The 42,087-nt window shown below is 58.5% G+C and carries 41 protein-coding genes; 30 read left to right on the forward strand and 11 right to left on the reverse strand.

Annotated features, from left to right (window positions below; all coding sequences use genetic code 11):
- Positions 1-278, forward strand: a 278-nt coding sequence (gene cynS / locus BMY73_RS24095; RefSeq protein ID WP_139214274.1) for a cyanase, incomplete at its 5' end; no start/stop codon positions are given.
- A gap of 101 nt (positions 279-379) precedes the next feature.
- On the opposite strand, the gene BMY73_RS24100 is transcribed toward cynS, so the two are convergent.
- On the reverse strand, positions 380-1,282 hold the full coding sequence (locus BMY73_RS24100; RefSeq protein ID WP_092410250.1) for a LysR family transcriptional regulator: 903 nt from the start codon (positions 1,280-1,282) through the stop codon (positions 380-382).
- A 103-nt stretch (positions 1,283-1,385) separates the two neighbouring features.
- On the opposite strand from BMY73_RS24100, the gene BMY73_RS24105 reads away from it, so the two are divergent.
- The 3 genes from BMY73_RS24105 to BMY73_RS24115 all read left to right on the forward strand — a co-directional run bounded on the left by BMY73_RS24105 (position 1,386) and on the right by BMY73_RS24115 (position 4,315).
- Positions 1,386-2,807 (forward strand): aldehyde dehydrogenase family protein, encoded by a 1,422-nt coding sequence (locus tag BMY73_RS24105; RefSeq protein WP_092410252.1) that lies wholly within the window; start codon positions 1,386-1,388, stop codon positions 2,805-2,807.
- A gap of 29 nt (positions 2,808-2,836) precedes the next feature.
- Complete coding sequence (locus tag BMY73_RS24110; RefSeq protein ID WP_139214275.1) at positions 2,837-3,316, forward strand: nuclear transport factor 2 family protein; 480 nt, start codon at positions 2,837-2,839, stop codon at positions 3,314-3,316.
- Positions 3,317-3,406: 90 nt separating this feature from the next.
- Positions 3,407-4,315 carry a LysR family transcriptional regulator gene (locus BMY73_RS24115; RefSeq protein WP_092410256.1) on the forward strand — a complete coding sequence of 303 codons (909 nt, stop codon included), beginning with the start codon at positions 3,407-3,409 and terminating at the stop codon, positions 4,313-4,315.
- On the opposite strand, the gene BMY73_RS24120 is transcribed toward BMY73_RS24115, so the two are convergent.
- Positions 4,316-5,254 (reverse strand): LysR family transcriptional regulator, encoded by a 939-nt coding sequence (locus tag BMY73_RS24120; RefSeq protein ID WP_092410258.1) that lies wholly within the window; start codon positions 5,252-5,254, stop codon positions 4,316-4,318.
- 277 nt (positions 5,255-5,531) lie between these two features.
- Between BMY73_RS24120 and BMY73_RS24125 the strand changes: the two genes are divergently transcribed.
- The 7 genes from BMY73_RS24125 to BMY73_RS24155 all read left to right on the forward strand — a co-directional run bounded on the left by BMY73_RS24125 (position 5,532) and on the right by BMY73_RS24155 (position 14,788).
- Complete coding sequence (locus BMY73_RS24125) at positions 5,532-6,296, forward strand: SDR family NAD(P)-dependent oxidoreductase (protein ID WP_092410260.1); 765 nt, start codon at positions 5,532-5,534, stop codon at positions 6,294-6,296.
- Between the two features lie 93 nt (positions 6,297-6,389).
- Complete coding sequence (locus tag BMY73_RS24130) at positions 6,390-6,845, forward strand: SRPBCC family protein (RefSeq protein ID WP_092410323.1); 456 nt, start codon at positions 6,390-6,392, stop codon at positions 6,843-6,845.
- 180 nt (positions 6,846-7,025) lie between these two features.
- Positions 7,026-7,790, forward strand: coding sequence for an SDR family NAD(P)-dependent oxidoreductase (locus BMY73_RS24135; RefSeq protein WP_092410262.1), 765 nt, complete (start codon positions 7,026-7,028; stop codon positions 7,788-7,790).
- 131 nt (positions 7,791-7,921) lie between these two features.
- A complete protein-coding gene (locus tag BMY73_RS24140) occupies positions 7,922-9,589 on the forward strand; it encodes a DUF1302 domain-containing protein (RefSeq protein ID WP_092410264.1) in 1,668 nt (555 codons plus the stop codon).
- Between the two features lie 32 nt (positions 9,590-9,621).
- On the forward strand, positions 9,622-10,995 hold the full coding sequence (locus tag BMY73_RS24145) for a DUF1329 domain-containing protein (RefSeq protein ID WP_092410266.1): 1,374 nt from the start codon (positions 9,622-9,624) through the stop codon (positions 10,993-10,995).
- Positions 10,996-11,201: 206 nt separating this feature from the next.
- Positions 11,202-12,299, forward strand: a complete 1,098-nt coding sequence (locus BMY73_RS24150) for a WD40/YVTN/BNR-like repeat-containing protein (protein ID WP_218190171.1) — start codon at positions 11,202-11,204, stop codon at positions 12,297-12,299.
- Positions 12,296-14,788, forward strand: coding sequence for an efflux RND transporter permease subunit (locus BMY73_RS24155; RefSeq protein ID WP_092410268.1), 2,493 nt, complete (start codon positions 12,296-12,298; stop codon positions 14,786-14,788). The genes BMY73_RS24150 and BMY73_RS24155 overlap by 4 nt, the downstream gene beginning before the upstream one ends.
- Before the next feature lie 214 nt (positions 14,789-15,002).
- On the opposite strand, the gene BMY73_RS24160 is transcribed toward BMY73_RS24155, so the two are convergent.
- Entirely contained in the window at positions 15,003-15,812 is an 810-nt protein-coding gene (locus tag BMY73_RS24160; protein ID WP_092410270.1) for an HpcH/HpaI aldolase/citrate lyase family protein, read from the reverse strand.
- Positions 15,813-15,823: 11 nt separating this feature from the next.
- A complete protein-coding gene (locus BMY73_RS24165; protein ID WP_092410272.1) occupies positions 15,824-16,984 on the reverse strand; it encodes an acyl-CoA dehydrogenase family protein in 1,161 nt (386 codons plus the stop codon).
- A 415-nt stretch (positions 16,985-17,399) separates the two neighbouring features.
- On the opposite strand from BMY73_RS24165, the gene BMY73_RS24170 reads away from it, so the two are divergent.
- The 10 genes from BMY73_RS24170 (at position 17,400) to BMY73_RS24215 (ending at position 26,661) form a co-directional block, all read left to right on the forward strand.
- On the forward strand, positions 17,400-18,596 hold the full coding sequence (locus BMY73_RS24170; protein ID WP_092410274.1) for an acetyl-CoA C-acetyltransferase: 1,197 nt from the start codon (positions 17,400-17,402) through the stop codon (positions 18,594-18,596).
- A 143-nt stretch (positions 18,597-18,739) separates the two neighbouring features.
- Positions 18,740-19,633 carry an MBL fold metallo-hydrolase gene (locus tag BMY73_RS24175; protein ID WP_092410276.1) on the forward strand — a complete coding sequence of 298 codons (894 nt, stop codon included), beginning with the start codon at positions 18,740-18,742 and terminating at the stop codon, positions 19,631-19,633.
- A gap of 136 nt (positions 19,634-19,769) precedes the next feature.
- Positions 19,770-20,675, forward strand: coding sequence for a LysR family transcriptional regulator (locus BMY73_RS24180; protein WP_256571367.1), 906 nt, complete (start codon positions 19,770-19,772; stop codon positions 20,673-20,675).
- Between the two features lie 215 nt (positions 20,676-20,890).
- Positions 20,891-21,580, forward strand: coding sequence for a 3-oxoacid CoA-transferase subunit A (locus BMY73_RS24185; protein WP_092410278.1), 690 nt, complete (start codon positions 20,891-20,893; stop codon positions 21,578-21,580).
- Between the two features lie 3 nt (positions 21,581-21,583).
- Entirely contained in the window at positions 21,584-22,249 is a 666-nt protein-coding gene (locus BMY73_RS24190) for a 3-oxoacid CoA-transferase subunit B (RefSeq protein WP_092410280.1), read from the forward strand.
- Positions 22,250-22,262: 13 nt separating this feature from the next.
- Positions 22,263-23,147 carry an acyl-CoA thioesterase gene (locus tag BMY73_RS24195; RefSeq protein WP_256571368.1) on the forward strand — a complete coding sequence of 295 codons (885 nt, stop codon included), beginning with the start codon at positions 22,263-22,265 and terminating at the stop codon, positions 23,145-23,147.
- A gap of 167 nt (positions 23,148-23,314) precedes the next feature.
- Positions 23,315-24,604: an MFS transporter gene (locus BMY73_RS24200; RefSeq protein ID WP_092410282.1), complete on the forward strand. Its 1,290-nt coding sequence runs from the start codon at positions 23,315-23,317 to the stop codon at positions 24,602-24,604.
- A 33-nt stretch (positions 24,605-24,637) separates the two neighbouring features.
- Positions 24,638-24,961 (forward strand): 4-carboxymethyl-4-methylbutenolide mutase MmlI, encoded by a 324-nt coding sequence (locus BMY73_RS24205; protein ID WP_092410284.1) that lies wholly within the window; start codon positions 24,638-24,640, stop codon positions 24,959-24,961.
- Positions 24,962-25,015: 54 nt separating this feature from the next.
- Entirely contained in the window at positions 25,016-25,294 is a 279-nt protein-coding gene (gene catC, locus BMY73_RS24210; protein WP_092410286.1) for a muconolactone Delta-isomerase, read from the forward strand.
- A gap of 98 nt (positions 25,295-25,392) precedes the next feature.
- A complete protein-coding gene (locus BMY73_RS24215) occupies positions 25,393-26,661 on the forward strand; it encodes an acetyl-CoA hydrolase/transferase family protein (RefSeq protein ID WP_092410288.1) in 1,269 nt (422 codons plus the stop codon).
- 104 nt (positions 26,662-26,765) lie between these two features.
- Here BMY73_RS24215 and catA read toward each other — a convergent pair whose 3' ends face one another.
- The 3 genes from catA to salA form a co-directional block, all read right to left on the reverse strand.
- Positions 26,766-27,701, reverse strand: a complete 936-nt coding sequence (catA, locus tag BMY73_RS24220) for a catechol 1,2-dioxygenase (RefSeq protein WP_092410290.1) — start codon at positions 27,699-27,701, stop codon at positions 26,766-26,768.
- Positions 27,702-27,739: 38 nt separating this feature from the next.
- A complete protein-coding gene (locus tag BMY73_RS24225; RefSeq protein ID WP_092410292.1) occupies positions 27,740-28,861 on the reverse strand; it encodes a muconate cycloisomerase family protein in 1,122 nt (373 codons plus the stop codon).
- Positions 28,862-29,172: 311 nt separating this feature from the next.
- Positions 29,173-30,474 carry a salicylate 1-monooxygenase gene (gene salA / locus BMY73_RS24230; RefSeq protein ID WP_092410294.1) on the reverse strand — a complete coding sequence of 434 codons (1,302 nt, stop codon included), beginning with the start codon at positions 30,472-30,474 and terminating at the stop codon, positions 29,173-29,175.
- 148 nt (positions 30,475-30,622) lie between these two features.
- Here salA and BMY73_RS24235 point away from each other — a divergent pair, with 148 nt between their 5' ends.
- The 7 genes from BMY73_RS24235 to BMY73_RS24265 all read left to right on the forward strand — a co-directional run bounded on the left by BMY73_RS24235 (position 30,623) and on the right by BMY73_RS24265 (position 36,499).
- On the forward strand, positions 30,623-31,528 hold the full coding sequence (locus BMY73_RS24235) for a LysR family transcriptional regulator (RefSeq protein WP_092410296.1): 906 nt from the start codon (positions 30,623-30,625) through the stop codon (positions 31,526-31,528).
- A 317-nt stretch (positions 31,529-31,845) separates the two neighbouring features.
- Entirely contained in the window at positions 31,846-32,721 is an 876-nt protein-coding gene (locus BMY73_RS24240) for an NAD(P)-dependent oxidoreductase (protein WP_092410298.1), read from the forward strand.
- Positions 32,722-32,769: 48 nt separating this feature from the next.
- Positions 32,770-33,084 carry an NIPSNAP family protein gene (locus BMY73_RS24245; RefSeq protein ID WP_092410300.1) on the forward strand — a complete coding sequence of 105 codons (315 nt, stop codon included), beginning with the start codon at positions 32,770-32,772 and terminating at the stop codon, positions 33,082-33,084.
- 12 nt (positions 33,085-33,096) lie between these two features.
- The gene (locus tag BMY73_RS24250; protein WP_092410302.1) at positions 33,097-34,068 is read left to right on the forward strand and encodes a VOC family protein; all 972 of its coding nucleotides are present in this window, start codon (positions 33,097-33,099) and stop codon (positions 34,066-34,068) included.
- Positions 34,061-34,438, forward strand: a complete 378-nt coding sequence (locus BMY73_RS24255) for a YciI family protein (RefSeq protein ID WP_092410304.1) — start codon at positions 34,061-34,063, stop codon at positions 34,436-34,438. The genes BMY73_RS24250 and BMY73_RS24255 overlap by 8 nt, the downstream gene beginning before the upstream one ends.
- A gap of 9 nt (positions 34,439-34,447) precedes the next feature.
- Positions 34,448-35,401 (forward strand): fumarylacetoacetate hydrolase family protein, encoded by a 954-nt coding sequence (locus tag BMY73_RS24260; RefSeq protein WP_092410306.1) that lies wholly within the window; start codon positions 34,448-34,450, stop codon positions 35,399-35,401.
- 189 nt (positions 35,402-35,590) lie between these two features.
- Positions 35,591-36,499, forward strand: coding sequence for a SphA family protein (locus BMY73_RS24265; RefSeq protein WP_256571369.1), 909 nt, complete (start codon positions 35,591-35,593; stop codon positions 36,497-36,499).
- A 65-nt stretch (positions 36,500-36,564) separates the two neighbouring features.
- Here the strand turns inward: BMY73_RS24265 and rclC are convergent, their stop codons facing one another.
- Positions 36,565-37,176 carry a reactive chlorine resistance membrane protein RclC gene (gene rclC, locus BMY73_RS24270; protein WP_092410310.1) on the reverse strand — a complete coding sequence of 204 codons (612 nt, stop codon included), beginning with the start codon at positions 37,174-37,176 and terminating at the stop codon, positions 36,565-36,567.
- Between the two features lie 121 nt (positions 37,177-37,297).
- Between rclC and BMY73_RS24275 the strand changes: the two genes are divergently transcribed.
- Positions 37,298-38,290: an NADPH:quinone reductase gene (locus tag BMY73_RS24275; RefSeq protein WP_092410312.1), complete on the forward strand. Its 993-nt coding sequence runs from the start codon at positions 37,298-37,300 to the stop codon at positions 38,288-38,290.
- A 70-nt stretch (positions 38,291-38,360) separates the two neighbouring features.
- Here BMY73_RS24275 and BMY73_RS24280 read toward each other — a convergent pair whose 3' ends face one another.
- Both BMY73_RS24280 and BMY73_RS24285 read right to left on the reverse strand, forming a co-directional pair.
- Positions 38,361-38,978 (reverse strand): isochorismatase family protein, encoded by a 618-nt coding sequence (locus BMY73_RS24280; protein ID WP_092410315.1) that lies wholly within the window; start codon positions 38,976-38,978, stop codon positions 38,361-38,363.
- 94 nt (positions 38,979-39,072) lie between these two features.
- Entirely contained in the window at positions 39,073-39,957 is an 885-nt protein-coding gene (locus tag BMY73_RS24285) for a pirin family protein (RefSeq protein WP_139214276.1), read from the reverse strand.
- 75 nt (positions 39,958-40,032) lie between these two features.
- Here BMY73_RS24285 and BMY73_RS24290 point away from each other — a divergent pair, with 75 nt between their 5' ends.
- Positions 40,033-40,959 carry a LysR family transcriptional regulator gene (locus BMY73_RS24290; RefSeq protein WP_092410319.1) on the forward strand — a complete coding sequence of 309 codons (927 nt, stop codon included), beginning with the start codon at positions 40,033-40,035 and terminating at the stop codon, positions 40,957-40,959.
- Positions 40,960-40,978: 19 nt separating this feature from the next.
- On the opposite strand, the gene cynR is transcribed toward BMY73_RS24290, so the two are convergent.
- Positions 40,979-41,863 carry a transcriptional regulator CynR gene (cynR, locus tag BMY73_RS24295; RefSeq protein WP_092410321.1) on the reverse strand — a complete coding sequence of 295 codons (885 nt, stop codon included), beginning with the start codon at positions 41,861-41,863 and terminating at the stop codon, positions 40,979-40,981.
- Positions 41,864-42,087: the final 224 nt, after the last annotated feature.

Raw genomic sequence — 42,087 nt, forward strand, 5'->3', positions numbered from 1 at the left:
TTGAACTCGGCGCTGATGAGGTGCGTCAACTGCAAGCGATTCCTCTGCGTGGCAGCCTGCCAAGCGGCGTGCCGACTGACCCGACCGTCTACCGTTTCTACGAAATGATTCAGGTCTACGGCACCACGTTGAAGGCGTTGGTCCACGAGCAGTTCGGCGACGGCATCATCAGCGCCATCAACTTCAAGATGGACATCAAGAAAGTCGAAGACCCGGAAGGCGGCTCCCGCGCGGTGATCACGCTGGACGGTAAATTCCTGCCTTACCGCCCATTCTAATGCCCTCCGGCCCCAATGCCTGGCGTTTGCCAGGCATTGCCCTGATCTGCGAATTCGTTTTTGTGGCCCCTCTCCCAAACGCCCGCTGTCAATGCCGCTTTTCATAAACTGACGCGCCGCTGTTCCTGGATAAGATCGATCAATGCCCGCAGGCCAACCGGGATATGTCGATGGCCTGCGTAATAAAGCGACAACCCCGGCAGTGGTTTGGCCCATGATTGCAACACTTCGATCAGGCGACCCTCCCGGATATCGCCCTCCACATACCACCGCGGTACTTGCGCCAGCCCAAGCCCACTCCTCGCTGCTTCGAGCATCATCAGCGGCGCGTCCAGAATGAGCGGGCCTTGCACATCGATCATGACTGCCTTGTCATCTGCCCAGAACTCCCATGGCGAGGCGATCCCGCTGGGATACCGCGCGCGAATGCAGGGCAACGCTTTGAGATCCTCAAGCCGATGGGGTTTGGGGTAGGTAGAGAAGTACTCAGGGGACGCCACCACCGCGATCGCAATGCTGTCAGTGATCGGGACGCGAATCATATCTCCCGGAACTCGAGAGCTCAGACGCACCCCTGCGTCGAAGCCGTCTGCGACGATGTCCACCAGTTTTTCCTGCGTTGATATCTCAAGCGTCATGCCAGGATAGCGCGCCAGAAACTGGCGCATGAGGGGGTGGAACACCATCAGCGCGGCGCCGAGAGAGCTGTTTATTCGCAAGGTCCCGGTCGGTACCGGCTTGCGTTCCTGAAGCATCATCATGGCCGCATTGATGTTCGCCACGGCTGGCCGTATCTGTTCTACAAATCGCCGCCCAGCCTCAGTCAACGAAACGCTGCGCGTGGTGCGGTGAAAAAGACGTTCGCCGAGTCGTGCTTCCAGACCACGAAGGGCATTGCTCACCCCCGTGGTAGACATGTTCAGTTCGACGGCCGCGGCCCGAAAGTTCTGCTTGTCGGCCACTGCGAGTACGACTTCGAGTTCGACTAGACCCTGCTTATACATTGTCCCGGTTTTCCTGATAATTCATCCGTATTTGAACCCGTTATTTCGATTCTCTTCAACTGTTAGATTCGGCTACTCAAGCTCCTCACAAGAGACAAGTGCCATGTGGAATGTGAATCAGGCCTATATCGATGGGACATTCGTCGACGTTCAGGGCACCGAAACACTGCCCGTGATCAACCCAACTTCTGAGCAGGAGATAGGACAGCTCACCCTGGCCAACCGTGCAGACGCCGTCCTGGCCATTGAGGCGGCAAAGCGTGCTCAGCGATGGCTGGCCGTATCAAGCAAAGCTGAACGTATCGATATGTTGATGGCATTACAACAAGCCGTTCTTTCACATTCAGATCGCCTTCGTGAGTCGGCCATCGAAGAGTACGGCGGTGTGTTCGCCCGTACTCAATGGGTCAGTCAGTACGCGGCTCAGTGCTTCAAGAACATGGCGCAGGTGCTCGAGGGTTATGACCTGGTCAGAGAAATCGGTGGTGCGTCGGTCATCATGGAGCCTGTGGGCGTGGCGGCGTTAATCGCCCCTTGGAACAGTGTGGTCGGGACGGTCTGCAGCAAGCTGAGTTCCGCCATCGCCGCGGGCTGCGCGTCGGTCATCAAACCGAGTGAACTTAGCCCGATTCAGACTTACGTGCTCGCCACCGCCCTTCACGGCGCCGGGCTGCCGGAAGGGGTATTCAATATTCTGCTGGGGAGGGGGCACGACGTGGGCGACGAGCTAACGCGCAATCCCGATGTTGCCAAGATCTCGTTCACCGGCTCGACCCAGACGGGTAAACAGATAGCGCGCGCGGGTATTGAAACGATGAAACGGGTCAGTCTGGCACTGAGCGGGAAGTCCGCGACGCTGTTTCTGGATGACGTCGATCTGGCAACTGCCGTTCCGCTGGCAATCAACGCTGCGTTCATGAATAACGGACAGGCTTGTGTCGCAGGTTCGCGGCTACTTGTACCGCGAGCGCGTCTCGATGAGGTCATCCGGGCGGTGCAGGCGCACGTCGAAACACTGCGCGTCGGTGATCCGTACGACCCGCAAACCGTCATCGGGCCAGCCGTGAATCAAAGGCAGTACGAAAGGGTGCAGACCTACATTCGTCGGGGGCTGGAGGAGGGGGCGACACTCGTTTCAGGTGGCACGGGTCGACCGCAAACGTTGGAAAAGGGGTACTTCGTCAAACCCACTGTTTTCGCCAACGTTAGCGAGGACATGACAATCGCCAACGAAGAGATCTTCGGCCCGGTGCTTTCCATCATGGCGTACGATTCGCTCGAACAGGCCATCGCCATGGCCAATCGAAGCGATTACGGCCTTCAGGCTTATATCTTTTCCAGTGACACCGATTTGGCCCGGCGCGTTGCTTCACGGCTGGCAGTAGGAACAGTGCTGATCAACCGTTGCGCGACCGAACTGATGGCACCCTTTGGCGGCAGAAAGCAATCCGGGCTCGGTCGTGAGTTCGGGGTGTTCGGTCTTGAAGCCTTTTTGGAAACCAAGACGGTGGTCGCGGACGACTAATGCGCCGCCTTCAAAGGATTGTTGCGTGAGTGCAACATGCTTTGGTGATTTTGCCGTATTGCCAGATCACGGGGCTGAAAATAGAGTCAAGTCCAGAAAACAACAACAATGAGAACGCCCTCATGAGCTATTCAATGAAACAGATGTTCGACTGCATCGATGGTCAGGACCTCGACGGCTTTTTGAATTTTTTGGCGGATGATGCGGTTTTTCGTTTCGGCAACTCCCCCAGTATGAAGGGCAAGGACATCATCCGTGCCGGGGTAATGGGGTTTTATTCTCAGATTCATTCGCTCCGCCATGAAGTGACGGGCGAGTGGATCAACGGGAACGTCACCATCATCGAATTCGACAGCTTCTATAAGCGCCACGACGGGGTCGTGGTGGGTGTACCGTGCTGCGTTGTGCTGCGCTTCAACGATCAACGTCTCATTGAAGATTATCGAATCAACATCAATCTCGGCCCCGTTTTCGCTGATGCGCCAGAGCCCCACCTCATCGCGGCATGATTGTTTTGGTGTCACGTGCCTTTGTGTCCGGGGCGGTGGCGCTGGCCCCTCAGACGCCTTTTGGTCTAATACGCTAATCAAGGCGTTGTGATGAAAGACCTGAATTTGCTTTACACTTTCGAGGCCCTGTGGCGCGACCATTCGACGTCAATTGCGGCGCAGAATCTAGGGGTCACTCAATCGGCGGTCAGCGGCAGTCTTAAACGCCTGCGCCAGAGCTATGGGGATCGTCTCTTCACCTTGGTGGGTCGGCGGATGGAGCCGACCCCCTTCTGCGTGCAGATCGCAGGGCCTTTGCTCGAGTCCCTCAATCTTATCCGTGCGGCGGAACGTCAAAGGGTCGATTTCGACCCTGCACGGTGCCGCGAAACCTTTACCTTCCGAATGCTCGACGTGGGCGAGGTGGTGTGTCTGCCGCCCATCCTCAGGCAGTTGGCCCTTCATGCCCCGTTGGCAAGGCTCAATACCGTCGGCGGTGCAATGGACGAAACCCTGACAGGTCTGGCGACAGGCAGAGTGGACCTGGCGTTGGGGTACTTGCCTTCCCTGCAGACCGATATCCATCGCCTGCCAGTGTTCTCTCAACATTACGTCTGCGCCATACGCCGCGAACACCGCCTGGCGGATCAGGAGCTGACCCTCTCGCGATACCTTGCCTGCGATCACGTGGTGGTGGAAACGGTGGGGATCAGTAATCAGGCAGTCGAGCGTGCGCTGGTCGACGCCGGGGGCAGGGGATGTATCCGGATGCGGGTGCCCCATCACCTGTCCAGTGCTCATCTCGTGCTACAGAGTGACATGGTGTGGACCTTGCCCGTCGCGTTGGGGAGAACCTTGGCGCAGTTTTATCCGCTAGTGATCAAGCCCGTGCCGCTGCACATTCCGTCTTTCGACATTGACCTGTACTGGCACGACCGATTTCATCGCGATCCGTTGAACAAATGGTTGCGAGAGATGGTGAGCGGTGTACTCAAGCGTCAGCAAGCAGAGTGGCAGTGATTACGCGGCCGTGTCCTTCATCAAGGTCCCAGCCTTGATGACTTCCGGCAGATGCAGGCCGAGGTAATCAATCACACTGCGGACCGAAGGCAGCATGCCTTTGGGTTTGGGGTAAACCAGATGAATGAGGTGTGACGGCCCGGCCCAGGCAGGCATCACGGCTTCCAGCGTGCCGGATCGAACAGCCTCAACGACAATCGGCTCAGGCAGCATGGCAATGCCCAGTCCGTTCACGGCAGCGTCCAGCTGCATGCTCAGATCATCCGAGATGAGGCAGGGTGTATGCGCCAGCAGAATTTCATGGTGCTCTGGGTCATGAAGCAACCAGCGCCCCGATCCGTCATGCATGTCAGCAGGCAGACACAGGGTCGGCAGGCTGGACAGCGCTTTTATCGACGCAGGTCGTCCCGTTCGATCCAGCAACGCAGGGCTCCCCACGAGAATTCGCCTGGCGGTGCCAAGCGTCTTCGCCACCAGCCCCCCGGTGTCTTCGATATGCGTCAACGCCCGCAATGCGATATCGATGCGTTCTTCGTACAGATCAACCTCTCGATCTACCGCCGTGACCTCCAGCCGCACTTTGGGATACGCCAGCATGTAACTGGGCAGCAACGGCGACAGGTAGGCGCGGGCCATCAATTGGGGGCAGCTCAAACGCACTAGCCCGACCGGTTCACGACGCAGGTGTTCAACGCTTTCGAAAGCCGTTTGCGCACCGTCCACGACCGCTTGGCTCAGGTTGTAAAAGTGCTGGCCGGCTTCGGTTAAAGAGACCTGTCGAGTCGTACGGTGTAACAGGCGCGCACCGATGTGTTTTTCCAGCAGTGCGATGTGACGGCTGAGCAGGGTCTTTTCGATACCGCTTGCCCGTGACGCCGGCGAAAACCCCCCGTGCTTGACCACCAGTACGAAGTAATAGAGATCGTTCAAATCATTCATTGAAAGCCCTTTTTATTATAGGCGCCCGTAGTCTGCCCAGGATCGGCCATGCAAATCATACACAGATTATTGGTGCATAGGCGCAACAGTCTTTAGCGAATTCTTTGGCTAGTCATCAAACTGACCGCTGCTTAAAGTTCAGATGTCACTTGGCTTACTACCGCGAAGTGAACGTGAAAAATGGCAGTCATGGTTGTGAATCAGCAAACTAATGCAGTGCATTAGCCTTGGTTCATAACGAGATGAATAACAAAAATGTGGCCAGTGGAAACATGTCATGAGCGAATTGACGCAGCGTAATATAATTGTCACCGGTGCCTCCGGCGGCATTGGCCGAGCCTCGGTCAGTGCATTCGCAACCGCCGGCGCAAGAGTCATCGTTATGGATCGCGACATTGCAGGCCTCGAAGACTTGGTCGAGAACGTGTTGGCCAGTGGCGGCGCAATCCACGCCATTCCCTGCGACGTAACCGATGAGGCCGCTGTTGCCTCCGCCGTCGCCGAAGTGGTCAGCGCATTCGGCGCACTGCATGGCGCCTTCAACAACGCCGGCATCGAGCAAAGTCATTTACCCCTCCACGAAATCTCCGCTGAAGCCTGGGACCGAATCATTAAAGTCGATCTCACTGGCGTATTTTTCTGCATGAAGCATCAGATCCGCGCGATGCTGGAGACGGGCGGTGGCTCCATCGTCAATACGGCATCCGCGTTGGGTGCCGTAGCCATTGCGGCTGCCTCCGACTATATCGCTGCCAAGCATGGCGTGCTCGGCCTCACTAAAGCGGCCGCAGTCGACTACGGCCCGCACAATATCCGCGTCAACGCCATCTTGCCGGGCATTATCGAGACGCCGATGATTCTTCGTCTAAGCCAGGAAGACAACTTCGCCAATCAATTTCAGGCACTGCGTGAACGTCACCCCATCGGTCGATTTGGCAAACCGGAAGAAGTGGCGGCCGCCGCACGCTGGTTGCTCTCAGATGCTTCCAGTTTTGTGACCGGAACGTCCCTGTCGGTAGACGGCGGTTATCTCGCTATTTGAATACCACTGTCCGATCCCCATCGGCCCGGTAAAGCAGCAGGCAGTCACGCTCCTCCAGTGATTGCGAACTTCGATAACAAAAAGGTGAGCAACATGATTAATGTCAGTAAACGACTGGAAGTGAATCCAGCGGGTGAAGTCAAATTGACACGCGCGCAGGTCTGGGATGGCTTGGTACAAAAAGCGAGGAACCCGATCGGTTACGTTAAACCGATGGAAAGCTGTACGTTGGTGGAGGAAGCGGAGGGGGGCAGTCCTTTCATTCGTGAAGTTCGTCTGCACGGCGAAACGCTGCAAGAGCTGATTACGTTATTTCCCCAGGAACGTGTCGAGTTTGTCCGTCTGTCTGGCGGGGCACGGGGCATCATTAAAAACATTATTGAAGAAGAAAACGGCACGCTGTATTTGCGCTTCATCTTTACTTTCTCTCTGGAAGGCGTCAAAGCAGGAAGTGCTGAAGAGAAAGTATTCGCCGATGGCATGGAAAACTCGTATTGCGAAGCGGTCAACACCACACTGGGTAAAATTCGCGCACAAAGTGTCGCTTAATACCGCCGTTTAAATGCGCGCTTGTAAAGCGTAAACCGCGCCCCGCGTTTAGATCCACTTGCACACTTTAAGTGGGTGAGTCGGACGCCCTTTGTTTCCGTTCAGCCTGCGGTGGTTGTGTGATTGAGAACAGCCGCAGGCCACGGAACAACGATTGACTGTCCAGTAAAGGAGTAAGTCATGAGTGATCGTCTTGAAGGCAAAGTCTGCATCATCACCGGCACGGGTGGGTCGATGGGCCGCGCCGCCGCATTAATGTTCGCCCGTCAGGGCGCCAAGGTCGTGGGCTGTGACATCCATCCCGAATCAGCTGAATCCACAGTAGCAGAAGTCAAGGCCGCCGGAGGTGAGATGGTCTCTTTGAGTCATTGCGACCTGACGAATACTGCGCAGTGCAAGGCGCTAGTCGATCTGGCGGTGTCGAGCTTCGGCCAGGTGGATGTGTTGTTCAACAACGCCGCGATGGCTTACTTCGGTTGGGTCGACCAGATTTCCGATGACGACTGGCACAAGACCATCGATCAGGAGTTGAACCTGGTCTTTCATCTGGTGCGCGCTGCCTGGCCGGAACTGATCAAACGGCCGGGTGCTTCGATCATCAATACGGCGTCTGTTTCCGCTTGGTCGACCTACAAGATGCTACCCGGTATCGCCCATTCCGCTGCCAAGGGCGCGATTCTGGCCATGACCCGACAGTTGGCCATGGAAGGCCGTGTTCACGGCCTGCGCGCCAACAGTATTTCTCCAGGGCTGATCGAGACCAAGCAAACACTTCCGCTTCTGCAGGACCCTGAGTGGGTCGATGTGATGATCGGCAAGATCATGCTCGGTCGTATCGGTAAGCCCGAAGAAGTCGCCGCCACTGCCTTGTTTCTCGCCTCGGATGAGAGTTCGTTCATTACCGGCGCTGATATCAAGATCGACGGCGGAACCACGGCCTGGTGACGGGTAACCATTTAAAACAGCTTTGCGGAAAGCTGAGCGATACCGATTAAAAAAAACAGACAGTTTCTTCCTGATCCAAAGCACTTATAAAAACTAAGTTGGTGAAGAACATGACGAATAGAACAATAACAATGACTGTTAATGCCATCGAGTGCACGGCACAACAAGAACCCGTCCAACAATACAGGGCGGTGGCCTATGCCGTCATCACAGCCATAGCCACGTTCGGCACACCCATGGCGCGGGCGTTTGAGTTCAACACCGGGGTCGAAGACCTGAAGGTTCGGTGGGACAACACGCTCAAATACAGCGCCGCGTGGCGCGTCAAGGATCAGTCCTCGAAACTGACCGGCGACGCCAACCAGGATGATGGGGATAGGAACTTCGACAAAGGCCTTATTTCCAACCGCGTCGACATTCTTTCCGAGCTCGACGTGACGCGGAACAACGTTGGGATGCGCGTCAGCGGCGCAGGTTGGTATGACTCTGTCTACAACCAAAGCAATGACAACGACTCTCCGTTCACCAACAACTCCACCTCGGCATCCTACGATCATTTCACCTCTGAAACCCAGAAACTGCACGGTCGTAAGGCTGAACTGCTGGACGCGTTCGTCTTCGGCAAAACCGACATCGGCGAGATGCCTGCGACCATCCGTGTTGGTCAACACACTGTCCTGTACGGCGAAAGCCTCTTTTACGGTGCGAACGGTATTGCGGGCGGGCAGGCTCCGGCCGATATCGTCAAGCTGCTTTCCGTCCCCGGTACGCAATTCAAAGAGCTGGTGCGTCCGGTCCCTCAGATTTCCGGTCAAATCCAGCTGCGCGACAACCTGGCGCTCGGCGCCTACTACCAGTTGCACTGGGAGAAAGATCGGCTGCCGGCGGCGGGCAGCTATTTTTCCACCGTGGATCTACTTGACGACGGCGGCGACAGCATTTTGGCCGGGCCAGGGAGTCGTTTCATTCGCGGCAAGGACAAAGACGCGAAGGACTCGGGGCAGGGTGGTCTGCAGCTGCGCTGGCGGCCAGAAAACATCGATGCCGAATTTGGCCTCTACGCCATCCAGTACAACGCCAAGAGCCCGGTGGTTCATAGCAACCTGAGCCCGTCATTCGCGCCGACGACGTACGAGTTGGTGTATCCCGAAGACATCAGGGCGGTGGGGGCGAGCTTCAGTACCACCGTAGGTGATACCAACGTCGCCGGTGAGTTCTCGGTGCGGGACAATATGCCGCTGGTGCCTGCCGCAGGTGCGGTGACCGTGTTCCCCGGCCAGGAAGCCAACAACGGCCACCACCCGCTGTACCCGGTTGGCCGTACGGCTCATGGTCAGGTGTCCTGGATCGGTCTGCTCGATGCGGGCCCGCTCTGGGAAGGTGGCAGCTTTATCGGTGAAGTCGCATGGAACCGCCGTCTGAGCGTGACCAAGAATGCCGATGCGCTGGACCCCAACTCAACGCGCGATGCCGGTGCGATCCGGATGATCTTCGAACCGGCCTATTACCAGGTCCTCGATGGTGTCGATATTACCGTACCGATCGGTGTGGGTTATGGCCTGTTCGGTAAGTCCTCAGTGATCAACCCGGGCTTCAGCGTCAACCACGGTGGTGATTACAGCTTCGGCGTCAAGGCCGACTACCTGAAAACCTGGAAATTCAGCCTGATGTACACCGGCTTCTTCGGTGGCGAGGGAACCAGTGTCGAACCGGCCAACTCGCCCGTTCAGGCCTATTCGTACGGTCAGTCCCTCAAGGACCGCGACTTCATCGCGTTTTCAGTCCAGCGTTCGCTCTAGCTATAAAAACAAGTTCAGCAGGAGATTTCGAAATGCAAGCGAAACACACGTTGTTATGCCTCGCGATGTGGAGCGTCGTGTTCTCGGCGCCCCACGTTCTGGCCGCCGTTTCTGCAGATGAAGCGGCCGCACTGAAAAGCACATTGACGCCGATGGGCGCGGAAAAGGCCGGTAACAAGGATGGCACCATCCCGGCCTGGACCGGCGGATACACCACAGTGCCAGCAGGTTACAAGAATGGCGACGCGCGACCTGACCCGTTCGCCAGTGAAAAGCCGTTGTACAGCATCACCGCGAAGAATATGGACACCTACGGCGACAAGCTCAGCGACGGCATCAAGGCCATGCTGAAAAAGTACCCGGATACTTATCGTCTGGACGTCTACCCGACTCACCGTACGGCCGCTGCGCCGCAGTGGGTGTATGACAACACGTTCGCCAACGCCACCCGTGCCCACCTAAAGGACGGCATCTGGGTCGATGGCGCCTATGGCGGTGTTCCATTCCCGATTCCGAAGAACGGCGCCGAGGCCATGTGGAACCACAAGCTGACGTGGGTCGGCGAGGCGACCTCTTACGCCTTCAACAACTACGTCGGCACGCCTGACGGCAAGTTGGTGTTGTCAGTGCGCGGCTACAACAAAGCCATGTACCCGTACTACAAAAAGGACGGCTCGCTGGAGACATTCAAGGGGCAGACCGAATTGCTGCGCGTCTGGATGACCGATCCCCCCATCAAGAATGGCGAGCAATTCGTGCTCATCGACTCGGTCAATAAACCGCGTCAGGCGTGGCAATACCTGCCGGGTCAGCGCCGGGTGCGCAAGGCGCCCACTCTCGGCTATGACACGCCGTCGGACGTCAACTCGGGCATGGAATACTACGACGAATCCTACATTTTCCTGGGCGACCTGGACCGCTATGACTGGAAACTGGTTGGGAAGAAGGAGTTGTACATTCCCTATAACAACAACAAATTTCTGCAAAAAGATGTGTCAATCGAAAAGCAGTTGATGCCTCATCACGTCAACCCCGATTCAACCCGCTGGGAGCTTCATCGCGTGTGGGTTGTGGAAGCGAACCTCGCTGCCGGCAAACGCCACGTGGTGCCCAAACGTCGCTACTACCTGGACGAAGACACCTGGGGGGCGGTCCTGGCCGATGGTTGGGATGGTCAAGGGCAACTGTGGCGCACCCAGATCGCGTTGCCTTTCCTGATGATGGACGGCCCGTTCGTGTTCCCGAACATCCAGTGGTCTACCCATAACTTGCAGACGGGTGGCTGGAGCGGTGTCGGGGCGACGAACTGGAGCGATCCTTCCTACACCTACCACTTCAAGATGTTGAACGACGTCAAGACGGCAGACTTCACCCCCGAAGCCATGTCGGGGGAGGGTGTCCGTTAAGGCGCGCAATGGCCGAGAGCCGTCAAGGGACTCTCGGTCGTTGTTTTTTTGTGAATGAGCTCTTTTCGTCCGGACGTGCGAGATGCAACGGCTGATGATTGCGCTACTGCCACGGCGGGTTTCAGGCCGACGCCCTATCTGACTTGGTCGAGTTTCAGCGTGGGGAGCAACGTCAGATAAAAATTATAAAAAGCTGGAGAAGGTCTATGCGTGCGAATCGAATGGTCTGTGGTGTCATCACAGCCGCGTGTTTATGGGGCTGTGCTTTGTTTGCTCAGGCCACGGTGCCTGGCGTCCTGGAGCGACCTTCCCAGGTTTCGCCTCATGCTCAGAACGCGGTACTGGTAGCGATCACTGCAACGCCCAAACGTTTGGTGGCGGTCGGCGAGCGAGGCATCGTGGTGCTCTCGGATGATAACGGCGCGACTTGGCGTCAAGCGAACGTGCCCGTGAGCGTGACGCTGACAGCGGTTCAGTTCGTGAGCGACAAAGAAGGCTGGATCGTGGGCCACGGCGGCGTGCTGTTGCACAGCCAGGACGGCGGAGAAACCTGGTCCAGGCAACTGGACGGTGTATCACTGGCCCAACTGCTGGTGCGGGCGTCCGAGGCGCGCCAGCAAAGCAAGGAAGGTGATCCTGACGAACTGGAGCGCGAGGCCAAAGCTGCGCAACTGATGGTCAAGGACGGACCGGACAAACCGTTCCTCGATGTGTACTTCAGCAACGAGCGCACCGGCTACATCATCGGCGCGTACAACCTCATTCTACGGACCGACGATGGCGGCAAGACCTGGCGGCCCTGGCAGTCCCATGTCGACAATGCGATGGGCTTGCACCTCTATGCCATCCGCGGCAGCGGTCCGAACCTTTATCTCGTCGGCGAGCAAGGCAGCGTCTTTCACTCCGACGACGACGGTGGCCATTTCGTGCCGGTCGAGACCCCGTATCAAGGCAGTTATTTCAACCTGCTCGTCGAATCCTCTGACAAGCTGATCATCAGCGGCCTGCGCGGCAGCGCGTACCGTACCGACGACCGGGGTGCGCAGTGGACAAAGATCGATATCCCCTCCGGTGCTTCTATTACCGGCAGTGTGCGGCTCAAGGATGGAAGTCTCGTACTGGTCAATCAATCGGGGCAACTGCTGATCAGCCAGGACAAGGGCAACAGTTTTCAACTGTCACCGCTCAAGCAACTCCCGCCGTTGGCGGGCGTCACTCAATCGGCTGATGGAAGCCTGGTTGTGGTCGGAATGCGTGGCGTCACCCGAATCAGTCTTGCCAGCGTCATCGGGAGTACGAAATGAAACCAGATACCCCATCTCACATTCAGCCTCCCGTCTGCAGCCTGGGCGATTTCGATAAAAAATCCGGGTCCTGGCTGGAACGTTTGTTCTTCAATAATCGCATCATGGTATTGGCCGTCTGTCTGCTAGTGACGCTGGTACTGGCTTTCGAAGCAACGAAGTTGCAGCTCAATGCCGACTTCGAAAAAATGATCCCGACCAACCACCCCTACATCGCCGAGTACCTCAAACATAAAGGCGACATGAAAGGCTTCGGCAATGCTGTGCGTATCGCAGTGGAAGCCAAAGACGGGACTATCTTCAGCTCGGCGTACCTGGAAACGCTCAAAGCGCTCAATGATGAAGTGTTTCTGACTCCCGGTGTTGATCGCCCCTTCATGAAGTCGCTATGGACGGCGAACACCCGTTGGCTGGGGGTGACCGAAGACGGCCTCGATGGCGGCCCGGTGATCCCGGATAACTATGACCAATCGGCCGAAAGCATTGCACAGACGCGCACGAACGTTGAGCGTTCCGGAGATGCCGAGCAACTGGTGGCCTCGGACTACAAATCAAGCATTATCTTCGTACCGTTGTTGGATACCAATCCTGCTACCGGCAAGGCGCTGGACTACCGCCAGCTTTCTGATCAGCTCGAAGGACTGCGTGAAAAGTATCGCGCCCAAGGTGTTGAGTTGCACATCACCGGTTTTGCGAAAGTGGTGGGCGATTTGATCGACGGCATCCGCCAGGTGCTGATGTTTTTCGTGTTGACCATCGTTATCGCAGGCGCAGCGGTGTTCTGGTATACCCGCTGCATCCGTAGCACGCTGCTGGTGGTGGCGACATCGCTGGTAGCGGTGACCTGGCAGTTGGGTCTGCTGCCTTTGCTCGGCTTCGAGCTGGACCCTTATTCCATACTCGTTCCCTTTCTGGTCTTCGCTATCGGCATCAGCCACGGCGCCCAGAAAATGAACGGAATCATGCAGGACGTGGGTCGGGGAATGCACAAGCTGGTCGCCGCACGTTACACCTTCCGTCGTCTGTTCATGGCCGGGCTAACGGCGCTGCTATGCGATGCGGTGGGTTTCGCGGTGCTGCTGGTCATCAACATTCGCGTGATCCAGGAGCTGGCGATTACCGCCAGTATTGGCGTCGCAGTGTTGATCTTCACCAACCTGATCCTGCTGCCAGTGCTTCTGAGTTTTACCGGCGTCAGCGCCCGAGCTGCGCAGCGCAGCATGCGTGACGAGGCGGGCGAGGCTGCGGGGGCGCAGAAGCATGTGGTGTGGCGTTTCCTTGACCTGTTCACCGAGCGTAAATGGGCCACCGTCGCCGTGCTGGTGTCGCTGGTTTTGGGCATTGGCGGCTTCCTCGTAAGCCTGCACTTGAAAGTCGGTGACCTTGATCCCGGTGCGCCAGAGCTGCGCAGTGACTCACGCTACAATCAGGACAATGCGTTCATGGCCAACGCCTATTCGGCGAGCAGTGACGTGCTGGTGGTGATGGTTGAAACCGCTAACGATCAGTGCACTTCCTACAAGACTCAGTCGCTGGTTGATACGCTGGAATGGGAGCTGCATGACGTAGACGGTGTAGAGGGCACCAACTCCCTGCCATTGCTCAGTCGTCGTATCACGGTGGGTATGAACGAAGGCAACCCGAAGTGGTACGAACTGGTGCCTAACCAATGGACTTTGAATACGGTGGCAAACCGTACCCCTCGTGAAATCTTCAACCAGGGCTGCAACCTGCTTTCACTGTTCGTCTACCTGGAAGACCATAAAGCCGACACTCTGACCCGCGTGGTGGACAAGGTCGAAGTGTTCGCCGCAAAAAACAATACGGACGACGTGAAGTTCCTGCTCACGGCAGGTAATGCCGGCATCGAGGCTGCGACCAACATCGTGGTCAAGAAGGCCAGCCATGAGATGTTGCTCTGGGTCTACGGAGCGGTGATTTTGCTGTGCTTCATTTCTTTCCGGTCCTGGCGTGCAGTGATTTGCGCAGTTGTGCCACTAGCGTTGACGTCGATTTTGGCGGAAGCGCTGATGGTCTCCCTCGGCATGGGTGTGAAGGTCGCGACCCTGCCGGTCATCGCGCTAGGGGTGGGGATTGGCGTGGACTATGCGCTGTACGTGTTGACGATTGTGTTGGGACAGTTGCGTCAGGGCGCAAGCCTTTCGGAAGCGTACTACCGTGCGCTGACCTTCACCGGCAAGGTGGTGATGCTGACCGGGGTGACACTGGCGCTGGGCGTCGCCTCCTGGGCGTTTTCGCCCATCAAGTTTCAGGCCGACATGGGCATCCTCCTGGCCTTCATGTTCATCTGGAACATGCTGGGTGCACTCATTCTGCTGCCTGCTCTGGCGTATTTCCTGCTACCGCGAAACAGCGTTTCTGTCGACCAGGCATCCGCTGAAGACATCCTCGCGAAGGAATTACGCAATGTCTCCCACGGCAGCGATTGTGCCAGGCATCAACGTTCTTCGCGGGCAATGAGCCTGTAACAACCTTCTTGTGTTCGCTCCTCTTTGAACCGCCCATTCGTTGATCGAGTGGGTTTTTTTATGTCCAACTGCAGGCAGTGGACGCAAATCAAGCACGCCGCCGGCCTCCAGCCGCAGACATGCAGGGTCCTCAAGATCGTTCGAGTCGCTGCACGCCAGAAAAAAAGGGCGACCCGCGAGGGTCGCCCTTTTTCATAACACACATGGCAATCAATCAATCACGCAGTGCCAACAACCGATGGGCGCGGGCTATCACCGGGGCGTCGATCATGGCGCCATCGAGCCTGAACGCACCCCGGCCATCACACGCTGCGATCACGCGTTCGGCCCAGTCCAGATCTGCCTCGCTTGGGCGCAGTGCCGCGTGCACGACAGCCACTTGCTTCGGGTGAATACACAGTAAACCGGCGAAGCCCATATCCGCTGCTGCGCGTGCCGCCTGCTCTAGACCTGCGGCGTTATCGATGCTGGGGACGACGCTTTCGAGCGGCATCGCCAAGTCTGCCAGTCGGCTATGAAGGAGCAGTTCATAACGCACATGGTCGAGCATGCGCTCAGCGCCCTGGCTGCCTTCAATCAGTCCCAGATCCAGACCCAGATCGAGCCGCCCGTAAGTCAGCAGTAACACGCCGGAGGTCTTGGCCATGGCGGGCAAGGCGGCCAGTCCGAGTGCGCTTTCAATGATGGGAATCACCGACTTGCCGGTGTCCACGGCGTGTTGAACCTGGGCCCGACTTTCGGCCTTTGGCAGAAAAATGCCCTCAACGCCGCTATGACGGCAGGCTTGAAGGTCGTTGTCGTGCTCAACATGGCTGGCCATGTTGACACGCACCCACACCCGCGCCTCGGGGGTATTGTCGAGAAAAGCAAGGAGATGCTCCCGCGCCTGAATCTTCTGGCTTTCCTCGACGGCGTCTTCGAGGTCGACGATCACCACGTCAGCGCCGCTGGCAAGCGCCTTGGCGAAGCGTTCCGGGCGGTCACCTGGAACGAAGAGTGCAGAGCGTATCGTTTTATGTTCCATGGGGTTCTCGCTTAGAACGAGCGTGGCAGTTCGAGCAAGTGCTCGGCGACGTAGGAAAGAATCAGGTTGGTGGAGATCGGTGCGACCTGGTACAGACGGGTCTCGCGGAATTTCCGCTCCACGTCGTATTCGCAGGCAAAACCGAAACCGCCGTGGGTCTGCAGACAGGCGTTGGCCGCTTCCCACGACGCCTTCGCCGCGAGGTACTTGGCCATGTTGGCGCTGGCACCGGCGTTCTTGCCGCTGTCGTATTCCTCGCAGGCACGCCAGCGCATCAGGTCGGCGGCTTCGATCTCGATGTGAGCCTCGGCGATCGGGAACTGCACGCCCTGGTTCTGCCCGATCGGGCGACCAAACACCACGCGGTCGCGGGCGTAGGCCGCGGATTTTTCAATGAACCAGCGACCGTCGCCGATGCACTCGGCGGCGATCAGCGTGCGCTCCGCGTTCAGACCGTCGAGGATGTACTTGAAGCCCTTGCCCTCTTCGCCAATCAGGCTGTCGGCCGGCAGTTCAAGGTTGTCGAAGAACAGCTCGTTGGTTTCGTGGTTGACCATGTTGGCGATGGGCTGAACGGTGAGGCCTTTGCCAATGGCCTCACGCAGGTCGACCAGGAAGATCGACATGCCTTCGGATTTCTTTTTCACCTCAGCCAGCGGCGTGGTGCGCGCCAGCAGGATCATCAGGTCGGAATGCTGAATGCGCGAGATCCAGACCTTCTGGCCATTGATCACGTATTTGTCGCCCTGCTTCACGGCGGTGGTCTTGATCTTGGTGGTGTCAGTCCCGGTAGTCGGCTCGGTGACACCCATCGATTGCAGACGCAGTTCACCGCTGGCGAGCTTGGGCAAGTAAAAGCGCTTCTGCTCCTCGCTGCCATGCCGCAACAGGGTGAACATGTTGTACATCTGGCCGTGTACGGTGCCGGAATTGCCACCGCAGGCGTTCACCTCTTCAAGAATGACCGACGCTTCGGCCAGGCCCAGCCCTGAGCCGCCGTATTCCTCCGGGATCATCGCCGACAGCCAGCCTGCGTCGGTCAATGCCTTGACGAAGGCTTCGGGGAAGCCTTTTTCTTCGTCGATCTTGCGCCAGTATTCAGCCGAAAACTCGGCACACAGGGCGCGAACGCCCTCGCGGATGGCATTCAGTTCTTCGGTGTTGTAAGACATGGTGGCTCCTCGTAGGGGCACCCGCAACGCTGGCGGGCACATGGACAAATTGGTCGAAATACATGTCGGTGTGTTGGCACAGGCCGCTGTCGTTGTTCCCACAATTGCGCGATGCGCGCGCGGGTGTGCCAGCCGCACGCATGAAAAACATCCGGGGAATACAGGCCAGCAGGTTGGCGCGTACGAACCTCCTTTGCAGTCGTGCGCGCATCATGCAAGGGGACTTAGTCGCGAGGAATTCGCTTTTGCGGAAGACCGGTTGAGCAAAAGGCTAATGAGTTCGTCAGCGCTCTTCAGCATGTTCGACAGGGCTCATTAGCCCGTGCGAAAGGTGGTCTTTCGCGATCCAAAATTGCCGGGGTACCGAGTGACCGCCCATGCTCGTCGCATTGGTCACTATCGAGGTTTGACTGCAATGAAAGACGCGCTGATCGTTTCCCCTCTACGCACGCCGATTGGCAAGTTCGGTGGTAGCCTGTCTCCGCTCACCGCCGATCAGTTGGCGGCGTACATGATCCAGCGGTTGCTGGCGCGGGTCCCCGTGCCGCCGCAGACACTGGATGAGGTGATCGTCGCGCAGTCCTATTCCTCCAGCGAAGCTCCCTGCATGGGACGATACGCGGCGCTGGCCGCCGGGTTGCCGATCGAAGTGCCGGGCTACACGCTCGACCGGCGTTGCGGCTCCGGCCTGCAGGCGGTCATTGACGCTTCCCAGCAGATCAAGACCGGTCATGCCGATGCCGTGCTGGTCGTAGGTGTCGAAAGCATGAGTAACATCGAGTACTACAGCACTGACATGCGCTGGGGCGCACGGGCAGGCAGTGTGCGCTTTCATGATCGACTGGAGCGTGGCCGCGAGCGCTCCCAGCCCGTGGAACGTTTCGGGCACATTTCAGGTATGCCGGAAACCGCGGACAACCTGGCCAGTGACTATGGCATCACCCGGGAAGAGGCTGACAACTTTGCCGTGCGCAGTCATTTGAACGCCGCTGCCGCCTGGCGCGAAGGTCGTTTTGCCGATGAGGTAATCGCCCTCGATGTGCCGGGCAAGCGCAACAGTGTCACCCGAGTGGAAATGGATGAAGGTATTCGTGAAGATGCCAGCCTGGAAAGCATGAGCAAATTGCGATTGCTGCGTCCGGAAGGCGTTTGCACCGCCGGCAACTCCAGCCAGCAAAACGATGCAGCGTCGGTCTGCCTGGTGGTCTCGCCGGAATACGCGGGCCGTCATGGACTGACGCCCATGGCACGCCTGGTGGACTGGGCCGCTTCGGGGTGCGATCCCTCGCGCATGGGAATCGGTCCAGTGCCTGCGACCGCCAAGCTGCTGGCTCGCACAGGACTGACACTGGATGATATGGACTTGATCGAGGTCAATGAAGCCTTTGCGGCACAGGCGCTGGCTGTGCTCAAAGCGTGGGGCCTCAAAGATTTCGCCCGGGTCAACGTCAATGGTTCAGGCATCTCCCTCGGTCACCCCATCGGTGCTACAGGCGTGCGCATCATGACGACGTTGCTGCATGAGTTACGGCGTCGGGAAGGCCGTTATGGGCTGGAAACCATGTGCATCGGGGGAGGGCAGGGGTTGGCGGCCCTGTTCGAGCGGGTCTGATCCGCTCCCGGGTGCCGACATGTTAAGGGACGCCTAAGGGGCTCTTAGCGATAAACCAAAGGCGTCGGCCGTGTCTGGCGCAGATAATCCAGAGAAGTCGGCGATTCGCCGCACTCTGACAAGAACTGATGAGGTGTAAAGCGATGATGCAGTCCCGCATGATCGGCGACATTAAGGTAACCCGCATTCTCGAGTACGCAGGTCCGACGCACGATCCGGCTTTTCTATTCCCGAAAATGGAGGAGGGTGTGTTGCAGGAGAACCGTGACCTGATGGCGCCGAACCATTGGATCGAGCACATGAACAAGCTGCTGGTGACCATTCAGTTCTGGGTGGTACACGCCGGTAGCAACATCATCGTCATCGACACCGGCGTCGGCAACCTGAAGCCGCGTCCGGGCATCGCACGCATGAACATGCTGAACACGCTGGTGCGAGAGTGGATGATTGCAGCTGGCGCCCCTCCTGAAAAAGTGACCCATGTGGTCGTTACCCATTTGCATTCGGACCATGTCGGCTGGAACACCACCTGGCAGGACGGGCGCTGGGTGCCCACATTTCAAAACGCGACCTATCACTTTCCCAAGGATGACTTCGACTTTTGCCACCAAGGCAAGAACAAGGAAGCGGGGGTCATCGACGTTTTCGGCGAATCGTTCTTCGACAGCGTCATGCCGATCGTCAACGAAGGGTTGGCAAAAATGATGGTGCCGGGCGAGGAGATCGCCGATTGCCTGCAAGTCGAAGCGGCCCCTGGCCACAGCCCTGGCCAGGTCGCATTCCGTGTGCGTTCGCAGAAGGAGGAAGGCGTTTTCTGCGGCGACATCCTGCACAGCCCGATTCAGATCGTGCGCCCGGACATCAACTCTGGCTACTGCATCTGGGAAGACGTTGCACGCAACACGCGTCTTGAGTTTCTCAATCGTGCCGCCGACAGTGAGGCGTTGATCATGCCCGTACACTTCGGCGAACCGCACTGTGGATTCATCCGTCGCCAAGGGGAGGGATTCGCGTTCGAGCCTTCACACTGGCGCTAAGTCGAATGGCCCGACGGCGATTGCCAAGCGTTGCCGTCGGGGCCATCGAGCAATCGAGCAATCGGGAAACGACGGCGGTCCTAGTCATGCGCAGAGGCTGCGGGTACAGTTCGTTTTCATCGTCAAGAATGTCCTCATGATGGCAATGCATTTCGATATCACTGATTTCCGCCTGTTCATCAATATCGCGGAGACCAGCAGTCTGACGCGCGGTGCCGAGCGTTCCTTCCTCTCCGTACCTGCTGCCAGCAACCGCGTCAAAAACCTCGAAGAAAACCTCGGGATGCGCTTGCTCGAACGTTCGCCCCAAGGCGTGACTCTGACCAATGCCGGAAAGACCTACCTCCAGCATGCGAGAGTCATTCTGTCGCAACTGACGATGCTGACCGGCGATCTTCAGCAGTACACCGACGGGCTCAAAGGTCAGTTGCGGCTGCAAGCCAACACCACAGCCGTAACCGAATACTTGCCCTCCGTGCTGGGCGATTACCTGATCAGCCATCCTGACGTGCATATCGACATGCGGGAGCGGCTCAGCGACGACATCGTTCGGGCGGTGCGCGATGGCAGCACCGATCTGGGCATCGTCTCCGGCAGCGTGGTGACCGACGGCTTGCAAAGTGTACCGATCGTCTCCAGTCGCCTGATGATCATCGCACCTGTAGGCCACCCCATCCTTGCGCAAGGCGAAGTCTTCTTCAAGGATGCGCTGAGTTTCGCATTCGTCTCTTTGCTGGAAGGCAGTGCGATCAATGTCTTCCTGAGCCGCGCAGCAGCAGCACTGCATTTGCCATGGACTATTCGCGTACAGGTAGCCAGTTCAGACGCCATCTTCCGGATGGTGGAGGCGGGCGCTGGCATCGCGATCGTGCCCCAGGCCAGTTACGATCGGCTGAAGGATCGACAAGCGATCGGCGCCTGCCAATTGCTCGATCCTTGGGCCGTGCGAACGTTCCAGTTGTGCGCCCAGGATTTCGACGGCCTTTCGACGTTCGCCCGCGAGTTCGCCGACTGCCTGATCGAGCGCTATCGGATCGTCTGACCCACCCGTACCTGCGTTATTTTCCCGCCCTCAAGGGTGCTTCGTGCTGCCCGAACACTCGCTCGCGCCTTCTTTAATCGAGGGTTAATCCGCTCTTTCGAAGTGCGAAATTGTACCCCCCGGACGGCGGTGGCACTCTCAATCGCAAGCAGCCCGCGTGTTGCGCGGCAACCAGTCGTGTGTCTGGTCACAAGAACGAGAAAGGATGTGTAGCGATGATCAATAAGTTGCTGTCGAGCGCTGCCGAGGCGCTGGCGGACATTCCTGATGGAGCCGTCGTGGCCGTGGGCGGTTTCGGCGGGGCTGGCATGCCCGATGACTTGATCCAGGCATTGATCGCCCATGGGGCTCGTGACCTTACGCTAGTCAGCAACAACGCAGGGCAGGGCGACACGGGGCTCGCTGCGTTGCTCAAGTCGGGCCAAGTGCGCAAGATCCAATGCTCATACCCGCGCATGGTGGGGTCGCATGTGTTCGAAGAGCTGTATCGCGCCGGCCAGATCGAACTGGAAATCGTGCCACAGGGAAATCTCGCAGAACGCCTGCGTGCCGCCGGTTGCGGCATCGGTGGGTTCTACACGCCTACGGGCTACGGCACGTTGCTGGCGGAGGGTAAGGAAACGCGGCTGATTGACGGGCGTCACTACGTCTTCGAATCGCCGATTCACGTCGACTATGCCTTGATCAACGCCGAAGCGGGGGACCGCTGGGGCAATCTCGTCTACCGCAAAACGGCACGCAACTTCAGCCCAGTCATGGCCATGGCGGCGCGTAACACGATCGCCTCCGTAGGCCGGGTCGTGGAGCTGGGTGAGCTTGATCCTGAGCATGTCGTCACGCCGGGCATTTTCGTCAAACACATCGTCCAGCGCCCTGCGGTGGCGGTGGCCCAGCAGGTGGGGTGAGCCATGGACAAAGAAACTCGCAACGCGATGGCCGCCCGAGTGGCGCGCGATATCCCGGAAGGGGCATACGTCAACCTCGGTATAGGCCTGCCTACGCTGGTAGCCAATCATCTGCCAGAGGACAAGGACATTTTTCTGCACAGCGAAAACGGCGTGCTGGGTCGCTGGGTCGCAGCGCCTGCGGGCGAAGAAGACTGGGACATGATCAACGCTGGCAAGGAACCCATCAAACCCGCACCGGGTGTGGTGTTCTTTCACCATGCCGATTCATTCGGAATGATGCGCGGTGGGCATCTGGATATTTGCGTGCTTGGGGCATTTCAGGTGGCCGCCAACGGTGATCTTGCCAACTGGCACACCGGCGCGCCGGATGCGATTCCGGCCGTGGGCGGGGCGATGGATCTGGCGATTGGAGCCAAGCGCATTTACGTGATGATGGATCACTTGAGCAAGGACGGGCAGAGCAAGTTTCTGTCGGCGTGTACCTATCCGCTCACCGGGTTGGGCTGTGTCAGTCGGGTCTACACGGATCTGGCGACGCTGGAATTGACCGAGGACGGCGTGAAGGTTCTGGAGCTGGTGGGTGACATCACCGCCGAGCGTTTGCAGCAACTGACGCCTGTGCCGCTGGATTTCAGCGCCCTTGTCCTGCCTTCGACCGCTGCCTGACGGAGCGCTGCCTGTGGCGTTGTACGGTGCGCGACCCTATTGGGATCAGCGCGAGCTGACCGAGCTGTTGGCTTTGGAAGTGGACGGCCCCGGCCGCTTTCGCAGCCATGTCTGCGACGTTGACGTCCATGGCTGCGTCTATGGCGGACAACTGCTAGGGCAAACAGTGTGGGCGGCGGCGCAAGGCGTTCGCGGCCAGACGCCGCGCGTGCTGCAAATGTCCCTGCTACACGATGCGCGTCTTCGGGAGGCCATTGAATACAGTGTGGAAAGCCTGCAGGACACTGAACGTTTTTCCCATCGACATGTTTACGGTGTCCAAGGCACCGGCCTGATTTTCAGCGCCAGTGTGGCCTTCCAGCAGATCGAGGTCGGCCTTGATCAGTCATTTCCGCTGGATCTGAACATGCCTGCCCCGGACTGCCTTCCGGGCATGGATCAATGGCTCAGCGGTGATCCACAGCGCTGTCGGCCGTTCCAGCTTCGCGTAACCGAACACCCGGTGCTTGATGTCCGGCCAGTGCCAGTCAAGAACCTTCGGCGTCGGCGCTCGGCAAACAGTGATGTCGGCTATTGGGTACGGCTCATTGAGCCGCTTCCTTATGACCCTTTGCTGCATCATGCGGCATTGGCATACCTCTCTGACTGTTGGCTGGCGCCACAGCGTGCTTCGCCGCTTGGGGGCGCGAACTCCTGGCAGCAGGGCGCTGCCGGCAAACTCAATCACAGCCTCTGGTTTCACAGCACTGAAATCAATGCCAACGAGTGGTTGTTGTTTCTCGGCGATCCCGTACGCAGTCGGACTGGAAGAGACCTTGCGACGACGCGTATCTACCAACGCAGCGGAAAGCTGGTGGCGTCCATGGCGCAGGAAATATTGACGACCGTTCGCTCTTGAAGCCGCGTTCAAGAAAACGAAAGGGTCACTTTCATAACGGCAAATGGGCGGCGGCCCAAAACTGAAGCATGCTGCAGGTGCCGATGAAATGTTGAGCCCGTGGCGCCAGAGGACGCCCTGCGCCCGCTGCGTCCAGACGCTGACTAATAACAAGAAGGAAATGCATGATGTTCGATTGGTACAGGACCGGTTCGCCGCGCGAACGCAAGACTTTCTGGGCATGCTTTTCCGGCTGGGCGCTGGATTCGTATGACATGCAGATGTTCAGTTTCCTGCTGCCTACGATCATCGCACTTTGGGGGTTGACCAAGGCTGAGGCAGGTATGGTCGGGACCGCCGCCCTGCTGTCGGCTGCCGTAGGCGGTTGGATTGCCGGTATCCTCAGCGACCGTTATGGCCGGGTCCGCATCCTGATCTTCGCCATTATCTGGTTCACTTTCTTCGGCGTCGTAGCGGGCTTCGCGCAGAATTTTACCCAGTTGCTCATCGCCCGAACCCTCCAGGGCTTCGGATTCGGCGGCGAATGGGCCGTGGGCGCCGCGTTGATGGCGGAAGTCATCAACCCGAAAAACCGTGGCCGCGCGATGGGTTTCGTGCAATCCGGTTTTTCGCTGGGTTGGTCGGGCGCAGTGTTGATCATTACCGTTATTCTGGCCTCGTTCCCCCCTGAACTGGCGTGGCGTATCGCGTTTTGGTTTGGCGTGATCCCGGCGTTGGTGGTGCTGTATATCCGCCGCCACATTCAGGACTCGGATGCGTTCGTGCAGGCGATCTCAAGCCCAGCGCCCAAAGCGTCGATATCGACGGTGTTCAAGCCGCAGTATGTCAAGCTGACGACCCTTTCGAGCATTCTAGTGATCGGCCTGCAGGCAGGCAGCTATGTCATTCTGGTCTGGATACCTTCGCTGCTTAAGGAGCGTGGTGTCGAGTCAGGTTCGCTGATTGCCACCATCCTGATCATGGCCGCGGGCTGCTTTGCAGGATTTGCCATGACAGCGTATCTAGCCGACAAACTGGGTCGCCGCCCGACTCTGATCCTGCTGTCGCTGCTGTCCTGGGTCGTCACCGTTACCTACATGCTCATTGCGCTCAATCCGCTGATCACTCACGTCATGGGTTTTCTTGTGGGATTTGCTGCCATTGGCATGTATGCCGCGCTCGGCCCGTTCCTGAGCGAGCTTTTTCCCACTCATGTGCGTACCACGTGCATGGGATTCTCCTACAACGTCGGTAAGTCGCTCGGTGCGACGGCCATCACTGGCGTGGGGCTGCTGTCAGGCCAGGTCGGGCTGGCTCAGGCCATTGGCATTTTCTGTCTGGGCGCTTATGCCATTTCCGTGATTGCATTGCTGCTGCTGCCGGAAACGAAAGGCATCAGCATCGAGGAACTGGATGCCCACGTCCCGCACACATCGTTTACCGACACCCCATCTTCCAAAACCCCGAAGACGGCTTGATTGCCGCTCCTGCGGACAGCCATAGAGGCCCCTATGATTCGTATCCTTTACCTGTTGGTTAAGCCAGAGAGCATGACTCACGAGCAATTCGAGAAGGAGTGCGCCGTTCATTTCCAGATGTCGGCCGGCATGCCGGGCCTGCACAAGTACGAAGTGCGTCTGGTCGACAAAAACCCGACCGACACTCATGTGCCTTACCTGGACGTAGGTCGCATCGACGCGATCGGCGAGTGCTGGTTCGAGAGTGAGGCGGCGTATCAGGTCTACATGGACTCGGACATTCGCAAGGCCTGGTTCGAGCACGGCAAATACTTCATTGGAAAACTTAAACCGTTCGTGACCCGGGATGTGGTCTAGGCCTCGGCCCGAGAACGAACACAGCGTTTTAAAGACGACACTCAGGAGCACACCATGCTTTATTGCGTAGAAATGACCGTAAACATTCCTCGGGACATCCCGGCCGACCAGGTCGAACAAATCAAGGTTGCCGAGAAAGCACGCGCTGTCGAGCTGCAGAAGGCAGGAAAATGGCCGCACCTGTGGCGCGTAGTGGGCAAGTATTCGAACGTCAGCATCCTTGACGTTGACAGCAATGACGAGCTGCATGACGTGTTATCGAGCCTGCCGTTGTTTCCCTACATGACGATTCAGGTCACGCCACTGGCCAAGCACCCTTCGTCGATTTTCTGATGTGCATGGCGGCCCCATTGGGCCGCCTTACTCTAATGAGCCCTCAATGATCGGGGCCTGTCGTGCTCCGTGACGGGCTCTTTCCACGAGCGCTACACATGCCTCTCGAACTCGATCCCGACGCACCCGATTTTTCCGGCCTGATTCGCGCCGGCGCCACTGTCTTGTGGGGACAGGCGAACGCCGAACCCGTTACGTTGAGTCGCGCGCTCATGGCCCAACGGCACGATTTTCAGCGTCTGCGCGTCATGCTGGGCATCGCCGGAAGCGATACCTGTCGCCCCGAGCACGCCGACGCTGTGGACTTCTTCGCCTATTGCGGGGCTGGCAGCAATCGCGCGATGGCCGATGCCGGGGTCCTGGACATCATGCCGATCCATTACTCGGAAATGGCGAGCCTGTTGCACAGCGGCAAATTGCATATTGATGTGCTGATGTTGCAACTGTCGCCGCCTGACGAACGAGGTCGACACAGCCTGAGCCTGGCAAACGAATACCTCGTTGCCGCGCTTCAACACGCCAGTGTTGTCATCGGCGAAATCAATGCACAAGCGCCCTGGACTCATGGCGAACGCACGCTGAGCCTGGCGGACCTCGACGCAGTCATTTACACGGACTGCAGTCCCCTGACCAGCGCCAATGCCGGTATTCGTCCAGTCGACACAGACATTGCCCGGCACATCGCAACGCTTGTCGAAGATGGCTCGACCCTGCAGACCGGTATTGGCGCCATTCCCGATGCCGTGCTCAGCGCGCTGACGGACCACCATCACTTAGGCGTTCACTCCGGCAGCATTGGCGACAGTACGATGCGCTTGATGCAGCAAGGCGTAATCGACAATTCGCGCAAAACCCGCGATGTCGGCGTCAGCGTCGGCGGTATTCTGATGGGCAGTCAGGCGCTCCATCAATTCGCTGACCACAATCCATTGATCCAGTTGCGCTCGACCGCTTACACCCATAATGCTCACGTTCTGGCAAGTCTCGACCGGCTAGTGGCGATCAATTCGGCCGTGGAGGTCGACTTGACGGGCCAGATCAATTCGGAGTCTGCCTCTGGGAGCTATCTAGGTGCGGTTGGCGGAGCACTGGATTTCATTCGGGGGGCGCACCACTCACGAGGTGGCCTGCCGATCATTGCCTTGCCATCGTGTGCCGGATCGAGGAGTCGGATCGTCGCCCGGCTCAGTGGCCCGGTGACCATACCGCGCAGCGATGCGGGACTGATCGTCACAGAACACGGCGTCGCCGATCTGCGGGGGCTTACGATCAAACAGCGGGTACGCCGGATGCTCGACATTGCCTCACCGCAGCATCGGTCGGAACTCGAACAAGCGTGGTCGACCCATGGGGTAGCGGGTCAATAAATGCTTGCGAAAGAGACCTGGGCGTCCGCGAACGACAAGGCCCCATCATCGAAGGGGCCTTGTGCACGGGCGCTACGGGGAAAAGATCCGCGGCAATTGAAGCATCACTGCCCCATGCGAGGACGATGACTGCGCTGTTCATCCTCTGCGCTTTGCGCAACCTGCAGTTGAAAATCGAACGTCAGTTCTGCAAACGGCCGCCCATCGAGCCCACGCGCCCTGGAAGCTTCGCCGCTGTCGTTGATGAGCGCTTCGCCCACCAAACCTGGGCGGGTGGCATAGGCAAAGTCATCCCAAAGGTAGGCATCACCCGCCAGGTTGATCTGACTCGTCAGGTGGCGATAACCACTAGCGCAGACGAATACGTGGATGTGCGCCGGACGTTGCCCGTGACGACCGATCGCACTCAGGCATTCTTGCGCTGGACCGTCGGGATCGAGACCGTATCCGCTCGGGATGATGCTGCGCGCACGATAACGGCCCTCGGTATCTGTTTCGATACGCCGGCGCAGGTTGAACGCCGATTGGCTCTGATCGAAAAATGAATAGGTGCCCTTGGTGTTCGCGTGCCATAGGTCAACGACCGCACCCGCGATGGGCCTGCCAGCCGGGTCACGTACCACACCTTCGATGAACAGCGGCGTGGCAACGTCGTCTTCACTTCCGTCGTCCATGCGCGCCTCACCCTTGCTCAAGGGCGCGTTCGCCACGTAGAGCGGGCCTTCGATGGTTCTCGGCGTACCGCCCGTGAGACCCGCCTGCGCATCCTTGGCGTCCTGCAGCAGATCGATGAAGTGCTCCAGACTCAGGCCGGGCAGTAACAAGCCAAACTCGGTGTGTTTGCCGACACGGTTCATCAGGTCAACCGCAATCCAGAATTCGTCCTCGGTGACTTCAAGGTCTTCGATGACCTTGGCGGCATCGGTGATCAGACGAAGCATAATTTGCTTGAGGCGGGGGCTGCCCTGGTCGTTGTTGAAGCCGGCGGCTTCCTTGAAGAGCGCCTGAACCTCGAGCGTGTGGCTGATTTTTACGGTCATGTTTCGATACCTCGTTTTTATTGTAGGGGCGGCGTTCGTTACGGGCGACGGAACCGCGCCAGGCGGTCTTCGTCCAGACTCAGGCCAAGGCCCGGTGTGTTGGGAACGTGCAGTTCAAAGTCACGGTAGACGGGCGGTTCGGTGACAATTTCTTCGGTCAGTAGGAGAGGGCCAAACAGCTCGGTCCCCCACAGCAATTTCTTTAGAGTAAGAAAGGCATGGGCCGAGGCGAGCGTTCCAATGGTGCCCTCCAGCATCGTTGCTCCATAGAGCGAAATGCCCGCCGCCTCTGCGATCTGGGCAGTGCGCAAGACAGCGCGCGGCCCTCCATTTTTAGCAATCTTCAACGCGAAAACGCTGGCTGCTCCGTCGGCCGCCAGACTGAAAGCATCTTCAACCGACTCGATGGATTCATCGGCCATGATCGGCGTGGGGCTGCGCTGATTGAGCCGAACCTGACCAGGGCGATTGATCCGCGAGAGGGGCTGTTCAATCAAGTCGATGCCGTTGTCACCCAGCACCTGGCAACCGCGAATCGCCTGTGATTCGTCCCAGTACTGATTAACGTCCACGCGCACGCTGGCGCGGTCGCCCAGTGCACGCTTGATCGCCACCACGTGTTTGAGGTCTTGCTCAAGCGGATTCGCCCCGATTTTCACTTTAAAAATGCGATGGCGACGCTGATCGAGCCGATTTTCCGCCTCGGCGATATCTTTGGCCGTATCGCCACTGGCGAGGACCCAACCCACCTCGACGCTGTCACGCATGCGGCCTCCCAACAACTCACTGACCGCCAAACCACGTCGTTTGCCCAATGCGTCGAGAAGCGCCGTTTCCAGCCCGGACTTGGCAAACGTATTGCCTTTGGCGACTCGATCCAGGCATTGCATGGCGGCGTTGACGTTGTCGGCGTCCATGCCCACCAGAGCAGGCGCCAGATGCGTGTCGATGTTCGCCTTGATGCTTTCCGGGCTCTCATACGCATAAGAGAGTCCGCCTACGGTGGTCGACTCACCCAGACCTTCCACCCCATCGCTGCACCGCAGACGGATGATGACCAGGGTCTGTTGCGAGATCGTGTGCATGGCCAGTTTGTGCGGGCGCAGGGTGGGCAGATCGACGAGGATTGCTTCGATGCTTTCGATGGTTGCAGAGGTCATTGTCGGTTCCATAGCCAAGGTACAACGGCAAGTCGAGGAGACAGCGTTCAAAGGTCAGGCGACTGCACCCAAAGCCTCGGGTCGAGGCCTTCTCGCGTCTGGGAAACCTGGTGTAGCTGCAGGTGCGCTGTGCTGCGGTAGCGAATACTTTCTCCAGCGGGGCGTGAGCGCAGGAGGAGGCGAGACAGGTTCAAGCGGGCCCGATCGAGCAGAACAGGAAGGTCAATGTGCCGCATGGGAGGGAGACTCTTTTCGTTTTTATTGAGCCGAGGGCGCGATCGTGGCGCGCCCTCGGGGACAGCCCCAGCCGGTCAGGACGCGGCCAGTTGGTGCTCCCAACCGAGTCGCGCGTGCGCCTCGGCGACATCGGTTGCGGGGTCGTGCTGCCAGAGCCAGTCGAAACGGGTCTCCAGCTTTGCCGCCAGTACCTTTTCGTCCGCGGCGGCCTCCGGATCGCGCATTTCGTACAGCTCGCCTGCCTGAGTAGACGTGCGCTGAACTTTGCATGCGCGTGGACGGCGCAATGCGTCGTAGCTCGCCAGAACAGCGTCGAGGTTTTCCGGGGTCAGACGTGGATCACCCAGCAAACGCGCGAGGAAATACGCGTCTTCCAACCCTTGGCCGGCGCCAGCGCCCTGATGCGGCAACATGGCATGGGCTGCATCGCCGATGAGGACCACCCGGTTGTGGACATAACCGGGCAATTCAGCGAGGTCGTGCAGCGCCCAATAGGTCGGCTCTACAATGCATTCGAGCAAGGTGCGAGCGGCTTCACCCCAACCCGAGAAATCGTTCAGCATCTGGGCCTGAGTGGTTTTACGCACCCAAGGCTCCGTGGCGGGCCACTGCGGCGAATCGGTGGAGCGGTCGGAGAGGAAAGCCACCACGTTAATGATGCGGCCTTTTTTGACCGGGAACGTGAGGATGTGACCGTCTTTGGCCAGGTACATTTGTGGGACGTCTACGAGGTGAGTGTCCAGCCCCTTGGCACGATATGCCTCTCGCAAAGTCTCGCTGTCGATCATGCCGCGATAAGCACAGGTACCCGTGAAGCGAGGTTCAGCCGGTTCCGCACCAATGCCCTTGAGTACGTGGTTACGAATCACCGACTTTACACCGTCTGCGGCGATCAACAGGTCGCACCGGTAGTCAGTACCGTCGGCGAACATCACGCGGGCTTCGTTGCCATTCTGTTCGACCCCGACGGCGCGTTTGTCGAACTGGGCGATGCCGGCGGGCAGGTGTGTGGTGAGAACATCCAGAAAGTCCGCGCGATGCACAGACGATTGTCCTACACCTGGCATCAGGGTAGTTGCAAGGTGTCTGGCTTCGCCTTCACCGTAGCGCCATTCGAACCAGACATCGTCCCAAGGAGCAGGGGTGCGGTCTTCGACTTTACGGTAGGCGTCACCAATGCCCAGACCGTCCAGCGCCCGTACCGAGTTGGCGCCGAAAGCGACACCGGCGCCGACCTCGCCGAAGGCGGGTGCCGCTTCGAACAACTGGATATCAAGGTTGCCGTTGCGTGCAAGGTCCAGGGCGAGAGCGACGCCCGATATGCCTCCGCCAACGATGCCGACACGCAAGACAGGTTTGGAGCTGTGATTAGACATTGCAGTTACCCATGCAGAAATTCTTGTTGTGGAATTCATCATGGGTTTGCCACTGACATTGATAAATGCAGTGATCGATATAACGGATATAACGACGATGAATACTACTCTGGAGTATGCTCAGGACTCGCAGTCAGGACGATGATCGATGGAATTGCATGACCTGGACATGAACCTTCTCGTGGTGTTTAACCAACTGCTGCTTGACAGGCGTGTCTCCACTGCAGCGGAGAGTCTGGGGTTGACCCAGCCCGCAGTGAGCAACTCCCTCAAGCGGCTGCGGACGATTCTTGGCGACGAGCTCTTTGTGCGGACGTATCACGGCATGCAGCCTACGCCTTATGCCGAGCAACTGGCCGGGCCTGTCTTGCAGGCCATGGATACCTTGCGCGATGCCCTGAGTCGCGGCAACACGTTCGATCCTTCGTCCAGCACGCGTACGTTCAAGGTGGTGATGACCGATATCGGCGAGATCCACCTGATTCCTCGATTGATGGATGAGCTGGCCCGCGTGGCGCCAGGCTGTGTGATCAGTACCGTGCGTGAAAGCCAGATGGGATTGAATGAAGACCTTCAAAACGGCACGGTCGATCTGGCGATCGGCTTGATTCCGCAACTTCGCGCAGGCTTCTTTCAGCGGCGATTGATGCGTCAGCACTATGTTTGCCTGTGCCGCAAGGATCATCCTGCAACTCGCCAGCCCTTCTCCCTGGAACAGTTCAGTGCCTACGACCATGTGCGGGTGGTGGCGGCCAACACCGGGCATGGGGAAGCGGATGTGCTGATGACGCGCCTGGGCATCAAGCGTTCGATACGTTTGGAGGTGCCACATTTCACTGCGGTGGGTCACATCCTGGAGCGCACCGACCTGCTGGCCACTGTGCCCGAGCGATTTGCCTCGGTCAGCCAGAAGCACTTCGGCCTGACGACGCTGCCGCACCCCGTACCCTTTCCCGAATTTTCGGTGAACATGCTGTGGCATGCCCGGTATCACCGGGATCCGGCCAATCGCTGGCTGAGACAGCTGCTGTTCGATCTGTTCTCTGAGGCATGAAGGTCCCATGACCCTGCCAAGGTCGTTTTTTCCAGGCGCGCTCAAGGCCTGCCGCCTCTGATTCCCTGCTTGGCTCTCCTCGCGCGCACTGCTCCTCTCCTTGAACCGCCGTCATTTTCTCTGCTGCCTCGGACGCCCTGCGCTTGCGCAACTCGAAGATGGAACGCAGTCCTATCCCACCTCGTGTACCTCCTATCAGTTTCACAACTACTTATGAATCACTGTGGCTGTTTGTTCTTGGCGAAGGCGGGGCCTAACGTAGCGACCAACAAGGCCTGCGTACATGCACGTCACAATAACAACAAGAGAACATCCCAATGTCTTCTATCACCATCGGTATGGTGGGGATCGGCCAACTCGGGCTTCCCATCGCTAGAAATTTGCTTGTCGCAGGGTTCCGCGTGGTGGGCTATCGCCGTCGTGACCGCGCCGCGTTCGTTGACCTCGGAGGGATTGCCCTAGCGTCACCGGCAGAGGTCGCCCTGCAATCCGACTTTATCCTGACCTGTCTGCCCGGCGAAGCCTCTCAACTGGAGATCATGGAGGGACCCGACGGGCTCCTGTCTGCACTGCGACCCGGTCACACCGTGATCGAAATGGGCACCTACCAGCGCAGCTTCAAGCAAGCGATGGCGCAGCGCATCGAAAGCAAAGGAGCCCGGGTGCTCGAAGCGGAGGTCAGCGGATCGCCACCTCTGGTGCTGGCGCGCAAGGCTTCGCTCTTTCTCGGTGGCGACGAGTCACTGATCCAGGACTGCCAGCCCGTGCTCAGCGCCATCGCCGATATCCAGTTCCGGATAGGGGAGTTCGGCTGTGCGGTGGCCATGAAACTGATTGCTAACTATTTGCTGACCATTCACACCCTGGCCGCTGCCGAAGCATTGAATCTCGGCGTCAAGGCGGGCTTCAGCGCCGACAAGGTGGTTGAAGTCATTAGCAAAAGTGCAGGCAATTCAATGATGTTCACGGTGCGCGCACCAATGATGGCGGCCCGCGCATTCAAGCCGGCCCCGGGCCCACTGGTCACCCTCGAAAAATACCTGGAAATGGCGGGCGAGCTCTCGGAGCGTCTGGGCTGCGCGTCGCCGCTGTTCGATGTCGCGCAATCCTATTTCAAGCGTGCCCGCGAGTTGGGCATGGATGAGGAAGACATTTCGGCGGTGATCAAGCTCATCGAAGCCGATTCGAAATGATTTGACCTAAACCCTTTTCGTGTACGTCCCCCTACAAGAGAGAACGACATGCTTATCGAGCAACGGACCTATTACCTGAAGCCTGGCGCCCTGCATGACTTCCTGCGCATCTACGAGGAAGAAGGCCTTCGGTTGCAAAGCGAAGCGTGGGGCAACCTCATCGCTTACCTGAAGCCCGAGACCGGCGACGTCAACCGCGTCATCCACCTTTGGGGCTTTTCCAGTTTCGAGGATCGCGCCCAGCGTCGTGCGGTGCTGTCGGGCAATCCAAAGTGGCGCGAATTCCTCGGCAAAGCCGGGCACCTGGTTACCGCCCAACATGCCGAGCTGTTGAGCGGCGCACCGTTTTCTCCGATCAAGTAAGGGGACACGTTCATGATTCGTTTTCTTCATCATGTCGGGCTGTCAGTACCGGACCTGGAAATCGGTCGTGCGTTCTATGAAACGTTCGGGCTCGAAGCGCGGGTTTCCGGCCAGCATTTGGTGCTGCGTTGCAAAGGCCGCCCACAGGACCAGATCCGCCTGATGCCGGGCAGCGTCAAACGCCTGAGTTACGTGGCCTACGGCACTGATGCCGAAGGTCTCAAGCAAATCCGCAAGAACCTCAAGAAGCACAATGTCGCGTTGCAGAATGCACCGTTCGATATCGATTCCGAGGGGCTGTGGTTTCAGGACCCGAGCAGCGATTGGGTGCATGTGTGCGAAGGCGTAGAGTCACCCGCGCTGCCTCGTCCTACTCCGGATGTCAACACATATGGTCGCTATCGCCGTATCGGTGAACGCGCCTGCGACCTGGCATCCTCGTCTCGTCAGGCATCGCCGCTGCGCTTGGGTCACTTGATCAAATTCAGCCCGGACGTTGACCGCTCCGTAGCTTTCTATACCCAGGTTCTGGGTATGAAGGTATCCGACAAGGCTGCAGATATTCTGGCGTTCCTGCGCTTCGGCTGTGGTGGCGATCATCACGCACTTGGCTTGGCCAAGAGTTCTCACAGCGGCCTGCATCACCTGAGCTTCGAAGTCATGGACATCGACGAGATCGAACTGGGTGCGCAAAATCTGATAGCCAAGGGCTACACCAACGCCTTCGGCCTCGGTCGACACGTTGGCGGGTCGAACTACTTTCACTACATCCGTGACCCATGGAACAGCCTGGTCGAATACTTCTGGGACATCGATGTGGTGCCCGAAGACGACAGCGACTGGGTGGTGTTGAACGCGTCCGGTCCTCACGAACTCGCCGCCGTCTGGGCGGTGAGCCCTCCTCAGGAAGATTTTGCGCAGAATTATGAAGCGCCTGCCGATGCCGCGTCCCCAGCGCTGCTCGAGGCGCTGGCCAATGGCTGAACTGACGACTGAAAAAGACCTGCTCGCAGGCATGCTGAATAAGCCGCTGTTCGTCGCGTTTCGCAGCCCGCGCAATCTCACGCGCATGTCTGAGCTGCTGGGCGCCCACCTGCAATGGGCGATCGGCGCTCAGAATCGAGGCGAGCTGTTCGCCTCGGGGCCTTTCGTGTCGGACCAGTACAGCCCGGGACAGTTGGGCGGCATGAGCATCCTGCGTGCTTCGAGTCAGGAGGAGGCCGAGCGACTGGTTCAGGCCGATCCTTTCATAGCCAACGGCGTATTCGGTGTTGAAGTGCGCAAATGGATGCTCATGGAGGGAGGTCTCACGGTTCACGTGACCTTCTCCGACAAACGCGCTTCGCTTCTTTGAGGGTGGTACATGAAATACCAACTTTTCGCTTATCAGTCGAACTTGTCAGTGCCTGCTACGGGCGTACTGATCGACGGACGCGCCTATGATTTGAGCCCGGTCGCTCTTGCAGCCTCCCTTGCGCTCTCGGACATGGCAATCGATGCACTGCTCGAAGACTGGAGCCATGCCAACGAGCAGCTTCAGGCACTGACGGACCGCATCGTTGGTGATCCTGCTGCATTTCAGGCCGAGGTGCTGGATCTCGAAACCCTTGAGTGGGCGCCGCCATTACAGCGTCCCGGCGCCATTTATGCCGCAGGTGCGAACTACCGCGATCACGTGGCCGCCATGGCACGGGCGTTCAACATGAATCTGTCTCTGGACCCGCGCAGCGACGGCATCGCGCCCTGGCACTTCATCAAGGCCGGACGCGGCACCCTGTCGGCTCACAAGCAGATCGTGCAGATGCCTGAGGGAACGCAGAAGCTGGATTGGGAAGCCGAACTGGCTGTGGTGATTGGCCGTCGGGCTTACCGGGTTAATAAGGACAAGGCGTTGGACTACGTGGCCGGTTACACCTGTGCCAACGACCTGTCATCGCGGGACAGCCTGGTACGTGCCAATGTCGACGCCAGCTCGCCGTTTCGCTTCGACTGGATAGGGCACAAGGTCTTCAACGGGGGATGCCCGTTGGGTCCATATTTCACACCGGCGCAATTCGTCACAGACCCCGAGAACCTCGGCATCAAGCTGTGGCGCAATGGCAAGCTGGAGCAGGACTCCAATACGTCCAACCACCTCTATGGCATCGCCGATCAGATCGAGTACCTGACTCAACGGGTGGAGTTGTTTCCCGGTGACATTCTGTTGACCGGAACCCCCGCAGGCGTTGGCATGGAAAAAGGTGTTTTCCTGGCCCGCGGCGACGCCCTGAAAGTCTGGATCGATGGACTCGGCGAGTTGGACACGATCATCGCCTGACCCTCTTGCGCCCCCCGACCGGTCAGGTCGGCGGTCATCACATCGACCGATGCTCACTCCCGTGACAGGGAGGGGCGTCGTTCACTCCGAAACAGGCAATCCCCGCACACACGAACGCTAGAAGCCATAACAAGAAGGTACGAGGAAATGAGGCGATCAGCCCGACTCTCCTATACACACGCATGCCCCGTGACTGCCGCACTGCTCGCCGGCGTGCTGCTCAATGCCACGTCAGCCCACGCGACGGAAGGCGGGGGCAGTGGGTACCCCGTCGGCGTCAACACCGTCCAGTCAGGGCGGCTTCCACCGCCGGGACTGACCACGTTCTACTACTTGAGCGAATACAGTGCTGATGCAACCCGTGACAGCAGCGGCCATGACAAGCCTGGCATTCATCGTTTCGATCTGGACGTGAAGGCGTTGTCGATCCGGGTGGATTATGTCTACTCGGACCTCACGTTGTTTGGCGCCAAAGTGGAAAGTCGCTTCGCCTTGCCATTGGTCAAAGGCGACATCAGTTTCGATGTGGACACACCCAAAGGGCGTATACGTCGTACCGAACACCAGGATGGCATGGGAGACGTGACCCTCGCGCCGCTCATCTTGAGCTGGAGTACGCCACGGTTCCACCAATTGCTCGGCGTGGACATCGTCACGCCAGTAGGCTCTTACGACAAGGACAGACTCTTCAACCCTGGGCGCAATACATGGTCGTTCGGTCCGTGGTACGCATTCACCGCTTACCCGATCGAGAACCTCGAAATCAGCTCCAAGATGGTCTACTTCATCAACAAAAAAAACAACGCGACCCGCTACCGTTCCGGCAACGAATTCAATGCCGATTACAACATCGGCTACAACCTGAGCCGGGAATGGCAGGTGGGGGTCAACGGGTACTATTACAAGCAGACGAGCGATGACGAGCAGTACGGAGAAACCGTGGGTGACGGAAACCGCGGACAGGTATTTGCATTCGGGCCTGCGGTGAAATATCAGGTACAGGGCTACGGCTTTGCCATGAAATGGCAGCGTGAAATGAAAGTAGAAAACCGGTCAGAGGGTGACCGGTTGTGGTTGCAGGCGGTTTACCGATTTTGACGTATCAACGACCGGTTGGGCCCTGACCCTGGTCGTGTCGAACAGGGTCAGGCCTGGACGAGCCATCAAACCGTGTGCATTTCGTAAGGGACTTGCGCGGGTTTGGCCTCAAGTAATTGACGCGCGGAATCCGCAATCATCACCACGCCCCCGGCCAGCATGAGTACGTCCTTGAGCACCAGGCGTCCGCCGCCGGAGAGGTAAGGAAATCCAAAATTGGCGTCACCCAGACTCGACACCCAAGCTTCCGGCGTAGTGATCAAAAATGACAGCGTCACTAGCGGGGTGAGGAAGGCCAGGATCGAGCCGGCCATGCCCAAGCGTCTGGAAAATGCATACGACAGGACCAGCAGACCGATCAGAATTTCGACCGTACCCAGGCCGTCAGAGAAGGCGTAGGTATGGTTCTCCGTCTGCCATTGGCGCTTGACCGGATCGAGCTGTCCTTCGTGGGTCAGGTGCTCTTTGTATTCCTGTGGATGTTCATAGAAGAACGACATGAAAGGGCTGTTGGCCACGAACGGTGTAATGCTGTCGGCTTCGTAGGGCACGAACTTCAGTGCGCCGATCCAGATGAAGATAATGGCGACGCCAATGCGTATGAGGTGGATACCCAGTTTATCGAGGCGGGTTGCCCTATGGAGCAAGGTATCGGTGAGGCTTTTTTGATGAGTCATGATCTGAGTTCCAGTGGTTGGGTGTGGTACTCAGAATAAAAGTCGCGCGCTTTGGCTTCGTTCGTGATCGGCCCGGTTTTTTGTCCAATCGTCTCAATCGTGTTTTTTGGAGGATAGCTCAGTGAAAGCAGCGTATTACGACCGTCTGGGGCCCGCCGCCGAGGTGCTGCGCGTTGGGGAACTCGACACTCCGTCACCGGGGCCGGGGGAAGTCAGAGTGCGCGTCGCGGTGTCCGGACTGAACCCCAGCGACATCAAAGGGCGCAGTGGCTTCAAGGGTGCAATGCCCTATGACCGGATCATTCCACATCAGGATGGAGCCGGCGTTGTCGATGCAGTGGGAGAGGGCGTCTCCCGCACGAGGATCGGCGAACGGGTCTGGGTCTTCGAAGCCCAGACGGGGAAGGCCTTCGGAACGGCGGCGGAGTACGTGGTTGTGCCGACCGATCGCGCCATTCCGCTCGCGGATGAGGTCAGCTTCGAGCAGGGGGCAAGTCTGGGGGTCGCCGCGCTGACTGCGCACCGGTGTCTGTTCGCGGACGGCGCGTTGTCAGGGTGTCGGGTCCTTGTGCATGGAGGCGCCGGAGTGGTTGGCTACAGCGCAATACAACTGGCGAAGTGGGCCGGCGCCTGGGTCGTGACGACTATCCGACACGAACAGGACCGGGAAACCGCTGAGCGGTCAGGCGCAGATCTGGTCGTGAATCTGCGTGAAGAAGACCTGCCTTCCCGGCTCATGGCCGCGACTGCCAACGTCGGCGTCGACCGCATCGTTGATGTCGACCTGAGAAGCAATCTGGAACTCGACATGGCCTGTCTGGCGCAGGGGGGCACGGTGAGTGCCTACTCCGTCGAAACCCCCGACGCGACTCTGTCCATTCCAGTGCTGAAAGCGATGGTCAAGGGCTGGTCGTTCCGGTTTGTCCTCGTTTACACAATGCCGGACGAGGCCAAGCGTTCCGCAATACGGGACATTACGCGGTGTCTCGCCGCAGGGGGGTACAAGGCATTCGTGGGTCAAGTGTTTGCGCTGGAAGATGTTGACCTGGCCCATGATGCGCTGGAAGCTCGCCGGGTGAAGGGACACATGCTCATCCGTGTCGGGAGCGTGTGACGCAAGGGACAATCGCAATTGGGAGGCCGGTCCTGATCAGCGATCCAGACCGGCCTGGGCGTTTCGTCGATCAGGCCCTGGACGCGACGTAGCTCGCGTAAAGGTTGCCGTAGAAAGGCAGGTGCTCGCCCATGATACCGGCCAGCGTTTGGCCGCTCTCATGACGCCAGTCGGCCTGCATTTCGGCGGCTACGGCAACCCAGGTCATCGGCACGACGCCGGCTTGAACCATGCGCGCGATCGCCACCTCTTGCACGAGCTTGTTCCAGGTCCCGGAAGCATCGATCACAGCGTAAACCTCGTACCCCGCCTTGATGGCCGAGAGCGCGACGAACGCGACGCAGACTTCGGTCGATACGCCCGCGATGATCAACTTGCGGCGACCGGTCTTCTTGACCGCAGCGACCATATCCTCGTTATCCCACGCATTGATTTCGCCAGGTCGATGAATAATAGATGCGTCTGGCAATGTTTGCGTGATGACAGGCAGGACAGGCCCGTTAGGACCGTCAGCCGCACTGGTCGTGATGACGCTCGGTAGCTTGAAGGTTTTTGCCAACTTGGCCAAAGCCGAGACCGCTGCCATGTATTCGGGAAGGCTTTGATCGTGTATGCCGTTGGAAAGCCCGGTTTGGTGGTCAACGAAAAGGACAGCTGCGTTATCGGCGCTAAGACGGTCGTAGCTCATGAAATGCTCCTGGTTGGAAGGGAACGGCCTCCTGTAGTCGAATGCGTCCCGTAGAAGCGCTCGCCTGCGGAGGGTGGGGGGTCGGTGACACGGATCAGAGGGGCGACAATCGTCCCATTTCGCCTGCGACGTATCGCGAATAGGCGGCCTGAAGCCCCGCCTGGTCGTTCATGATGAAGGGGCCGTGCGTGGCCACCGGCTCATTCGCATCCACGCCAGAAAGGAACAGCAGATGAGCACCTTGATGTGTGGTTATACTCACGCTTTCGTTCACGGCGTCATGGGACAAGGCAATAGCCTGGTGCGCGTCGAGACGATGTCTTTCGCCAGCGCCCTCAACGTCAACAGTTCCCGAAAGCACATAGAACATGACGTTATGCCGTTCCGGAAGATCCAGTGAAAAGCGGGAACTGAGGCGCATGTCAAAAAAATTGAAGGACTCGGCAGGCTGAATGGGGCCTGTTACGCCATCAAGGGCTCCGGCCAGGACCTTGATCCTGGCGGCGTCAGTGATGATGCAAGGCACCTGATCGGCGGGGGCGTGGAACACGTCCGGTGCAAGTGCCTTGTTGGCTTGGGACAGGTTGACGAACAGCTGCAGGCCATGCACCTCAACGCCCGGCACAGCAGGTTGTTCGTCGTGTACCATGCCAAAAGCCGCTTGGCTCCAGACCATGGCGCCCGGCTCGATCACGATGTCGTGGCCGAGGGAGTCTCGATTGCGCAGCTCACCCGCCGAGTCTTCGAACAGATAGGACACCGCAGAAAAACCGGCATGGGGGTGAGGAGGGAACGTCGGACCCGAGGTCCGAAAATGGTCGAACCCCATGATGGGCGCAGCCAAACCGTGCATCGCGTTGACGTTCAGGCGGTGTGCGGTGAAATGGGAACTGAACGCCGAGTGCGATGCTGATGTGAGCGGGGAAAACGTTATAGACATTCCACATATCCTGCTTTGGCAGCCTGATGCCTGAGTCATGAGTCGCATGTTAGGCCACATCCCGATCATCGATAAGGTGGCCCGATCACCCTAGACTGTTGCGGGACAGCACTAATGTTAGAAGACCTCAATGACCTTCAGTTTTTCGTCCTCGTGGTGCGGCACAACGGATTTACGGCTGCCGCCAAAGCGTCAGGCATCGAAAAAACCCGCCTCAGCCGACGTATTGCGGTTCTTGAATCTAGACTAGGCGTTCGGCTTTTGCACCGCAGCACTCGACAGATTTCGCTGACGGAGGCTGGCCTTCAGTTCTACGCGCAGTGCCGCGTGGTCGTGGAAGGAGCAAATGGAGCCTTCGATAGCGTGGCCAATCTGCAGCTCGAGCCTACGGGACTGGTCAGGTTCAGTTGTCCTCAGGTCATGGCAGAATCCTATCTTTCGCCGATCTTGCCTGCCTATCTTGCTGCGCATCCGAAGGTGCGCCTTGAGCTCGATGCGTCTGACCGGGCCGTGAATCTGGTTGAGGAGGGATTTGATCTGGCGCTTCGTGCACGGTCGCAGATCGAGGACGCTTGTGGGTTGGTGGCCAGACGGCTCGGCACGGCTCGGCGGGTTCTGGTCGCCAGTCCTTCATTTCTCGCGCGGCACGGTCACCCCGCCTCACTGGAAGCGCTCGCGACACTCGATACGCTGTGCCGCCCAAGCGAAGTTCAGGACGGGAAGGGCAGGTGGACTCTGCATAACGGCACTGAACAACGCCAGCTCATTCACACGCCTCGAATGCTGATGGATGGTTTGAGGATGCAGTTGGAGGCGGCCGTCAACGGTCTTGGCATGGCATTGCTGCCTGAATCCATTGCCTCGCTCGCTATCCAGCGTCACCAACTGCAACTTGCGTCGGAGGTCTGGACGGGAGCTGCGCACGTGGTCCATCTGTTGTATCCCACACCCAGGGGTATGCTGCCTTCGGTTCGAAGCCTGATCGACTATCTGTCGATCCATCTCCCCGCCAGCATCCAGGAGCGCAGCATCGATGTTTGACCTTTTCTCAAAGCGCGATTCAAAAGGCTGAAAGCGTCTGCCGCGCGAGGGTTTCAAACGAAATCGACGCAGTGCTCTGGTAAGCGTTTCGTCTCTTCAACAGCGCGGCCGTGCGCTGCGGCGGGAGATCGGCAAAGTCGATCTTCCTGATCGAGCTTTCAGCGCTGGCGGTGGCTTCTGGCAGCACGGTCGCGAGTCGCGCATGCCGCACGATCTCCAGCAAAGCATTCACCGAGCTGGCTTCCAGGACGACGTTCGGCTTGACGCCGTGAGCGTGACAATAGTCATCGATACAGGTGCGCGTGATGAAGTTCGATGTAAGTAAAGCGAGTGGCAGCGTCGCCAGCTCTGCGGTGGTCAGCGCTGCCTCTCGAGCGTAAAGCGTATGGCCTTGACCTACCATCACCGCCAGCCTTTCGGTATAGAGCGCCGACCATTCAATATCCGGGTTCCACACATCGCTGAACGCAATGGCGATATCGAGCGAGTCTTCCGCCAGCCCCGCTTCGATATCACGCATCGACAGTTCAAAAACCTCCAGATGGATGCGAGGGTATTCGGCGAGAAAATCACGCACCAACGGGCCGGCCAAATAGGCCATGAAGGTCGGTGTCATGGCCACTCGCAAGTTGCCCCGGGAAAGATCCTTGACGTCATGGATCGCCCGTTTTCCTGCCTCCAGATCCCGCAGTACACGCCGCGCATATTCGACATACACCGCACCGGCGTCTGTCGTCTGAACGGTGCGTCCACCACGATCGAGCAGCTCTGCGCCCAGTGACTCTTCAAGCTGTTTGATCTGCTGCGACAACGTCGGTTGAGAGACGTAAAGCGCCTGAGCCGCACGAGTGAAATTGCCGTGATCGACAACGGCCAGCAGATAACGCAAATGGCGCAGAAGCATGGAGGCTAACCTATAGGCTGGACTTATGAAAAGTATTGCATATGCGTCTTGGAACGAATAGCGCGTCTCGGTCATGATCAATCTCACGGCAGCTCACGACACCCGCGCTGCTCAACCTTATCTATGCACCGGAGTGACCGACATGACCCAGTCCAATGCTTACCAGGATCCAACCCTTGCCCTGACCGCCAAAGTGCTCGACATCAAGGCTAAAAAAGGCCTGA

It is taken from the genome of Pseudomonas sp. NFACC02 (assembly GCF_900110765.1).
Lineage (GTDB): Bacteria > Pseudomonadota > Gammaproteobacteria > Pseudomonadales > Pseudomonadaceae > Aquipseudomonas.

Excerpts from the sequence above, each read along its gene's own strand:
- catC (WP_092410286.1), top strand. The coding sequence starts at position 25,016 with ATGCTTTATTGCGTAGAAATGACCGTAAACATTCCTCGGGACATCCCG.
- BMY73_RS24145 (WP_092410266.1), top strand. The coding sequence starts at position 9,622 with ATGCAAGCGAAACACACGTTGTTATGCCTCGCGATGTGGAGCGTCGTG.
- BMY73_RS24280 (WP_092410315.1), bottom strand. The coding sequence starts at position 38,978 with ATGAGCTACGACCGTCTTAGCGCCGATAACGCAGCTGTCCTTTTCGTT.
- BMY73_RS24260 (WP_092410306.1), top strand. The coding sequence starts at position 34,448 with ATGAAATACCAACTTTTCGCTTATCAGTCGAACTTGTCAGTGCCTGCT.
- BMY73_RS24185 (WP_092410278.1), top strand. The coding sequence starts at position 20,891 with ATGATCAATAAGTTGCTGTCGAGCGCTGCCGAGGCGCTGGCGGACATT.
- BMY73_RS24245 (WP_092410300.1), top strand. The coding sequence starts at position 32,770 with ATGCTTATCGAGCAACGGACCTATTACCTGAAGCCTGGCGCCCTGCAT.
- BMY73_RS24155 (WP_092410268.1), top strand. The coding sequence starts at position 12,296 with ATGAAACCAGATACCCCATCTCACATTCAGCCTCCCGTCTGCAGCCTG.
- BMY73_RS24120 (WP_092410258.1), bottom strand. The coding sequence starts at position 5,254 with ATGAATGATTTGAACGATCTCTATTACTTCGTACTGGTGGTCAAGCAC.
- BMY73_RS24180 (WP_256571367.1), top strand. The coding sequence starts at position 19,770 with ATGATGGCAATGCATTTCGATATCACTGATTTCCGCCTGTTCATCAAT.
- BMY73_RS24285 (WP_139214276.1), bottom strand. The coding sequence starts at position 39,957 with ATGACTCAGGCATCAGGCTGCCAAAGCAGGATATGTGGAATGTCTATA.
- BMY73_RS24105 (WP_092410252.1), top strand. The coding sequence starts at position 1,386 with ATGTGGAATGTGAATCAGGCCTATATCGATGGGACATTCGTCGACGTT.
- BMY73_RS24165 (WP_092410272.1), bottom strand. The coding sequence starts at position 16,984 with ATGTCTTACAACACCGAAGAACTGAATGCCATCCGCGAGGGCGTTCGC.
- BMY73_RS24240 (WP_092410298.1), top strand. The coding sequence starts at position 31,846 with ATGTCTTCTATCACCATCGGTATGGTGGGGATCGGCCAACTCGGGCTT.
- BMY73_RS24160 (WP_092410270.1), bottom strand. The coding sequence starts at position 15,812 with ATGGAACATAAAACGATACGCTCTGCACTCTTCGTTCCAGGTGACCGC.
- BMY73_RS24255 (WP_092410304.1), top strand. The coding sequence starts at position 34,061 with ATGGCTGAACTGACGACTGAAAAAGACCTGCTCGCAGGCATGCTGAAT.
- BMY73_RS24235 (WP_092410296.1), top strand. The coding sequence starts at position 30,623 with ATGGAATTGCATGACCTGGACATGAACCTTCTCGTGGTGTTTAACCAA.
- BMY73_RS24150 (WP_218190171.1), top strand. The coding sequence starts at position 11,202 with ATGCGTGCGAATCGAATGGTCTGTGGTGTCATCACAGCCGCGTGTTTA.
- BMY73_RS24125 (WP_092410260.1), top strand. The coding sequence starts at position 5,532 with ATGAGCGAATTGACGCAGCGTAATATAATTGTCACCGGTGCCTCCGGC.
- catA (WP_092410290.1), bottom strand. The coding sequence starts at position 27,701 with ATGACCGTAAAAATCAGCCACACGCTCGAGGTTCAGGCGCTCTTCAAG.
- BMY73_RS24115 (WP_092410256.1), top strand. The coding sequence starts at position 3,407 with ATGAAAGACCTGAATTTGCTTTACACTTTCGAGGCCCTGTGGCGCGAC.
- BMY73_RS24190 (WP_092410280.1), top strand. The coding sequence starts at position 21,584 with ATGGACAAAGAAACTCGCAACGCGATGGCCGCCCGAGTGGCGCGCGAT.
- cynR (WP_092410321.1), bottom strand. The coding sequence starts at position 41,863 with ATGCTTCTGCGCCATTTGCGTTATCTGCTGGCCGTTGTCGATCACGGC.
- salA (WP_092410294.1), bottom strand. The coding sequence starts at position 30,474 with ATGTCTAATCACAGCTCCAAACCTGTCTTGCGTGTCGGCATCGTTGGC.
- BMY73_RS24225 (WP_092410292.1), bottom strand. The coding sequence starts at position 28,861 with ATGACCTCTGCAACCATCGAAAGCATCGAAGCAATCCTCGTCGATCTG.
- BMY73_RS24130 (WP_092410323.1), top strand. The coding sequence starts at position 6,390 with ATGATTAATGTCAGTAAACGACTGGAAGTGAATCCAGCGGGTGAAGTC.
- BMY73_RS24140 (WP_092410264.1), top strand. The coding sequence starts at position 7,922 with ATGACTGTTAATGCCATCGAGTGCACGGCACAACAAGAACCCGTCCAA.
- BMY73_RS24135 (WP_092410262.1), top strand. The coding sequence starts at position 7,026 with ATGAGTGATCGTCTTGAAGGCAAAGTCTGCATCATCACCGGCACGGGT.
- rclC (WP_092410310.1), bottom strand. The coding sequence starts at position 37,176 with ATGACTCATCAAAAAAGCCTCACCGATACCTTGCTCCATAGGGCAACC.
- BMY73_RS24170 (WP_092410274.1), top strand. The coding sequence starts at position 17,400 with ATGAAAGACGCGCTGATCGTTTCCCCTCTACGCACGCCGATTGGCAAG.
- BMY73_RS24100 (WP_092410250.1), bottom strand. The coding sequence starts at position 1,282 with ATGTATAAGCAGGGTCTAGTCGAACTCGAAGTCGTACTCGCAGTGGCC.
- BMY73_RS24175 (WP_092410276.1), top strand. The coding sequence starts at position 18,740 with ATGATGCAGTCCCGCATGATCGGCGACATTAAGGTAACCCGCATTCTC.
- BMY73_RS24290 (WP_092410319.1), top strand. The coding sequence starts at position 40,033 with ATGTTAGAAGACCTCAATGACCTTCAGTTTTTCGTCCTCGTGGTGCGG.
- BMY73_RS24205 (WP_092410284.1), top strand. The coding sequence starts at position 24,638 with ATGATTCGTATCCTTTACCTGTTGGTTAAGCCAGAGAGCATGACTCAC.
- BMY73_RS24200 (WP_092410282.1), top strand. The coding sequence starts at position 23,315 with ATGTTCGATTGGTACAGGACCGGTTCGCCGCGCGAACGCAAGACTTTC.
- BMY73_RS24250 (WP_092410302.1), top strand. The coding sequence starts at position 33,097 with ATGATTCGTTTTCTTCATCATGTCGGGCTGTCAGTACCGGACCTGGAA.
- BMY73_RS24215 (WP_092410288.1), top strand. The coding sequence starts at position 25,393 with ATGCCTCTCGAACTCGATCCCGACGCACCCGATTTTTCCGGCCTGATT.